Origin of the sequence: Vibrio sp. 10N.286.49.E11, assembly GCF_041469505.1 — a bacterium.
Lineage (GTDB): Bacteria > Pseudomonadota > Gammaproteobacteria > Enterobacterales > Vibrionaceae > Vibrio > Vibrio crassostreae_C.
The window spans coordinates 63,899-121,569 of sequence record NZ_JBFRKQ010000058.1; the positions used below are offsets into that span (position 1 = coordinate 63,899).

The following is a 57,671-nucleotide window of genomic DNA, read 5'->3' on the forward strand; positions in this document are numbered from 1 at the left end:
GCTTTAGCACGAGCGATAGCGGCAGTAACAGCATCTTTCTTGGCATCGCCGGATTTTTCAGCAGGAGCTTCAGCAGCAGATTCAGCTTGTTGAGCTTTCTTGGCTTTAGCACGAGCAATGGCCGCAGCGACAGCATCTTTCTTAGCATCGCCAGAGCTTTCAACAGGAGCATCCGAAGCAGATTCCGCTTGCTGTGCTTTCTTCGCTTTAGCGCGAGCAATCGCAGCAGCAACGGCGTCTTTCTTCGTATCGCCTGAGCTTTCTGCAGGAGTATCGGCTGCTGCTTGTTGTGCCTTGCGCTCTCTCGCTTGACGCTTGCGCTCTTCACGCAGTTTAGACATTTCAGAGTTGTCTGGTTCAGCGCCTTCCGCTTTTTGAGCTGCAGCTTGTTTCGCTTTTGCCTTCGCAATAGCGGCAGCAACCGCAGGTTTCACTGCTGGTTCTTCATTCGGAGCCTGATCCGCAGCGGCTTTTTGTGCTTTAACACGAGCAATCGCAGCAGCAATAGCATCATCACCGCCGGATGTTTTCATATCTTTACGGCGGTTATCTGCGGCTTTTTTAAAGCGGTTTTCACGTTCGGCTTTATCACGCTCCATACGAGCGTTCTTCTCTTCAAAACGAATCTTGGCGCGTTCTGCAGCAGCGGCTTCATCTTTTCGAGTTTTGATTTCAGCTTTTGCTTGGCGATAGTACTGAACAAGAGGGATTTCGCTTGGGCAGACAAATGCACATGCACCACATTCAATACAGTCTTTAATATTTAGCTCTTCACACTTATCCAACTCGTTGGCTTTGGCGTGCCATTGCAGTTGTTGAGGAAGTAGAGACGCAGGGCAAGCTTCAGCACATGCGCTGCAACGGATACATTCCATCTCGTAAGTGCTTGGTGAGATCTCACGACGCGTTGGCGCCAAAATACAGTTCGACGTTTTGGTGATTGGCACATTGGCATGCGGCAAGGTAAAGCCCATCATCGGGCCGCCCAAAATTAAACGCGGCAGTTTTTTATCTGCTTTGTAGCCAAACTCTTCAAGTAACTCATGTACTGGTGTGCCTAATAGCGCCCAAACGTTACGAGGTTGCTTAAAGGTTTTACCGGTTAATGTCACAACGCGGTTAACCACAGGTTCGCCGTCAATTACCGCTCGCTTAATCGAGTAAAGAGAGCCGACGTTCTGAACCAAAACACCAATGTCTGCAGGAATGCCGCCAGCTGGAACCTCTTTGTTGGTGAGGATCTTGATAAGTTGCTTCTCACCACCAGAAGGGTATTTGGTTGGGATAACGCGAATGACGATATCTTTGTCTTTCGCTGCAATCTCAAGTGCTTTTATCGCATCTGGTTTGTTGTCTTCAATGCCGATAACCGTCAGCTTTGGTTGAAGAATGTGTTCAACCACTTCGATGCCGTTTAATACTTCGTCGGCATGTTCTTGAAGCAACTTGTCATCAGAGGTGATGTAAGGTTCACATTCCGCAGCGTTGACGATCAAAATGTCGGTACGACCTAAGCCTGATTGAAGCTTCTTAGCCGTAGGGAAACCTGCGCCGCCCATGCCTGAAATACCAGCTTGGCGAATCACATCAAGCAGTTCGTCAGAAGTCTTTGTCGAAAAATCTTCAACTGGATTTTTTTCAATCCAAGTGTCTAGGCCATCAGGTTTAATAACCACGCATATTTCGCTCAAGCCTGAAGGGTGAGCGGTAGTTCGCGGTTCGATAGCGGTAATCACACCCGATGTTGGTGCGTGTACTGGCAAAGTAAAACCTGTGTCTAAGGCCGTAAGTTGCTGACCTTTTAACACAGTGTCGCCAGCAGCAACCAATAGGTTCCCCGGCTTACCGATGTGCTGTTTCACAGGAAGAACGATTTCTTCTGGAAGCCTTGCATGGACGATATCAGTAGTATTCGACTGTTTCTTGTTTTCAGCAGGGTGCACGCCACCAGGGAAGTTCCAAATAGAGCCCGTGCGAATTTGTTCAATTAAAGAGATCATACTAACCCTATGCTTTAGGCTCTGACGCAGTCGCATCAGTCGCTTGGTTAGTGATATCAGTAAAAGGGATGATGTTCATCTGCCATTTCCAATTTTCAGTCGTTGTTGCCACTGGAATCATTTCGATACAGTCAGTAGGGCACGGTGCGACACATAGATCACAACCTGTACATTCATCTTTGATTACTGTGTGCAGTGCCTTGGTGCCACCAACAATGGCGTCGACAGGGCAGGCTTGAATACACTTGGTGCAGCCGATACACATATCTTCATGAATGAAAGCAACGGTTTTTACTTTGTTATCTAAGTCATGAGCGGAGTCTTCAACTTCTACGCCCATTAAGTCTGCTAGCTTTTCAATGGTTGCTTGGCCGCCAGGAGGACATTTGTTGATCTTGTCTCCGTTAGCGATCGCCTCTGCGTATGGGCGACAACCTGGGTAGCCACATTGGCCACATTGAGTTTGCGGTAAAATGGTATCGATTTGATCAACGATAGGGTCGGCTTCTACTTTAAAACGGATAGAAGCAAAGCCCAAAATAGCGCCAAAAACAGCGGCTAAAACGGCTAGCGCAATGATCGCAATTAAAATGGTACTCATGCTTATTTCACCAACCCAGTAAAGCCCATAAATGCCAGAGACATTAGGCCTGCTGTGATCATCGCAATTGATGCGCCTTTGAATGGCATTGGAACATCAGCAACCGCAATACGCTCACGCATCGCAGCAAATAGGATCAGAACAAGAGAGAAACCTACCGCTGCGCCGAAACCATAGATGATCGACTGAATGAAGTTGTGGTTTTCATTGATGTTCAGAAGTGCCACACCTAATACCGCACAGTTGGTGGTGATAAGAGGCAGAAAGATACCCAGCAGGCGATAAAGAGTCGGGCTGGTTTTGTGAACGACCATTTCCGTAAATTGAACAACCACCGCGATAACCAAGATGAAACTCATGGTACGCAGGTATTCAATACCCAGAGGGGTAAGGATGTAGGTTTCTACTAGGTATGCAGAGACCGACGCTAACGTTAGAACGAAAGTCGTCGCGAGGCCCATGCCAATCGCAGTCTCCAGTTTCTTGGAGACTCCCATAAATGGACATAGTCCTAAAAACTTCACTAGCACAAAGTTATTGACCAGCACTGTGCCAACCAACAACAAAAGGTATTCGGTCATAATGGATTAATTCTTGAGATTCCGATCCCGATATTATCCTGCTTTGCTCACCTAATAACAACCAAGGATCACTAGGGATTTAGACACTTGGTGAAAAAATCAACGGGTAACCGTTTGATTAAGATGGATCAGGTTAAGTATAGGTGGGTATTTGCGGGGAATGAAAAATAAGATTAACTCAATGATAACTCATCGAATCAATCCTATTTTCTTTGTTGTAAAAAGTGTCGAGGAACGAAATGACTTAGTCTTTATGAACCTGAGCTTTCTCAATTAATGTTTCGAACAGAGGCTCTGCGCACCAAAATTGGCATAAATAGCTTATGTTCCGTGTGTTCTTTTGGCTCGTCACTTGCGAGTTGCAGAGAGAGCTTAACCGCTTGATTAGCCATGACTTGAATTGGGTAACGAATGGTGGTCAATCGAGGGTAGATGAAGCGAGCAATGTGGCCGTCATCAAACCCAATAACTGATATATCTTCTGGAATACGAACGCCATTTTCTTGTAATAACGCCAAACAGCCTGCTGCCATGTAGTCGTTATACGTTGCAATGGCTGTGATATCTGTGTTTTTTGCCATTAAGTTAACCATGGCTTGCTCACCGCCTAGCTCGTCAGGTTCACCATATTCGATGTACTCATCGTTCGATTCAATACCGTGATCTTTCAATGCATCCAAATAGCCACCTAAGCGGTCGTGAGCATCTTCAATATCGTGACTCGAGCAGATGTAGCCAATGTGCTTGTGGCCGTTTTTAATCAAATACTCAGTCGCGATGTAAGAGCCGCGGCGGTTGTCGAGAGCAATACAGCGGTGTTCGATATCGGGAACAATTCGGTTGATGAGAACTAAGCCGGGCACTTCATTGGCTAGCTTAACCAATTCTTCGTCGCTAATGCCTTTGCTATGAACCACGAGTGATTCGCAGCGGCTGTTGATCAGCAAGTTAATCGCATTACGCTCTTTGGTCGCGTCATGGTAGCCGCTGCCAATCAGTAGCTGCTTTTCTTGCTCACTTGCCACGGTATCAATGGCTTTGATCATCGAGCCGAAGAACGGGGCAGAAACATCATTAACCAGTACACCAATCGCGTTTGAAGATTTGCTGACCAATGCACGGGCGTTGGCATTTGGGCGATAGCCGAGTTTTTCCATAGCGGCTTTTACCGCCGCAATTGCGGTTTCACTGGTGTGAGGTGCATTGTTGATTACTCGAGAGGTGGTCGCGATTGATACGCCTGCTTCCTTCGCAACATCTTTAATGGTAGCCATTCCGCTCTCTTATTCTGAATATAATGCTGTGTGCTGGTGGTTGGACATTTAACAACGGATAGTTAGGCAATTCAAATATTAAACATCAAATATGACGAGGTTTGATGGTTTATTTTTGATTGGCTGACTAGTTTGAAAATAAAAAGCCAAGCTCTAGATTTGAGCTTGGCTTTTGAGTCACATTGGCGTGTGGACTGCTGTCGTGTGAGCTGTTGTCGCGTGAAGTAAGGTAATCACAGGTAACCCAAAGTAATAGGGGAACCAAGTGGCTTAGAGCAAGCCGCTTGGTCCGAATCTACTTACGATGCGCTTGTTAGCGTAACCTGATAACGATATTGATTGTCGGTGAGTTGAAACTCTTGGTGAACACTTGGACTCCAAGAATCATCACCACCAACACCCATATGTTGGTGATCTACGCGTACATAGATTTTCTCTTCACGAGTCAGGTCATTGGTATGCTTAGCATCCGTTAATTGTTGCTGGCTGTACTGACTCACACTGAATGAAAAATCGCCTTCGATCCCGATATTTCCTACATTCAAGTTTTTGGTTCCGCAACGTAACCCGCTATCGGTTGGGAATATATACGGCGTATGCATCTGATCCAGTGTCTGTTTGTGTAAACCGAATCGAGCAGCAGCCAAACGGTCTGGATAGTTTTCAAAAGGACCTAATCCCAGCCACGATACTGGAGTTTCATTGGCAGTTTCGAGTGGTAAAGGTAGCTCCATCTCAAGACCAATGCGTGGCATCGGTGGTAAGTGATCGGCTAAGTTGACATCAACCGCGATATTCATTTCGCCTAGGTTATTTAAGGTGTATTGCCATTTGGTAATCGCTTGTATTTGGCCATTAAATTGGTAGGCGAATACTGACGCCACTTGTACTGAGTCTGCGAGCGCTTGCACGACACAACTTGTACACTGACGCTCCCATTGACCAATGCCTGCAAGTTCCCAGCGACAAGCCCATGCATTTGGGTCGATGTTGTCTATCTCACTGATACCAATGTCGTTATCAAGTGGCGCGCGATAGAAGTTATCGACAGGTGCCTTGATAACTTGCGGTTGCCCATCAACGATCCAGTGGGTCAACAATCCACTCTCTGTATTCCATTGCCATTGATGTGTTTCATCTAGGCTAGACACGACCACTTTATTGTCTTGCTGATGTAACTGGGGAGCCAAAGCATTTGCCGTGATCGGGAGTTGCAAGCCAGCATGGTTACGTAAAGCAAATTGCTCCGTCGCACAAACATGGCCTTCTTCTGCCCACTTGGTTGAATGAGTCAGAGTAATATCGGTGTTGAGATGATATTCGGCTTGTGCTTTTGGTGTGAAAGCGAGGTCAATTACCAGCTCTTGTTTACTATCTTCAGCAACGGATAAGACTTGTTGCCCTGATTGAATCACGATGCCATTTTCGAGCAATTGCCAGCGTAAGATTTCATTGTCAGTCGCTCGGAACAGGTTTTCATTGGTTACCGTTAGGCGGCATTGCTCTTCAGTTTGCTCTGCTAACGTCACATTGATCATTCTCTGGCAGTATTTCGCCTCTTCCAAGGTCGGGTGTACGCTGCGATCTGGGAAGATCAAACCGTTGATGCAGAACTGACGGTCGTTGATGACATCGCCAAAGTCTCCACCGTAGGCCCAGAAGTGTTCACCGTTTTCATCCCATTGGCTTAGTCCTTGGTCAACCCAATCCCAGATGAAACCGCCTTGTAGGCGAGGATATTCTCGGAATGCATCCCAGTAATCATTAAAGCTACCCAAACTGTTACCCATTGCGTGTGCGTATTCACAAAGAATAAGCGGGCGTTGCTCGTTAGGCAGAGAAACCCATTTCTTGATAGACCATTTTGGAACGGCATCGTCTTCGATAGTGCTGTTAACGCGTGCGTACATTGGCGCAATGATATCGGTCGCTGTGGTATTTGAACCACCGCCTTCATACTGTACCGGGCGAGAAGGATCGTACTGTTTCGACCAAGCATACATCGCATTGTGGCTGCTGCCGTGCCCTGACTCGTTGCCCAAAGACCAGATGATGATAGAAGGGTGGTTCTTATCACGCATGACCATTTGCGTATAGCGACTCATATAAGCGTGTGCCCATTGCGGATCCGCAGACAAGCGATTCATAGGCTGCATGCCATGGGTCTCGATGTTCGCTTCATCACACACATATAAACCGTATTCGTCACACAGCTCGTACCATCGTGGGTGGTTAGGGTAGTGAGCGGTGCGCACAGCATTGAAGTTGTACTGCTTCATTAGACAGATATCGCGGATCATGTCTTCTTCTGTCATCACATGCCCCAACTCTGGGTGATGCTCATGACGGTTGACGCCGCGAATCAATAGCGGTTTGCCGTTTAGCTTTAGCTGACCGTCTGTCATTTCGACTTTACGGAATCCAACTTGATAAGCTTCACTTTCTATGTGGTTACCTTGCCTATCAAGCAATGACACGACAATTCGGTAAAGGTTAGGAACTTCTGCGCTCCATTTCTTCGGATCTCGAACATGAAGAGTTTGGAATACCACATCATCGTAGGTGCCACGCTCGTCAATTCGTCGATTATGAGGGCGATCGATAAGCGGTTCAGTCACCGCGTTTTCACCGTCAAACAGTTGAACCTGAACTTGGTAAGTGTCTGGTGCCGTAATTTTGGTGACAATAGACAGTGAACCATCGCGATAGCATGCGTCTAAGTCCGGTGTAACGAACACATCTTCAATGCACTGCTTTGGTTTAGCTAGTAAGGTCACATCACGGAAAATACCGCTTAGCCACCACATATCTTGGTCTTCTAAATAGCTACCATCACACCAACGTATCACCATGACAGAAAGCGTATTGTCGCCAACAGTTAGATACTGAGTTAAGTCGAACTCGGCAGGTAAGCGGCTATCTTGGCTGTAACCAACCCAATTGCCATTACACCAAAGATGAAAAGCGGAATTGACGCCATCAAAGATAATACGTTGGGTGTTCTTTAGGTCATTTTTAGTCAACGTAATTTGAGTGCGGTAACAACCGGTTGGGTTTTCTGCCGGTACAAACGGTGGGTTCACTTCAAATGGGTATTTTACGTTGGCGTAGATAGGTTTATCGTAGCCTTGCATTTGCCAGTTCGATGGTACGGTAATCTCGTCCCATTGTGAGTCATTGAAACTTGTTTCGATAAATTCACCGTCAACTTGTTCAGGTGCATCAAAGTATTTGAACTTCCATTGTCCATTAAGAGATTTACGTTGTGACTCAATGCCGTCTCGAGCGTGCTTAAGGTTGCGGTAGCTTGATAATGGGCTGTGCGCATTAAGGCAGTGGATATTCACAGACTGTGGGTTTTCCCAATCGCGTCTTTGGATGATGTTTGAAAATGCCTTCATGGTATTCCTACTCTTAAAGTGTTCAATATTGGTAATAATTCTATTAAGTCATCGGTCTTTTAAGCCGTGATGACCGTTATCAAATCGTTGGTTATGCGTATTGTTCTGTTGGCTTATTCAGCTATTCAGCGAGCTGTTTTAATAAATAATCTTTTGCTTCGGGTATGCCCTGTTCGGCCGCTTGATTAGCAATAAATGCAGCTTGTTTGATGTCATTGTTGTTTAGGGCTTGGTCAATGTCTTTTTGGATATTCAGCCATTGCGCCTTTTGATTGGTTTCAATTGTCTGATTTGATGGTTGAGAAACTTGCTTTGAACCTAAGGTTTCGGGTTCATTGTCGGATGAAACACCAAGCTCAGCCAATAGAGTCAAAACCGCACTGTTTGTTGATTTGCTCGCCGTAACATCAATGACACCTACGTTGCTCAACGTCGCAGTCAACGGCAGTTGCTTATTGCCAATAATCTGCTGAGATTCTGAATACAGATCTTCAGGATGAATTCGATTGATGGCGCTATCTAACTTAGTGCTATCGGCGCTGACCACAATAAATTGCGCGTTGTCTCGTTGAGGTTCGAGTGCAATTGATGCTTCAATTCTTTCTAACCCTTGCATCGCTGTCGGGTAGTAAGTGAAGTCGTTAGTACTGTATTGACCAAGCAGTCGCCATTGTTTGTCAAAGACATAAATAGACGGTGCGAATAGCGCATCATTTTTAATGTATGAACGAATGAGCAAGGACAGCGATTCTGTCGTGTCACTGATTTGGTACGCGATGGTCGGAAAGCGTTGGCTATCCGCTTGTGTATTGTCATTTAACAATGAAGAGGAAAGGGTCGGTAAATCACCGTCCATGATGACTTGCTGGTGGAATGGAATAGATAATTGAGTGATAGGTAGCGCGCTGAGTTGAGAACAACATGCACTGCTATTGAAATCAGTATTGAGTTCTTGTTCTGGTATCCCGCTGCATGCGCTTACAGTTAATGCCGCGACAATGACTACCAATGATTTTAATTTCATCTGATTACTACCTTTGTAAAGGGGGGAACCATTGGCTTCCCCATTAAATTTGCTATTCCAGTTTCAAGCGCCAACTCAATGGTTGAATTGACGCTTTGTTTCTGTGTTTACCACCAAGTTTCTACGTTGAAACCAAAGGTAATCTCGTCAACAGTCTCGGCATTGATGCTTGTTGCCGTTCCATAAGTCTCGTTACCACGGTCCCATTCGTTGTTGGATTCAGAGTACGTCGCAAAAATACGAATAGATGGACGAGCCCATACCCCTTTTCCAGCTTGGAACATTTGAGCCACGGTCACTTTATACATATCGTTGGTGCCCGAGCCGTTTTGAGCTTCTACCGTTTCGTAACCCACCTCTAATGCTGTCGACATGTAATCTGTCCAAGCATATTGAGGACGAGCTCCGACACTGAACCACTTCTCACCATCGTTGTTATCTAGGTTTTTGTCTTGATAAGCGATGGAGTACATCACTTGAACATCTTCACTGATATTCAAGTCACCGTGGTTAAATAGGCGCCAGCTAGAACCATCGTGTTCCACACCCGTGCTGTATTTTCTGTTTGATCCACCTTCAGCACTCATTAATCCACCTGCCAACGCATCGGTACCATATTGGAAGGCCAAGGTGTTTGAACCGTAGTTCCAAGCTTGACGGTAAAGAGCAGAGAGCATTGCGCCAGAAGTAGTAATGTCTTTATCGTCGTAGCTTGAGTTCTGCGTGGTTACGTAGTTTAGGCCGAGTGTTAGGTCTGCTGTTTCACTTAGCTCAATGCCACTTAAGCGGGCATCGATGCTATGAAGGCTGCGTCCATCGTCACTTGAAGAGTTTGGTGCCATCCAAGCTAAGTGAGCATCAGCAAAGCCGAGATCCCAATCTTCAATACCAAGACCGGTGCTGGATGTATCCCAGTACTTCACATCTATCATGTGGACTTCGTGGCGACGGTAAAAACGTTCACCTGCCCAAATTTTTGCGTTGGGTTGGCCGTCGATAAGCCCATGGCCTGCTGACCAAAGCTGAATCGTACTCACGTCTCCCCAGCTATCTCCACTGCCTAGATAAATCGTGGTGTCAAAATAGGCGTCATTGTCACGCCATACATCGGCTTTCACTCCCGCTTCCCACCAATTTAGTTCATTACCTAAACGGTAGTTACCGTAACCTTGGCCCGCTCGAATAACGTCGTTGCGTTCTCCTTTGCCGTCGTTATGTTGGTCATTATCGGTGTAGATGTTGCCCCATTTTGCATAACCAAAATACGTTACGTTCTCCACTGCAGCGAAGCTGACTAATGGGGCGAGGGACAGAGTGAATCCTAATGCTTTGACTAGCATTTTTTGTTTCATGAAGTGTCTCCATTATTTTTTATTTATGGATATTTTTATGTTTGAGTCCTAACTCGAGCGAGAGTGTAAATAAACTCTGGAAACGTTTTCATGATGAAGTTGGCATTTTTATGCTATTGATGGGTTTGTGATTATTTTGTGTGATTTTGATCTGATTATTGGGCTTGTATAGGTGTTTTTACGCTAGGTTTTGTGATTTTAAAGTGGAATCGTTTTCTTTACTCAGTGCTATGTGGTGGTTTAGAGGGAGTGATTATGCTGTTGGTTGTCTTGGAATTTGAGGTGAAGCGGGTTTGAGGTACTTTGAGTGTCGGGTTGTTCGAGGGCTTTGAGGAAAAGCAGCCCAGTTAATGATAACTGGGCTCGTGAGACAAGGAAGTAAGTATCAAAGCAAATGCAGCAGCAAGGCTACAAGCATCGTGTTCTGTACCGTCAAGCTGGAATGTAAAAGTTAGGACCCAGAGAGACACTTCATAGATGTACTCGAAGATCTAAGAATACGAGTGTGATGTGATCAGTTCAAGAGGAAATGTATTTTAGCCTATGTGTTAATGGGAACTTTGATTTAATATACTGAATTTAAAAGATTAAATTGCCATTAATTATCGTTTTATATTGCTTTATTTAGAGTGGAAAGTTCAATTCTACCTAGAGGTAGGCAATATGAGATGGAATGGTGGTCAATCTAAATCTTTGAATTAGGAGCTATTTACCAAAGTTATCAGTCTTGAATATTTACTGGAAACGTTTTCATGATTTCGAGTTTGATCACAGAAACTCTGGGCTTAATAATTATGATACGGGGTAATTAAACGCGTTAAGGTTAAAAAAATGACGAATAAATCCCTAATTGATATTACCGGTCAACACTCGCAACTGATTGTAGAACTTGGCGATTTTGCCGAAATTCTTCATTGGGGAGCTCCCGTTCGTGGTGATTTAGCTAGCTTCCGTGTTTCTCTTGAAAGACCGGTTCCATACGGCCGCCTTGATAATGATGTTGCTATGTCTCTGAGCCCAGAGCTCGGGCGCGGTGTTTTCAGCAGTCCGGCATTAGAAGGGCACCGAGACGGATTGGACTGGGCGCCTGTTTTCTCTATTACGGATGTTCAACAAACACCATCTAGCCTAATCATTGAGAGTGAAGATATACGTGCAGGCTTACGTTTAACAACCGAGTTATGCCTCGATAAACATGATGTTGTGAAATCTCGTCACACCTTAACCAACGTTAAAGCCGGCCTTTATCAGGTGAACCGTCTCGCCAATACTTTGCCATTACCAGCAAGAGCTAATGAGTTGATGACGTACTACGGCCGCTGGGTACATGAGTTCCAAACGGTGCGTCAACCCTTACAGCAAGGGGGCTATCAGCAAGAAAATCGTCGCGGAAGAACGTCTCATGAACATTATCCAGCGATGGTTGTCGGTACCGCTAACTTTAATGAAATGGCAGGTGATGTGTGGGGGATTCACTTCGCTTGGAGTGGTAACCACAGACTGCGCGCGGATGTAAAAGCAGACGGTCGTCGCTACGTGCAAGCGGAAGTTATTTATCTACCGGGTGAGATTACATTGGATGAAGGTGAAAGCTTAACGACACCTTGGTTATATGCCAGTTTCAGTTCGGAAGGCTTAAATGGAATGAGCCATCAGTTCCACTCCCATGTGCGTTGTTCCATCTTGCCGGAGTCTTTCGCACAAAAGCCTCGACCTATCCATCTTAATACTTGGGAAGGCATCTATTTTGACCATGATCCTGATTATATTATGTCGATGGCTAGCCAAGCCGCGGATATGGGAGTAGAGCGTTTTATCATTGACGATGGCTGGTTCAAAGGGCGCTGCGGAGACAAGGCTGCGCTAGGGGATTGGTTCTTAGATGAAGAAAAATACCCAAATGGTTTAGATCCGATAGTTGAGCACGTTAATCAGTTGGGTATGGAGTTTGGATTGTGGTTCGAACCTGAGATGATCAATAAGGATTCTGACTTATACCGAGCCCATCCAGACTGGTTGCTTGCGGTTGACGGCTATGACCAACCAACGGGTCGTAATCAATATGTTATCGATCTTCAGAATCAACAAGCATTCGACTTTTTGTTTGAGCGTCTTGACCACTTCTTAAGTCAGTACAACATTGCTTACATTAAGTGGGATATGAACCGAGAAGTTGTACAACCTGCGCATCTAGGCAGGGCTGCGGCTCATCAACAAACCGCTCGTTATTATGAGTTGGTCGATAAAGTCCGAGAGAAGCACCCAATGGTTGATATTGAATCGTGTGCGGCTGGTGGTGGTCGTATCGATTTTGAGGTTCTTAAGCGTACGCAACGTTTTTGGGCGTCTGATAACAATGACGCGCTGGAAAGACAAACGATTCAGCGTGGGATGAGTTACTTCTTCCCCCCTGAGGTAATGGGAAGCCATATTGGTGCGAGCCACTGCCACAGCACTCGTCGTCGTCATAGTATTGAGTTTCGTGGTCTAACAGCACTGTTTGGTCATATGGGGATTGAATTAGATCCTGTGAAAGAAGTGCAAGAAGAGAAGCAGGGCTTTGAACACTACATCAAGCTACATAAGATGCTGCGCCCGTTACTGCATAGCGGGAGAACTTGGCGAGTTCCAACGGACGATAGTGCCCATCAAATCCATGCGGTCGTCTCCGAAGATGTGTCAGAAGCTGTGGTGATGATTGCACAGCTTGCGATGCCAACCAATTCATTGAGTGGTCATTTGCGTATACCTGGGCTAGATCCACAAAGTTTATACAAGGTATCTGTGATTGATAAACCGTCAAATTACGATGATATTGTGAATTATCAACCGCCATGGACAGAGTCTTGCTGTGAATTATCAGGTGCTTGGTGTGCCGAGGTGGGGCTGACGATGCCAATACTTGACGCAGAAACAGCGATGCTGATTAAGTTTGAACGTATCGAGTAAGTTTTAGCATAGGCTTTATATTTGATGAACCGCGTAGGTGAAATTACGCGGTTTTTTATTGCCTTTAATAAGCCGTCATGAACTATCAAATCAATTTGATGTGCCCGTATAGATTGGAGAACTGTAGGTATTCCCAGCGTGATACTGTACTTATGTAATCGTTCTCATGCGTTACTTCACACAATGAACTGTTTTGAGCACTTTAATTAGCGATATTCTCTATCAATTCGAGGGTTTTATTGTTCGATCTCTCACTTTGGACATTTGACTGAAAACGTTTCCATGGAGTGGTTGTTGATCACAGTATCTGTTCGTTGGAATGGTTACATTAGCATCGGACTTGATACTTGAGTGTTTTAAGAAGCGACCACAGAGTGGCTCTAAAACAGAACTTGAGTGGATAAATTATTATAAATAAAAGGTAAGCGTTTCAACGTCTGTTAGGAGATGAAGTTACGCGCCTGAAGGAAATACTATGTCTGATCAAATTACTCTACAAACCAAATTATCGTATGGACTTGGGGCTTTAGGTAAAGACTTTGCCTGTGCTCCAATCTACATCTTCTTAATGTTTTACTTCACCGATGTTGCTGGGCTGTCAGCGGCATTTGTGGGTACTATCTTTTTGGCCGCGCGCATTGTCGACGCGGTGACCGACCCAATGATGGGCGTTATCGTTGATAACACACGCTCTAAGTTTGGTAAATTCCGTCCTTGGATAGTGATTGGAACCCTGTTAAATGCTGTAGTGCTTGTTGGTCTTTTTAGTACGCATATGTTTGAAGGCACTACGTTATACATTTATGCAGCGGCTGCTTATATTCTGTGGGGCCTTACGTACACTATTATGGACATTCCATATTGGTCTTTGATTCCTGCACTATCGAGCTCTCGTCAAGAACGTGAAAAGCTGGTTGTTTGGCCACGATTATTTGCTAGCTTGGCGTGGTTTATTACGGGTACTTACGGGCTACATATTGTCGGTAAACTGGGTGACGGCGACCAAGGACAAGGTTTCTTCAACGTTGCTATGTTGATTGCTGTGCTGTTCGTGATGAGTGCATTCTTGATTGCTCGCAACGTAAAAGAAAAATCGGCACCAGCAAATGCGAAACCAGCTGAGCGTTTCAGCTTTAAAGATGTAATGGTTATCATTGGTAAGAATGACCAACTAAAAGCACTTATTGGTACCGTATTGTCGTTCCAAATAGCAAACTTGTTGGTGGGTGGTTTTGCGATTTACTACTTCTCTTACGCTTTAGGCAACGCTGACTTGTTCCCCGTTTATATGATGGTGGCAGGTATCGCTGAAGTTGCAGGCGTATTCTTGTTCCCTCGTATTGCATCAGTGTTACCACGCAAACACCTATGGGTTATCGCTTGTGGCTTCCCAGTGCTGTCTTGTACCACTCTACTTATCATGGGCTTTATCGCTCCAGGTAACGCGATTCTAATCGGTATCGCAGGTGCTGCTATCAAGTTTGGTGTGGGTATCGCTAACGCACTGCAAACTGTAATGCTTGCCGATGTTGTTGATTACGGTGAACACAAAACGGGTCGTCGCAGTGAGAGTGTTATCTTCTCTGTTCAAACGATGCTTGTTAAGTTTGCAGGCGCGGCTGGTGGTTTTATTGTTGGTATGGGCTTGTCTGTGGTGGGTTATGTACCAAACGTGGAACAGTCTGACAGCACTATCATGGGACTGCAGTTTATGATGGTAGGTTTACCAGCGATTCTAATGACGGTAAGTGCTCTTGTTTATAAGCGCTACTACCACCTGCATGAAGGATTTGATCAAGACCAAGCCGGTAAAGAGACTCAGACAAATGTTGTTACAGCAGAAGCATAACCGCTAAACGACGTCTAATCTAGAATAAAGCTCAGTTTAGTCACTAAGCCCAAACGCCTCCTTGTGAGGCGTTTTTTTATGGATGTGAGTTAATCAAAGCTGTGCCTGTAGGGCTTTTGTTTCGACTAAAACGCAAAAAGCCGCATCGAATGATGCGGCTTCTTTAAATTTGGCCCCCTTGTCGAGACTTGAACGCGGGCGGCTAGGTTTGTGACATTAACTTGGAACAAGTTAGTCGCAGTTATATACGAAAAAAGCCCAATCTTTCGATTGAGCTTTTTTCTGAATTTGGCTCCCCTTGCAAGACTTGAACTTGCGACATACGGATTAACAGTCCGCCGTTCTACCAACTGAACTAAAGGGGAATTGCTTGTTAGCGACGCGAATTCTAATAATTGTCCGGATTTCTGTCAATAAAAAATATCAGAAAAAAGTAAGATAAAAAACTTTACTTTCTTGAACGCCTTATAGGATTTAGCTTTGCTTTAGTTATCCACCAAAATTGTGGATAAGTGTGTGTGTGAAACTTTAACAACAATAATCGGGATAAATCGAAAAATGTAAAAACCTTATCTAACGTAATGTATTTAAAAGATTTATAGCAAAATGTCGCAATTGTATAACTTTTGTAGATTATAAAACGAACAGTAAAACAAGCGGTATTTTTAGGTTTTTTGGGGAAAAGTAGTGGATTAAAATTCGAGTAATTTAGCTGGGGAAACTTTGCAGGGCACGGATAATACCAAGTTCTAAAAATAAAAGCTATAACTGATCTCTGATCTTAAGATGCATTTCTCTAGATAATTGTTGCAACGACACTCCTCCTAGAGTGACAATGACCTGATTAAAAAAACAGTATGGAAATGGCGACCTATGAGTAAACTCTTTGACTTGGTATCGGACTACAGCCCGTCCGGTGATCAGCCGACAGCGATAACCAAATTACTAGACGGATTAGATTCTGGTTTGGCACATCAAACTCTACTAGGGGTAACGGGCTCAGGTAAAACCTTTACCCTTGCCAACGTCATTTCCCAATCTCAAAGACCTGCGATTCTGTTAGCGCCTAACAAGACATTGGCGGCTCAACTTTACGGTGAGATGAAATCTTTCTTTCCAAACAATGCCGTTGAGTATTTCGTTTCTTACTACGATTACTACCAACCTGAAGCCTACGTTCCAACCACGGACACGTTCATCGAGAAAGATGCGTCTGTGAACGCTCATATCGAACAAATGAGGCTTTCGGCAACCAAAGCCTTATTAGAACGAAAAGACGCCATCATTGTGGCTTCTGTGTCGGCTATCTACGGTCTGGGTGATCCTAAGTCTTATTTGAAGATGATGCTTCATTTGAGTCGTGGCGAGGTGATGGATCAGCGAGACATCCTGCGTCGATTGGCTGAGCTGCAATATTCAAGAAACGATGTCGCCTTTGAACGTGGTCAGTTCCGTGTTCGTGGTGAGGTGATTGATATCTTTCCGGCTGAATCTGACCAAGATGCGGTTCGAATTGAGATGTTCGATGACGAAGTGGACTGCATTAGTATTTTTGATCCTCTGACTGGTGCGGTGAAACAAAGAGACTTGCCGCGCTTTACGGTTTATCCAAAAACTCACTATGTAACGCCAAGAGAAAAAATCCTTGAGGCGATTGAGAACATCAAGGACGAACTGCGCGATCGTGCTCAATACTTAAAAGACAACAATAAGCTTTTGGAAGAGCAGCGTATCTCTCAAAGAACTCAGTTTGATATTGAGATGATGACTGAGCTTGGCTTCTGTTCCGGTATCGAAAACTATTCACGATACTTGAGCGGCCGTGCGGAAGGGGAAGCGCCGCCAACGTTATTTGACTACCTGCCTGATGATGGTTTGCTGATCATCGATGAGTCACACGTGACTGTGCCGCAAATTGGTGCGATGTATAAAGGTGACCGTTCTCGTAAAGAAACCTTGGTCGAGTTTGGTTTTAGACTGCCTTCTGCATTGGATAACCGTCCAATGAAGTTTGAAGAATTTGAGTCTATAGCCCCACAAACGATTTTTGTGTCGGCAACACCAGGTAATTACGAGATTGAAAAATCAGATGGCGAGATTGCTGATCAAGTGGTACGTCCTACTGGTCTGTTAGACCCAATCATCGAAGTAAGACCTGTCGCGACGCAGGTGGATGACTTGCTGTCTGAAATCAGAATCCGTTCAGTGAAAGAAGAGCGTGTTTTGGTTACCACGTTGACCAAGAGAATGGCAGAAGACTTAACCGAATACCTAAGTGAGCACGGCGTTAAAGTGCGTTACTTGCACTCGGATATCGATACCGTTGAGCGTGTAGAGATCATCCGAGACCTACGTTTGGGCAAGTTCGATGTGTTAGTGGGCATTAACTTACTTCGTGAAGGTTTGGATATGCCTGAAGTGTCGCTGGTGGCGATTCTTGATGCAGATAAAGAGGGCTTCTTGCGTTCTGAGCGTTCTCTGATTCAAACCATTGGTCGTGCTGCTCGTAACTTGGAAGGTCGAGCAATCCTTTATGGTGATTCGATTACTAAGTCGATGAGAAAAGCGATTGATGAAACCGATCGTCGTCGCGAGAAACAGCAAGCCTACAACGAAGAGCAAGGCATCACTCCGCAAGCGTTGAAACGCAATATCAAAGACATTATGGAACTGGGTGATCTAACCAAGTCGAAGCAGCAGCGCCAATCGAAACAAGTTCCACTATCTAAGGTGGCAGAGCCTTCTGAAAGTTATGCAGTACTTACGCCGCAACAGCTTGATAAAGAGATCAGCAAGCTAGAATCTGCGATGTATCAGCATGCTCAGAATCTGGAATTTGAATTGGCCGCACAGAAGCGTGATGAAATTGATCAGTTAAGAAAGCAGTTTATTACCAACAGCTAATCTCACTTTTCGCTCGAGAATTGATCCCCCTCAACACAAGAATTGAGAGTGTTTCAGACAAAAAAACAGCCAGTAGTAAATGTTCTACTGGCTTACGTTTGTGAACAATCGGTCCACTAACAACGTCAGTTGGCTAGGTGACCCGAAGGTCATTTATACCTTTGCATCGTTCGTGCCAGATAGATAAAACATTGATTGTTTGAAGCAAGTAAAAAAACACACTACAAATACTGTGGCTAATTTGCATAATGCAAAGCGGAATGCGACTATAATAAGAAATGCAAATTATAAATGGCTAGGATATGCAATCAAAAACGCTAGATAACAAATCGAAGTATTTGTTGATGGTAGAGGATACCGCTTCGGTAGCAGCTTTATATCGCTCGTATCTTACACCGCTCGAAATTGATATCAACATTGTCGGCACTGGCCGCGATGCAATCGAGAGTTTGAATCATCGAATCCCAGACCTTATTTTATTAGATCTACGTCTGCCTGATATGACGGGTATGGACGTACTATTTGCTGTAAAACAAAAATACCCTGAAGTTCCAGTTATCTTCATGACGGCTCACGGCTCTATCGATACCGCTGTAGAAGCGATGCGTCATGGCTCTCAAGATTTCCTTATCAAACCGTGTGAAGCCGACCGACTCCGTATTACGGTGAATAATGCGATCCGCAAAGCCACCAAACTTAAAAATAGCTCGGAACACCCGGGAAACCAGAACTACCAAGGTTTTATCGGCAGCAGCCAAACCATGCAGCAGGTTTACCGAACTATCGATTCTGCTGCATCGAGTAAGGCGAGCATTTTCATTACTGGTGAAAGTGGTACCGGTAAAGAGGTATGTGCAGAAGCCATTCATGCGGCGAGTAAGCGTGGCGATAAGCCGTTCATCGCGATTAACTGTGCCGCTATCCCTAAAGACCTGATTGAAAGTGAGCTGTTTGGCCACGTTAAAGGTGCCTTTACCGGTGCTGCGACCGATCGCCAAGGTGCTGCTGAGCTTGCTGATGGTGGAACACTGTTCCTTGATGAACTGTGCGAAATGGACTTAGAGCTGCAAACCAAGCTGCTGCGCTTTATCCAAACCGGTACTTTCCAAAAAGTCGGCTCTTCGAAGATGAAGAGTGTCGACGTTCGTTTTGTGTGTGCGACCAACCGTGACCCTTGGAAAGAAGTACAAGAAGGTCGCTTTAGAGAAGATTTATACTATCGTTTATACGTGATTCCATTGCACTTGCCGCCATTGCGTGAGCGTGGTGAAGATGTCATCGAGATCGCGTATTCTCTGCTAGGCTATATGTCGGTCGAGGAGGGGAAGGCGTTTGTACGTTTTGCTCAGGAAGTACTTGATCGCTTTAATCAATATGAGTGGCCGGGTAACGTTCGTCAGCTACAAAACGTGTTGCGGAACGTGGTGGTTTTGAATAACGGCAAAGAGATTACTCTCAACATGCTTCCACCACCGTTGAACCAACCGATTGAAAACAGTCTGCGATTGAAAGAGAAGCAGAATGAAGACATCACGGTAAAAGATATTTTCCCATTGTGGATCACTGAGAAAACGGCTATCGAGCAGGCCATTAAAGCGTGTGATGGCAACATCCCTCGTGCGGCAGGTTTCTTAGATGTCAGTCCATCGACGATATACCGTAAGTTGCAAACGTGGAATGCGAAGCAGTAATCAACAAACAATAAGAAAATAATAATGACGAAAGTATTAAATCAGCAAAAAGTTAATGAGCTTGCCGGCGAAATAGGCCAAGAGAATGTCCCGGTTTTACTGGAAATCTTTTTAGGTGAGTTGAAAGGCTACTACGAACACCTAGAGATAAATAAAGAGTCGGATACCTCTAAGTACTTGGCTGATATCAGTCATGCGCTTAAGAGCAGCGCAGCAAGCTTTGGTGCGGATTCTTTGTGTAGTTTTGCGATTAGCTTAGACGCAAAAGTGAAGCAAGCGTTGCCTGTAACCGAGATTGATTTTCAAGATATGCAAGACCTCCTGTTATCGACGTACACTGAATATCAGCAGTTGATGACGGACCTTTAAAACAGCGAGTTATTACTGAGATTAAAAAAGGAGCAGCATGCTCCTTTTTTGTTGTTTGTCGCTTGAACCTATGGCTACGCCAACTGGGCTTCAATGGCTTGTTGAAGCTTCACACGGTCGTGTCGCCAATCTCGGTTTGCCGATGCAAGATCTGTGGTCACACAATTCCATTGCACTTCTAGTTCCGGGTGAGGTTCATTGCCTAACACGATGTCTATTTTCCTTGCCTTACAGGTACGTTCACACCACTCCAATTGCTCTTGAAGCGTCATTTTCCCTGCGGGACCGTGCTCTGGTGAAAGGTTTTCAACGAAGATAACTTTTGCCTTGGTGTTCTCAGAGATTGCTTTGCCAATCTCTGGAAGGAGAAGAGGGGGCATCACACTGGTTAAAAAGCTTCCAGGGCCAAGGACAATGCAGTCTGCTTGCTCAACGGCAGCAACGGCTTCTTTGGTTGCTGGCACTTCTGGAGACAAGTCCATCATGCGCAGCTTTTCCGTCATGTCATCAACGTTGGTTTCGCCGGTAACCCAGCGGCCGTCCATTGATAGAGCCGTGAGGTCTGAAGGATGCTCAGTCATCGGCACGATATTGACATCGACCTTGAGCATATTTCGAATCAGGTTAATTGCTTCCAATGGGCGAACGGAAAGGTTGTCTAACGCCGTCAGCATTAGGTTACCCAAGTTATGACCGTCTAGCTCACCTTGACCACGAAAGCGGTATTCGAACATCATCGAACTGATTGAAGGCTCTGTGATTAATTGGTTGATACAGTTGCGTGTATCTCCCCATGCGATGCCACCTTGGCAATCTCTAATACGTCCGGTGGAACCGCCGTTATCTGTCGTTGCAACAATGCCAGTTGCGTTGTTACCAAAGTCTTTTAATGCAGCTAACATGCGACCTAAGCCATGGCCACCGCCGATTGCTACGACTTTCTTTGAAGAGTAAATATTCATTTATTGTTCTTGTTAGGTTATTACCAACTATAATTTAGGTTAAATGCTTCTCGCTATATACTCAACAAGAGTTATTTTGAGCGTTTGATACGTTTTTTTTTGCCGATGTGACCCGTTTTTTACCATCAGAGCTAGATTCACGTACAAATATTAAGTATTTTATTACTCAGCTACTGCGCGTGTGAATATAACGCTCAGTTGCCATAACTCCGAGCTCTCGCATGCTAAGTCGCACAGTGGTATTTGCTGTACCGATACGCATCAAGAGCCAGTGACATGTTGTCACAAGGGCTTAATTGGAAATGATTATGCCTCCCGTGTTTGGAAAGGTGTTCCGTGGCGCAACAATTCGAAGATAGATTCCATCGCAAGTTTTATTACTTGCGCTTGTCGGTTACAGACGTCTGTAACTTTAAATGTACTTACTGCTTGCCAGATGGTTACAAACCGTCAGGGCAAAAAAACTCGTCTTTTTTAAGTGTTCCCGAGATCAAACGCGTTGTTAAAGCGTTTGCAGATTGTGGTACCTCAAAGATCCGCATTACAGGCGGAGAGCCGAGTCTGCGTAAAGACTTTCCTGAAATCATACATACCGTTGCTTCTACTCCAGGCATCGAAAAAGTAGCCACCACAACGAATGGCTACCGCATGGAGAAACAAGTAGGGCAATGGCGTGATGCTGGTTTAACCCATATAAACGTGAGCGTGGATAGTTTAGATTCGCGCATGTTCCATCAGATCACTGGTGAGAATAAGTTTACTGAGGTTATGCGAGGCATTGATAAAGCGTTTGAGGTTGGCTTTGAACAAGTCAAAGTCAACGTCGTATTAATGAAAGACCTCAATAGTCAGGAATTACCAGCCTTCCTTAATTGGATCAAAGACAAACCTATTCAATTACGTTTTATCGAGCTGATGAAAACCGGCGAGATGGACGAGTTGTTCGATAAACATCATGTGTCTGGCGTTGCGATTCGCAACCAGCTTATTGCTAATGGTTGGCTGTTAAAAGTCAAAGCCGTTAACGATGGCCCGGCGCAAGTGTTTGTCCACCCAGACTACAAGGGTGAAATCGGTTTGATCATGCCTTACGAGAAAGACTTTTGTGAGAGTTGTAACCGACTGCGCGTTTCTGCGACCGGTAAACTTCACTTATGTCTGTTTGGCGACCATGGTGTTGAACTGATAGATCTGATTCAAGAAGATCAACAAGAGCAAGAACTCATTGATCGAATTCAGGCTCAGCTTCAAACCAAGTCCGTTAGCCACTTCTTACACGATGGCAACAGCGGCATGACTCCAAACTTGGCGTCAATCGGCGGTTAACCCGCTACACACTCTAAAGCATTTTATCGCTCAGCTTCTTCAGGCTGGGCGAATCAGTCTAATGAAAAATTTATATAGGTGAACAAATGGGTCACGCAGAAAGCAAATTCCAAGCAGCAAACATCGCAGTACTAACGGTTTCAGATACTCGTACAGAAGAAAACGACACTTCAGGCGGTTACCTAGCAGAGCATGCTAAAGAAGCGGGTCACAACGTGGTTGATAAGCAAATCGTTATTGATGACATGTACAAGATCCGTGCGATCGTATCTAAATGGATCGCTGATGAAAGCGTACAAGCTATCATGATCACGGGTGGTACTGGTTTCACTTCTCGTGACAGCACGCCTGAAGCGCTTAAGCCACTGTTCGACAAAGAAGTAGAAGGCTTTGGTGAGCTATTCCGTCAAGTATCTTACGAAGAGATCGGTACTTCTACAATTCAATCTCGTGCGATTGCGGGTTTTGCTAACCACACGGTTATCTTTGCGATGCCAGGTTCTACAGGCGCTTGCCGCACCGGTTGGACTAAGATCATCAAGCAACAGATGGATGCTAGCCACCGTCCTTGTAACTTCATGCCACACCTTTCTGTATAAGGCGGTTTGAGTATGAGCCAATTTACACACATTAACGCGTCTGGCGAAGCAAACATGGTCGATGTATCGGCTAAAGCGGAAACAGTACGTGAAGCGAGAGCGGAAGCCTTCGTTCAAATGTCGGCAGAAACGCTAGAGCTGATTGTCTCTGGTAGCCACCATAAAGGTGATGTTTTCGCAACGGCACGTATTGCGGGTATTCAAGCGGCGAAGAAGACGTGGGATCTGATTCCCCTGTGTCACCCTCTGCTATTAACTAAAGTAGAAGTGCAGCTTGAAGCTATCGAGTCTGAAAACAAGGTTCGCATCGAATCTGTTTGTAAGCTTGCGGGTAAGACGGGCGTAGAGATGGAAGCGCTAACGGCTGCTTCTGTGGCTGCGTTAACGATTTACGATATGTGTAAAGCTGTTCAGAAAGACATTGTTATCGAAAACGTGCGCCTGCTAGAGAAGACAGGTGGTAAATCTGGTCACTTTAAGGTGGAGTCATGATTACAGTACTTTTCTTTGCTCAAACTCGTGAACTTGTTGGTGTGGACAGCGTTGAAGTTGATGCACAATTTAAGACGATTGAAGCGATTCGTAGTCATCTTGTGACACAAGAAGGCAAATGGGATATCGCATTGGAAGAGGGGAAGCTTCTGGCTGCACTTAACCAATCAATCGTACCTCTGACAGCTGAAGTGAAAGACGGCGACGAAGTGGCTTTCTTCCCACCAGTGACTGGAGGCTAAGCATGGATCCAAGAGTATTAGTGACAGCTGAGGACTTCTCGGTAGGCGACGAATACGACTACTTGGCTCAAGGTACAGCTGCCGGAGCGATTGTGACGTTCGTTGGTAAAGTTCGCGACATGAACCTTGGCGACAATGTGATTGGTTTGTCTCTGGAGCACTATCCGGGTATGACAGAAAAATCACTGAGCGAGATCTGTGATCAAGCTGAGGCACGCTGGCCAATCCAAAAGATGCGAGTTATCCATCGTGTTGGTGACCTAGATATCGGTGACCAGATTGTTTACGTTGGTGTCTCCAGTGCGCATCGTGGCGCTGCCTTCGAAGCGTGTGAGTTTGTTATGGATTTCCTAAAAACCAAAGCGCCGTTTTGGAAGAAGGAACGCACCACTGAAGCAACTCGTTGGGTTGACTCTCGAGACTCAGACGCGAAAGCTGCAGAGCGTTGGGAAAAATAATCACCCAAGGTTACTCACCTTCAGAACGAATATTAAAAGCCGACTATTAAAGTCGGTTTTTTGTACGTGCTACAAAGCGATTTATAAATAAGTAGTGTATTAATAAATGGTTAATCATTCAAGTTGCATATAAATTCGGTACGTGATTTTGCCTGTCTTGGTGCATTTCTAAATCTGTTTTGGTGCAGTGCATTATGCTGTTTTGTATAAAGTGATAATCCTCACAAATAGTGGAGTCTATTTAGGGGATATGTGATGTGCAATTAGATTTCATGTGGCATTAATGTTAATTTGCGCTCAGTGTTCTAGCATAAGATGCTAAAAAAAGTATCAATACAGATACATCAACACTAAAGGCTGTTTTTTAATTAATCCCTATGTGTAACTCACTATTTATTAGGTTTTTATTAGAGATTTACACTGTTACCTTGAGTAATTCGGAGAATTATCCGATTTTTTGCGACTTGTTTATGGCAAATTACTTCAATGGTTGATAGTGTGTGCCTCAATCTTTGTAAGGTTTTAGATTTTTATGCTTAAATTTTGAGCTAAATAAATCTAAATCACTGCCGTTCAGTGAACCAAGCAAAGAAGTCATGGATGCAATACATAAAACTTGGAGTTTATTAAATGTACAAGAATAAAATCACTCAGGCCCTTCTTCTAGGTGCTGGTTTGGCAGTGGCTGCCTCTTCTACTCTTTCTATCGCTGCTGAAGTTCCAGCAGGCACAGAACTGGCAAAAGTTCAGGAACTTGTTCGCGGTAACGGTACTGAAGTTGCAACTATCGACCCACACAAATCTCAAGGTGTACCAGAATCTCACGTAATTCGTGATCTTCTAGAAGGTCTAGTGAACCAAGACGGCGACGGCAACACTATCCCTGGTGTTGCGGAAAGCTGGGAAACGACAGACAACAAAACATTCACTTTCCACCTACGCAAAGACGCAAAATGGTCTAACGGCGATCCTGTAACAGCTCAAGATTTTGTATACAGCTGGCAACGTGCAGTTGATCCTGCAACGGCTTCTCCATACGCTTGGTACATGGAATACACCAAGATGGCGAATGCGAAAGATATCGTAGCGGGTAAGAAAGACAAGAGTGAACTAGGCGTTAAAGCAGTGGATGCAAACACTCTAGTTGTTGAATTAGAAACAGCGGTACCATACTTCGTAATGATGATGGGCCACACAACAATGAAGCCAGTACACCAGGCAACTGTTGAAAAATACGGTGACCAGTGGACTAAGCCAGAGCACTTTGTTGGCAACGGTGCATTCTCTGTTGATAAATGGGTTGTTAACGAGCGTCTAGTACTCAAGCGTAACGAACAGTACTGGGACAACGATAAAACAGTTCTTAACAAAGTAACGTTCCTACCAATCGAAAACCAAGTAGCGGAAATGAACCGTTTCCTATCTGGTGAAATCGATTTCACAAACGAACTTCCAACTGAGCACTTCAAGCGTCTTCAAAAAGAGTACGCAGAAGATGTATCTGTAGCGGGTAACCTATGTACTTACTACTACATCTTCAATACGAAGAAAGCACCATTTGATGATGTTCGTGTTCGTCAAGCAATCTCTTACGCGATCGACCGTGATATCGTAACAGGTGCTATCCTAGCGCAAGGTCAAAAACCTGCGTATTTCCTAACGCCTGAAATCACAGCTGGCTTCGATCCTGAGCTACCTGCTTACGGCAAGATGTCTCAGAAAGAGCGTAACGCAGAAGCGGAACGTCTTCTTGAAGAAGCGGGTTACGGTAAAGACAACCCACTTAAATTCAACCTGCTTTACAACACTTCAGAGAACCACAAGAAGATTGCTGTAGCGCTAGGTTCTATGTGGAAGAAAACACTGGGTCTTTCTGTAACACTTGAGAACCAAGAGTGGAAAACGTACCTATCTTCTAAAGATTCTGGTGACTTCGAAGTAGCACGTGCTGGTTGGTGTGGTGACTACAATGAAGCGTCTTCGTTCCTAACGCTAATGAAGAGTAACAACACTACCGGTGGTGTTCACTACGACAGCGCGGCTTACGACCAGATCATCGATAAAGCACTTAACTCAACTTCAGAAGAAGAGCGTAAAGCACTTTACCTAGAAGCTGAGGCGCTAATGGCAAACGACATGCCAATCGCTCCTATCTACCAATACGTTAAATCTCGTCTACTTAACCCGCATGTTGGTGGTTTCCCAATCAACAACGCGGAAGACAAGATCTTCTCGAAAGACCTATACATCAAAGCTCAATAATAAGCTTCGATTCTAAAAAGTTAATATAACTATAACGATACAGGCACTACATGCGCAGGGCGCGCATGTAGCGTCTTTCTAATTTTAATTGTCACAGACTGAAAGAGTGAGTTTATGCTTAAATTCATTATGAAACGGATATTTGAAGCGATTCCAACCATGTTGGTGTTGATCACTATATCTTTCTTTCTCATGCGTTTCGCACCGGGTAACCCGTTTTCAAGCGAACGTCCATTACCGCCAGAAGTTATGGCTAACATCGAAGCTAAATACGGCTTAGATAAACCAGTATTTGAACAATACACCACGTATTTGACAAATATCTTACAAGGTGACTTCGGCCCCTCGTTTAAGTACCAAGATTACACAGTAAATGAGCTGATCGCGGTTGCACTTCCAGTATCTGCGAAGGTAGGTTTCGTTGCCTTTATCTTCACACTATTGATGGGGGTCACTGTCGGGACGATTGCTGCCTTGAAGCACAACACCTGGGTCGACTACACCATAATGTCGACCGCCATGCTCGGGGTGGTAATGCCATCTTTCGTGTTGGCACCGGCGCTTATTTACCTTTTCTCCCTGCACTGGAACATATTCCCAGCAGGTGGTTGGCATGGCGGTACATTCATGTACATCGTGCTGCCTGTTATCGCGATGTCTCTTCTTTACGTAGCAACCTTTGCTCGTATTACTCGCGGTAGCATGATTGAAACGCTAAACAGTAACTTTATCCGAACTGCGCGTGCAAAAGGTCTAAGCTACCGTTATATCATTCTAAAACATGCACTTAAGCCAGCAATGCTACCTGTTGTTTCTTACATGGGACCTGCGTTCGTAGGTATCATCACAGGTTCAGTTGTTGTTGAAACCATCTTCGGCCTACCAGGTATCGGTAAGCTGTTTGTTAACGCCGCGTTTAACCGTGACTACTCGCTAGTAATGGGTGTAACCATCTTGATTGGTTTCCTATTCATCTTGTTCAACGCAATCGTTGATATTTTGCTAGCGCTTATTGACCCGAAAATTCGCTACTAACAGGGACGCATGGTTATGTTGAAGAAAAAAGAAAATTTAGAAGCGATCGAAAAGTTCTCTGAGAGCTTAGAGATTGAAGGTCGTAGTTTGTGGCAGGACGCGCGCATTCGTTTCATGCGAAACAAAGCTGCGATGGTGAGTCTGTTCATTCTTACGCTTATGGTACTGGCAGTTATCTTCTTACCAATGCTGGCTCAGTACACTTATGATGATACTGACTGGTACGCAATGCACGTTGGTCCGAATGCGGATCACTGGTTTGGTACAGATAGCTTAGGTCGTGATTTGTACGTTCGTACTCTTGTCGGTGGCCGCATCTCATTGATGGTTGGTGTGATGGGTGCCTTCGTAGCGGTACTGATTGGTACGCTTTACGGTGCAGCTTCAGGCTTCATCGGCGGTCGTACTGACCGAGTGATGATGCGTATCCTAGAGATCTTGTACGCAGTGCCATTCATGTTCCTAGTAATCGTGCTGGTAACGTTCTTTGGTCGTAACATCGTCCTAATCTTCGTTGCTATTGGTGCGATTGCTTGGCTAGATATGGCGCGTATTGTACGTGGTCAAACGTTGAGCCTACGTAGTAAAGAGTTCATTGAAGCTGCACACGTATGTGGTGTAAGCAAATGGAAGATCATTACACGTCACATCGTACCGAACGTACTGGGTATCGTAGCGGTTTACTCTACGTTGCTTATTCCAAGCATGATCCTTACAGAATCATTCTTATCTTTCCTTGGTCTTGGTGTTCAAGAGCCTATGACAAGCTGGGGCGCATTGCTTCAAGAAGGTTCGCAAACAATGGAAGTTGCAATCTGGCAATTGACATTCCCTGCGGCATTCATGGTAGTTACGCTGTTCTGCTTTAACTACGTAGGTGATGGTCTGCGCGACGCGCTTGATCCAAAAGACAGATAACGAAATAGCAATTAAAAGCTATAAAAGATTAAGGAAGCAATAATGAGCTTATTAGATGTCAAAGATCTGCGCGTCGAATTTACCACACAAGATGGTATCGTAACCGCAGTAAACGACTTGAACTTCTCACTTAACCAAGGCGAAACGCTGGGTATTGTTGGTGAGTCGGGTTCAGGTAAATCACAAACGGTATTTGCACTGATGGGGCTGCTGGCTAAGAACGGCATCATCTCAGGCAGTGCAAAGTTTGAAGGCAATGAAATTCTCAACCTGCCTGAAAAAGCACTGAACAAGGTTCGTGCTGAACAGATCGCGATGATCTTCCAAGACCCAATGACCTCACTGAACCCTTACATGAAAGTAAGTGATCAGCTGATGGAAGTACTTATGCTGCATAAAGGCATGGGTAAAGCAGAAGCGTTTGAAGAATCAGTACGCATGCTTGAAGCGGTGAAAATCCCTGAAGCACGCAAGCGTATCACTATGTACCCGCACGAGTTTTCGGGCGGTATGCGTCAGCGTGTGATGATCGCAATGGCACTGCTGTGTCGTCCTAAATTGCTTATCGCTGATGAACCAACAACGGCACTGGATGTAACCATTCAAGCGCAAATCATGGAATTGCTGAACGAACTAAAAGATGAGTTCAATACAGCAATCATTATGATCACCCATGACTTGGGTGTTGTTGCTGGTTCTTGTGACAAAGTACTTGTGATGTACGCGGGTCGTACAATGGAGTACGGCACGGTTGATGAAATCTTCTACGAGCCAAGCCACCCATACGCGGAAGGCCTGCTTAAAGCGATTCCTCGTTTGGATACCGAAGGTGAAATTCTACCGACGATTCCAGGTAACCCACCTAACTTACTTCGCCTACCAACAGGTTGTCCTTACCAAGACCGTTGTCACCGTGTAATGGACCGTTGTAAGCAAGAAGCACCGATTTTGCAGCCATTTGCTAAAGACCGTCAGCGTGCTTGTTTTTCAGACTGGGAGACTTGGACAAAATGAGTAAAGAATTACTATTAGATATTAAAGACCTGAAAGTTCACTTTAGCATTGCAGCGAAGTCTGCTTGGCCTTGGGCAAAACCATCAAACCTTAAAGCGGTTGATGGGGTTGATGTTCACCTTTACGAAGGCGAAACACTAGGCGTAGTGGGTGAGTCTGGTTGTGGTAAATCAACTTTTGCCCGTGCGATTATCGGCTTGGTTGAAGCGACTGAAGGTCAAGTGATGTGGTTAGGTCAAGACCTAACTAAGATGCAGGAAGTGAAGCGTCGTGAGACTCGTAAAGAGATTCAGATGATCTTCCAAGACCCGCTAGCGTCGCTTAACCCACGTATGTCAGTAGGCGATATCATTGCTGAGCCTCTAGAGACTTTCTTCCCTGAACTTTCTAAACAAGAAGTGAAGGACAGAGTTAAAGAGATGATGGCAAAGGTTGGTCTACTACCAAACGTAATCAACCGTTACCCACATGAATTCTCTGGTGGTCAGTGTCAGCGTATTGGTATTGCACGTGCACTTATCTTGAAACCTAAGATGATCATTTGTGACGAACCTGTTTCGGCACTTGACGTATCTATCCAAGCTCAAGTTGTTAACCTTTTGAAAGAACTGCAAAAAGAGCTAGGTCTTTCGCTGGTATTTATCGCGCACGATTTGTCAGTGGTTAAGCACATCTCAGACCGTGTATTGGTAATGTACCTAGGTAATGCGGTTGAGCTGGGTGAGTCAGATGCACTATTCTCTGATCCAAAGCACCCGTACACCAAGGCGTTGATGTCTGCGGTTCCTATTCCAGATCCTCGCTTAGAGCGTAGTAAAACTATCCAGATGCTGGAAGGTGACCTACCATCGCCAATCAACCCACCATCAGGATGTGTTTTCCGTACTCGTTGTCCACAAGCGACAGAAGCGTGTGCGCAAACTAAGCCAACGATTCAAGGCGATGATGTGCACGCAGTATCTTGCTTGCACGTACAAGTCTAGGGCCAATTTAAAACGGTTCAGCCTGTGACAGGCTTAAGCGCGACTAGTTATTAGAGTCGCGCTTTTTTTGTCTTAGGCTTATTGGTTCGCTCAACAAGCTTCATCAAAATATTCGAACAACTAAGCCAACTTCTTCTAGTTTTGAAAAAGTTGGCTTTTTTTATACTAGAGAAAAGTTTCGATGACAGAGGTTTGGATATGGGTAAGTTAGTTGAAGGTGTTTGGCACGATGTGTGGTACGACACCAAAGAAAGCGGTGGTAAGTTTGTTCGTGAAGATGCGGGCTTTCGTCACTGGATAGAGAACAAACCGGGCGCGCAGTTTGAGCCTGAAAGCGGCCGTTATCACTTATACGTATCATTGGCTTGCCCTTGGGCGCACCGAACCCTTATCTTCCGTGAGCTGAAAGACCTAACCGATCACATTGACGTGACGGTTGTTTGCCCAGACATGATGAGTGAAGGTTGGCAAATGGGGTTACCTGAACCTCTATTTGGCCATACCCGCATGCACCAAATCTACACTCAAGCCAAGCCTGACTACTCGGGTAGAGTAACGGTACCTGTGCTGTGGGATAAGAAAACCAACACCATTGTGAGTAACGAGTCGTCTGAAATCATTCGCATGTTTAACTCAGAGTTTAACGAGCTAACGGGTAACACCGATGATTACTACCCGTGGGAGTTGTCCAAGAAGATTGATGAGTGGAATGATTATATCTACCCAAACATCAACAACGGCGTATACCGAACCGGCTTTGCGACAACACAAGAAGCCTACGAAGAGGCGTATGAAGCGTTATTTGAAGCGTTAGATAAAGTGGATGCGCATCTTAGTGAGAAACGTTATTTAGCGGGAGAGCAGATTACTGAAGCGGATTGGCGGTTGTTCACGACCTTGGTTCGATTCGATGCTGTGTATGTGGGTCACTTCAAGTGTAACAAGCAACGAATTGCGGATTACAAACATATCCAAGGTTATCTAAAAGAGCTCTATCAAATAGAGGGTATTAAAGAGACGACGGATTTCTACCACATCAAGCGCCACTACTATTACAGCCATACGGGCATCAACCCGACTCAAGTGGTGCCTAAAGGGCCTGATCTGGATTTAGATTCGCCTCACGGACGTGGTTAGAATCATTAATTAATCCGCTTTTCTTCAGGCGTAAAAAAACCCTAGATAAACATCTAGGGTTTTTGCTTTCTGAAAAAGAAAATTAGTTAACTACTTTTTCTTCAGCTTGCGCAGCTTGGTCTGCTTGGATAGCCGTTAGAGCTACTGTGTAAACGATATCGTCTACTAGAGCGCCACGAGACAAGTCATTTACTGGCTTGCGCATACCTTGAAGCATTGGACCGATAGATACTAGATCTGCTGAACGCTGTACAGCTTTGTAAGTCGTGTTACCCGTGTTTAAGTCTGGGAATACGAATACTGTCGCTTTACCTGCAACTGGAGAGTTAGGCGCTTTAGAAGCGGCTACGTTTTCCATGATTGCTGCATCGTACTGTAGAGGACCGTCGATCACTAGATCAGGACGCTTCTCTTGAGCAAGTTTCGTTGCTTCACGTACTTTATCTACGTCTGCACCCTTACCAGATTCACCAGTAGAGTAAGAGATCATAGCAACGCGTGGGTCGATACCGAATGCCGCAGCAGAATCTGCAGATTGGATAGCGATTTCAGCAAGCTGTTCAGCTGTTGGATCTGGGTTGATCGCACAGTCACCGTATACAAGAACTTGATCAGGCAGAAGCATGAAGAAGATCGAAGATACGATAGAAGCATCAGGAGCAGTCTTGATGATCTGGAACGGAGGAACGATAGTGTTCGCCGTTGTGTGAACAGCACCAGAAACTAGGCCGTCAACTTCGCCAGCTTCAAGCATCATAGTACCTAGGAATACTGAATCTTCTAGCTTCTCACGAGCAACAACTTCAGTCATACCTTTAGCGCCACGAAGTTCTACTAGACGAGCTACGTAGTTTTCGCGAACTGATGCAGAATCGATGATCTCAACGCCAGCGCCAAGCTCAACACCTTGCTGCGCTGCAACGCGACGGATTTCTTCAGGGTTACCTAGAAGTACACACGTTGCGATACCGCGCTCAGCACAGATAGCCGCAGCTTTAACTGTACGTGGCTCATCACCTTCAGGAAGAACGATGCGCTTAGCCGCTTTACGAGCAAATTCAGTTAGCTGGTAACGGAATGCTGGTGGGCTTAGACGACGGATGCCTTGAGTACCTTCAGATAGAGAATCAATCCAAGGGCCATCAATGTGGCTTGCAACGTGATCGTTAACGAACTCGATACGCTCTTTATCGTCTGCAGGAACTTCTAGGTTGAAGCTCTGTAGGTTTAGAGATGTCTGCCAAGTGTTACCTTGAGCCTTGAAGATCGGTAGACCTGAAGCGAATGCTGGTGCACAAAGGTTTGCAATGCTTTCTGGAATGTCGTAACCGCCAGTAAGCAGGATTGCGCCAATCTCAACACCGTTTTTCGCAGCAAGAGCCGCAGCAACGATAACGTCAGGACGGTCTGCAGAAGTTACTAGCAGTGAGCCTGGTTTGAAGTGCTCAATCATGTGCGGTAGAGAACGTGCACAGAAAGTGATGCTCTTAATACGACGAGTTGAGATTTCACCTTCGTTAACGATTTCAGCGTTAAGGTGCTTAGCCATATCAACCGCACGAGTTGCGATTAGATCGATGCTCCATGGCACGCAGCCAAGAACACGGATAGGGCTAGAGTTGAAGATTTGCATTACTTCAAGGTTCGCTTGCTGAGCGCTGTCTGCATCATCAAAGATTTCAGATAGGTCAGGGCGAGTACGGCCAGCTTCATCAACAGGAGCGTTAAGCTTGTTGATGATTACGCCTTTGATGTTTTTGTTCTTAGTACCGCCGAAGTTAGAACATGCTACTTCGATACGCTCTTTAAGCTGCGTAGGGTTGTCAGTACCAGGAGTCGCAACGAATACGATCTCCGCGCCAAGTGTTTTTGCGATTTCCGCGTTCACTTGGTTAGCAAATGGGTGCTTACGAGTAGGTACTAGACCTTCGATTAGCGTTACTTCTGCGTCTTTGTTGATCTTGTTGTATTGCTCAACAACTGACTCAAGAAGCTCGTCCATTTTTTCACTACCGATCAAAGCTTCAGCTTTAGTCATTGCGATTGGCTCACCAATCTTAATGTCGCTGTTTGCGCTGATGATAGTAGACGTTAGATCTGGTTGGTTACCACCGCTACGAGGCTGAGCGATTGGCTTGTAGAAAGAAACACTTACGCCTTTACGCTCCATAGCGCGAAGAACACCCATGCTAACACTAGTAAGACCAACACCAGCGCTTGTAGGGATAAGCATAATAGTACGGGACATTGACGAACACCTTTAACTATTGGAAATAAAAAAGCTCAACTGCTATTCCCACCGATATTAAAATTGGGGTAGGAATAGAAGTTGAGCCCCATTTTCTTGATATGAAAAACTGACTAGCTTCGAGTGAAGCTAGTCAGGAAAATCAATTAAAGACCTGCTAGTTTCGCAGTGTCTTCAGCAATTACTAGCTCTTCGTTAGTAGAGATAACCATTGCAGGGATACGGCTGTTAGCTGTAGTGATAGTACCTTCGCCGCCGAAACGAGCTTTAAGGTTAGCTTCACCGTCAACTTCGATGCCGAAGATGCCTAGGCGGTTTAGAACCATTTCACGGATTGGGCCAGAGTTTTCGCCGATGCCGCCAGTGAAAGTGATTGCGTCTAGACGACCTTCTAGAGTCGCAGTGTAACCAGCTACGTACTTAGCTAGACGGTGACAGAACACGTCCATTGCACGAGTTGCTTCTTCTTTCTCACCGTAGTTGTCTTCAACGAAACGACAGTCAGAAGTCACTTCAGTTAGACCAGCAAGACCAGACTCTTTAGTTAGCATGTTGTTGATTTCTTCAACAGAGTAACCAAGTGCGTCGTGTAGGTGGAAGATGATTGCAGGGTCTAGGTCACCACAACGAGTACCCATTACAAGACCTTCAAGAGGAGTAAGACCCATAGAAGTGTCTACAGATTTACCGTTCTTGATTGCACATACAGAAGCGCCGTTACCTAGGTGACAGTTGATGATGTTAACTTCTTCAACTGGCTTGTTTAGTAGGCCTGCAACTTCACGAGTGATGAATAGGTGAGAAGTACCGTGCATGCCGTAACGACGGATGCCGTGCTCTTTGTACAGGTTGTACGGTAGAGCGTATAGGTAAGACTCAGAAGGCATTGTTTGGTGGAACGCAGTGTCAAAAACAGCAACGTTTTGTAGACCAGGGAAGTTCTGTTGAGCCGCTTCGATACCGATAAGGTGAGCAGGGTTGTGAAGAGGTGCGAAAGTCGCAGCGTCTTGAATACCCTTAAGAACTTCATCAGTGATAAGTGCAGAAGAAGTGAACTGCTCGCCACCGTGTACGATACGGTGACCGATAGCGCCAAGGTTAGCTTTAAGCTCAGGCTTAGAAGCAAGAATAGTTTCTACCATGAAAGATAGTGCTTCTACGTGAGCTGCGCCCGCGCCTAGTTGTGCTTCATGCTTGCCATCAAGTTTCCACTTCATACGAGCTTCTGGAAGACCTAGACACTCAGCAAGACCAGTTAGGTGCTCTGCACCTGTTTCTGCATCAACAACAGCGAATTTAAGAGAAGAACTACCACAGTTTAAAACTAAAACTAGCTTAGACATTAATGACTACCTGTTTATTTTTCTGATCGAAATCAGTTAAGGATGAAAATTAATCTCAAGAATAGTCGAAGCACATAGGCTTGCGTACTAACCTTGGTCAAAAAAACGTTAATTTCCGTATAAAGTGAAAGCGCTCTTTATCAAAAAGAGGCTTGTGCATTCCTTGCAGAAGTCTTCTCAAAGTTGCTTAAATTGTAAATAAGGGCAACAATGAGATTGAGGTCTGCAAATAATAGCGATATTGTGCAAATATAACAAAAAAATTTGAAAGAATATTATTTTTCGTCAAATTTTTGTGTTTTTAGTTGATGATTTCAACTTTTTTTTAATGGGAGACTCATATGAGCAATAGAGTTGGTTTAGCTAGTAGTTTAAAAGATGGCCAAAAGTACATGGATCTCTGGCCCGTCCGAAAAGAGTTAAACGCGATCTTCCCAGAACAACGCATTATTAAAGCGACCCGTTTTGGCGTGAAAGTGATGCCTGCGATTGCCGCTATCAGTGTTCTTACACAAATGGTCTTTAATAATTACCAAGCGATGCCACAGGCTGTGGTTATGGCTTTGTTTGCGATCAGCTTGCCGCTACAAGGTATGTGGTGGTTGGGCAATCGCTCAAATACACAACTTCCGCCGGCGCTAGTATCGTGGTACCGCGAACTGCATGAAAAGATCACTGAAACGGGTTTTGCGTTAGAGCCTATGAAGCCGCGCCCTCGCTATAAAGAATTGGCAATCATTTTAAATCGTGCCTTTCGTCAGTTAGATAAATCCTCAATGGAGCGTTGGTTCTAAAGAATCCCAGCTCTCCCTCTTGTCTGAGAACAACTATTCATCTTCTATAGCTTGTTCTCAGATTTGCTCCTCTTTTTGTTACCTCGCTTACTTTCCGTTTAGCTTACCTGTCCTTATTCACTTGGTTTCTTACCTTCCTCCGAAGTCAATATAACCTTTCTCACATAACTCGAGCCTTGTTGTATTTTTGTTAAATATCACTTCAAGTTATCAATGGTTACTGGTAATAATGTCAATAGTGATTTTGATGTTGTTCTCTTTGAGCGAGTAATGACGGGTAGAGCTTGATTCAGGGAGCGATAATGAGTTCTGTAAGAAAGGTATTGGCAGCGGTTTTAAGTTGCTTGATGTTGCTATGGACTGGCAATGCAATGGCAAACGTTGCCAAAGTGTCGGTTTCACAAGTTGTTGACCATCCAGATCTGAATGCGACACGTTTAGGGCTTCTTGAAGGATTGAGAGCCAATGGTTATGAACCCGGTAAGAACTTAGAATTCTCCTATGAAATGGCGAATGGTAACCCGGCTCAGGCAGCCAAGATTGCCAGAGAGCTCGTCAGTGAAAATCCACATGTACTTGTTGGTATCGCGACACCGACTTCACAAGCCTTAGTGTCGGCGACTCGCTCGATTCCTATCGTGTTTACCGCGGTTACGGATCCTATCGGCGCTAGGCTCGTTAAACAATTAGAAAAGCCGGGGCGTAATGTCACGGGGCTTTCTGACTTATCTCCGATCACTCAGCATGTGTCATTAATCAAAGAACTGCTCCCTGAAGCTAATTCAATCGGTGTAGTTTACAACCCAGCAGAAGCAAATGCCGTTGCGTTAGTTGGGTTATTGAGAAAGGCAACTCGAGATTTCGGTTATACACTTCACACCGAAAAAGCGCTGACTGTTGACGATGTCGAAGCAAAAGCAGAATCCATTGCTAAGAAGTCCGATGTTATCTATGCCTTGACCGATAATACGGTTGCAAGCGGCATGGAGGGTCTTATCAAAGCGGCTAACCATGCAGATACGCCAGTCGTCGCAGGCGCCACATCTTATGTCGGAAAGGGAGCGATTGCTGGTTTAGGTCTAGATTATTATGATGTTGGGGTTCAGACCGCGGATTATGTCGCAGCCATTCTGGAAGGACAGAAGCCCGGGAAGTTGAGTGTCAAAACTGCGCAGAGTTCTCAGCTGGTGGTCAACCTAGATGCTGCTCGTGAGCTTGGCGTGACAGTGCCTCAATCTGTGATTGAGCGTGCGGTCATTAGCCGGTGAATTGAGTTTGGTGTTAGGTGAGCTAATAGGCCATAAGTCATATTATTAACAGCATTGAAATGGGCTCAGATAACAAACTCACCTGCTCTATATGTTGGCGCTTCTCTATTTTATTCATTTGTAAGCGGTTATTTGACCGTTAGGTGTGTCGTTAATATCAATTTACATTATTTTACGTCGAGCGAATTGCCGATTAATGTAATAATATTAACGGGGAAAATGAAAATAGCTGAACGCTAAGAGCACATTATATGAAAGTAAATAGGCACTTTAGCCTAACCTTTGTCTTCGGGTTTCCCGCTGTGATCGCCGCAATGTTACTTGGCCTAATAGGAAAGAATCATTTTGATTTGGTGAAGAAAGACATTGGCAGTGAATTCCAGCGTATTGAAGAGGTGTTCAAACGAACCACAAAGGTGGTGACAGCCTTAGACTACAGCTTCTCCAACTACTACAAATCAGGAAGCCCTCTCTTTCTTGAGCACAACAAACAAGTTGTGGATGGTCTTTGCCAAATTTGGCTTATTGATGTATTGCTACTTGCCGACGGTAAAACCTCAGACATTCCCTCTGTCGATATCGACTATATGCTAATCGGTCAAGAGTCTCTTTGTTCTGAAAGCAGTGATAGTTATAAGAGCGCGTCAGAAAAAATAGCGTTAGCTCCTATTCTTTCATTTTTATCCCAGCTTGATGAATACCATGCCGGCGTGCACTTTATTGATACGAGCGGCTATGTGATCTCTTCACCTGAAGGTTTTGCCAAAGGGCTGAGCAAAGAGTTACTCTCGACCATAAAGAGTCGTCCTTATTGGCAGAAAACTGCCAACAACCCTGACCAACTCACCCTTTCAGGCCCTGGTTATCGTTTTGATTCCCTTGACCGTATAATCAGTATGACGATCCCTGTATTCCATAAAGGCGTTCACCAAGGGATGCTGTCGGTGGATATTAATGCTGACAAGCTGCTCGCAAACTCGAATGAGCATCTTGCAGGTCGGATCGATATCATTGATACCACTTTAGCGACTCCGGTAGATTCTGCTGCTTTTTATCACGAGATCAAACTGGATGGTGTCTCGTCTCACCATGCGATGTATTACAAATTAGACATCGCGAAAGAGGTTGAGCACTTTTTCGTCTACGAGAAAGACAGCCTTATTGTTGCCATCATTGTGTATCTGTTCTCAGTAACCATCTTCTTCTACGTCAATTCCAATATTGAACGTGGTTACTTCAAAGATCTCGCAGCCAAAGACCCTATGACAGGGTTATTGAATCGTCGTGGCTTAGAAGCGTTCTGGCGCAGTGTAGAGCACGATCAACTGTTTGCATTAACCGTCTTCGATATTGATGATTTTAAGTCAATTAACGACACCTACGGCCACGATAAGGGGGATGATGTGATTCGTTATATGTCGCGTCAGATCAGCAACAGTATTCGAAGCAGTGACGTTGCAGCACGGTTTGGCGGTGAAGAGTTTGTCGTTTATATGAAAGGCGAAGATCGTGAAACTTTGATGAGAACATTAGAGCGAGTGAAGAATGCGATTTGTTCCACTTCAGCCGACATTATTCCAAATGGATTTACGGTGTCTGGCGGTGTCTGCATTGTTGAAACTGAGCAAAGTAAACTTAACTTCGATGAGATATTTAAGTACGCCGATGAAAAGCTGTACGTGGCTAAGACGACGGGCAAAGACCGTCTTAAATTTTAACCACGTTATTGAATCGATGCTTTGTATGAAAATGAAAATGAGAATGAAAGAGGGAAGAGCGAACGTGTCTACCAAGCAAAGCTTATTTGCACCGGTAAACACGTTTGTAGCGTTGGGTATTTAACCCTAAACATAATCTTAAACAGGTTGGCGGCGTTCTTCTTGATAACGCTGAAGGCGTTCTACAATCGGTGGCGCCTTTTTGAAAGTACGAATTTCTTTAAACAGTTCGTTCGCTTCAGGGTAGCCTTTACTTAGATAAACAAACCACTGCTTCACTCTATTGGGGTAGTACATGCCTTTGTCCCCTTTAATTTGAAACTCTGAATAGCGCAGCAAAAGTTCAATGACTTTATCCCACGGCATTTTCTGGTGGTTGTGCTTAACGACGTTACCAAGGTTTGGAATATTGAAAGCACCACGGCAGACCATTAATGAATCGACGCCTGTTGCTTCTATGCAATCTTGACCATCTTGATAGTTCCAGATCTCCCCATTAGCAATCAACGGCAGAGATGTTTTTTCTCTTATTTGATTGATGAAGTCCCATTTGATTTCGCTGGCTTTATAGCCGCCAACTTTGGTTCTTGCATGCACGGTGAGTTCGTCAGCTTTGGCTTGTTCGATGGCATCGACGATTTCAAAGCACTCTTCCGGATGCTCCCAACCTAATCGAATCTTTGCGGACACAGGAATGTGTGCCGGTACCGCTTCTCGACAGGCGTTCACCACTTGATAGATGAGCTCTGGCTCTTTTAGCAATGAAGCGCCACCATTACTTTTGTTGACCGCTTTTGCTGGGCAACCAAAATTAAGATCGATCCCTTTCGCGCCTAAACTAGCAGCTTGAAAAGCATTCTCGGCCATCCAATTTGGGTGTTGCCCTAGAAGTTGGAGATGGATTGGCACACCAGCCATGGTCTGAGAGCCTTGATGTAGCTCAGGGCAAATACGGTGGAACACATGCGGGGGAAGAAGTTGATCTACGACGCGCACAAACTCTGTCACACAGAGATCGTAATCATTAATCTCTGTGAGAATTTCACGCATTAGGTGGTCTAGAACGCCCTCCATAGGGCCAAGTATTACGCGCATGTTGCTTTACCAAAACTGAATGAACCGAAAAATTCGAGGCGTGATTGTACGGTGTGCTTACAGAATTGTCACTATGAGTGTGGTGCATGTCTTAATAATGGTTTCGTCTCTTAATAGCGACATCTTTGGGAGGATGGCGTTATAATATCGAAAATGCCCAATATCCAGAGCTTTCATGACATATCAATTATTAAGCCTACCAGAATCAATCACTGACATTACTCCGCAGTTTATGGAAGGTGCAATCCTTGCCTCTAACTTAGCGACCAAACCACTCGATCCAGAAGAGTGGCTGGTTATCGTTGCGCCTGAAGCGGGTAAAGAGCTGGTAACAACGGTGACAGAACAGATTAATCGCCAGCACAACCTGATTCAGCGTAATGAATACCTATTAACAGACGTACTGGCTGAAGGTGACTTTAACGAACAGTTCGCTGATTTTTCTGAAGGCTTCATGATGGTTTGGCCAACAGTGGAAGAGCAGTGGCAGAGCGTGACAGTCGCGGATGGTACTCTGCGCATGTTGCAAGCGCTCTTAACCACCTTGATGCTTGCGATTGATGAAGAGCAAACTCAACAACAAATGATCGCTGCAGGACTTACTAACCCGCCATCGCTTGCCGATTTAGTGGGTCAAGTCGATCTGATGATCTCAGAAGTGGCAATGGCAGCGGATGAAGCTATGTGGGGTAATAAGTCCCAGAGCGTGAACCCGTTTAAAGACATTGGTCGAAACGACCTTTGCCCTTGTGAAAGCGGCAAGAAGTTTAAACAATGCTGCGGTAAAAACAGCTAGTCACGGCTTGTTGAGCAACTTAGCTTGAGTGAGTAACAGACTTTCTTAAGTGATAAAAAGTTTAAGTAATAAAAAAGTCGACCTTTGGGTCGACTTTTTCGTTTCTGGACATGATGAGTTAATTGTTAGTCATTCTTTGATTTAACGAATTGAGAAATAACCACAAAACCGAAAGCAACCAAGTTACCTGCAAAGATAATTACTAGCCACTGAGGCATAGAAAGATCGAAGAACTGCCACACAACCTTGCTGCAATCGCCGTAAGCCTCAAACATCCACGGAGCCCATTGGTTTAAAGGCGCCCAGCTAGGGAAGGTTACGAATAAGTCGCAGGTTGCGAAAGGGGACGGATTGAACTGGTAATCGACGTGCTCTAAAGCAAGCATCAAACCTTTGTATGCGCCAAATCCCCAGCTAGCAAGGCCTAACCAGCGTGATATTGGGTTATTCGGGGCAATCGCACCAATCATGGCGGCAACACCGATAGCGAGCATAGCAACGCGCTCATAGATACACATTACGCAAGGGCCAAGCATCATCACGTGTTGGAAGAAGAGAGCGCATGCCTCAAAAAAGACAATAAAAGCCAGCAGTAAAAGCCAAGATAAACGTCCCTTAGAGAAGTCTTTAAGCATTGCAAAAAAGTTCACGAATTTAATCCCGTCTATAAAATAAAAAAGCCCTGATTACTCAGAGCTTTTTATCTTGGATAAGTTTCCTAATCAACTAATATTTTTGATTAGTTAGTTATAGTTATTGTGGTTTGCGACACAGTGTTTAGCTTAGTGACCACCAGAGATAACTGGAGCGACGACTTCACCAGTGCGTTGAATGATCCAACCAGCATCGTAGAACCATGCTGTCATTGGCTCTACGATGAACACAATGCCTGCTAGGCCAACCAGTGCCAATACGATGGTGTATGGCAGCGCCATGATAACCATGCGACCGTAAGACAATCGAATTAACGGAGCAAGTGCTGATGTTAATAGGAATAGGAATGCAGCTTGGCCATTTGGCGTTGCAACAGAAGGTAGGTTAGTACCAGTGTTGATAGCAACAGCAAGTAGGTCGAACTGATCACGAGTGATGATGCCTTCAACCAGTGCAGTTTTCACTTCGTTAATGTAAACCGTACCGACGAACACGTTATCTGAAACCATCGATAAAATACCGTTGGCAATATAGAAGAGTGCGAGCTGTGCGCCTTTATCTTCAACGTGAAGTACTGCATCGATGACTGGCTTAAATAGAGCTTGGTCGATGATCACAGCAACAACAGCGAAGAAAACGGCAAGAAGTGCAGTAAATGGCAGCGCTTCTTCAAAGGCTTTACCCATAGAGTGTTCTTCAATAACACCCGTAAATGCTGTAGCTAAGATGATCACAGACAGGCCAATCAAACCTACTTCAGCAACGTGAAGTGCAAGGCCGACGATAAGCCAAACTGCGATTGCACTTTGAACCCATAGTTTTGCTACGTCTTGCTTTGTGCGGTTTGCACGTTCTTTGTTGTCAAACTCAACTAAGATTTGGCGAACATTCATTGGTAGTTGAGCACCGTAACCAAACACTTTGAATTTCTCGACAAGTGCACAAGTTAAAATACCGCAGAAGAAAACAGGTAGTGTTACTGGCAGCATACGGATGATAAATTCACCGAACTCCCAACCTGCTTGCTTAGCAATTACCAAGTTTTGTGGTTCACCTACCATGGTCATTACACCACCCAGTGCTGTACCCACACCAGCGTGCATTAGCAGTGAACGTAGGAAAGCACGGTAGTTTTCTAGGTCATCACGAGTTAGCTCTGAGATCTCTTCATCATGAGTATGATCGTGCGAAGACGTTGTGCCCTTGCCTGATGCAACCTTGTGGTAGATAGAGTAGAAGCCGACCGCAACGCTAATAACTACGGCGATTACTGTTAGTGCATCTAGGAATGCTGATAAGAAAGCGGCAGCAACACAGAAGGCAACGGAGAGTAAAATTTTAGATTGGATGCCAAGCAAGATCTTCGTGAAAATGAACAAAAGCAGTTCTTTCATGAAGTAAATGCCAGCAACCATGAATACGAGCAAGAGTAATACAGGAAGGTTTGCTTGCAGCTCGTGATAAACCATTTCTGGTTTGGTCATGCCAATGGCGACTGCTTGAATAGCTAATAGACCACCCGGTTGAAGTGGGTAGCATTTGAGAGCCATAGCTAGAGTGAAAATAAACTCAACCACCAATAGCCAGCCCGCAACAAATGGGTCAACTAGGAAGAAAACAAACGGGTTGATGATTAAAAAGGAAATGATGGCAAGTTTATACCAATCAGGAGCTTTACCAAGGAAGTTCTTGATAAAAGCGTTTCCGAGAGACATCGGCATGTTAATACTCTTTTATGTTGATTATGAATAGACAAGCAATACAACATTTTGAGAATCGAGCTATAGAAATTGTTAAAAACTATGACTAACAGTGACTTAGAAAAACTACATTCCATGTAATGTTCTGTGGTCTTGCCAAGTCACTCCCTTAGAAACTCAAGCACTGCTTATTTTTGAGCGCAACTTTACTCTTAGATAACATTTAGTCAACAGGAAAAGCCCTGTAGCCCTAAAAATACCTCTTTTTTGTTGAGAAACGCGATCAAAGTAGCGCAAGCATACCACTTAAAATGTGATAAAAACCGACTAGAATCAATATTTCAGCGAAATGATTGAAAATTACAGAATAACGACGGCTTATATATGATTATTACAACTTAATATTGCAAATTAATAGCTTTAAAAATATGACCAATCCCATTGATTTTAAAGAAAAATTGTTATGTTAACGGTTTGTTTAAATGGTGGTTTAGAGTCGCTTGCTTTACAAACCTGAGGTGCAAACGTGTGCTGAACTTTAGAGTTATAACTCTAACGGTGTTTAGGGTGAGTAAAATTTTTGAGGGTGTTTCCGCTAGGTGTGAACTAGTGGTATGATGAGTAAATTAGAACAGAATAATTAAATTGGATTGAAGTGTAGATGGTCATTAAGGCGAAGAGCCCGGCAGGATTTGCAGAGAAGTATATCATTGAAAGTATTTGGAATGGCCGTTTCCCTCCAGGTTCTATCTTGCCCGCAGAGCGTGAGCTTTCTGAGCTGATTGGTGTTACACGTACTACGCTTCGTGAAGTACTACAACGTCTTGCTCGTGATGGTTGGTTGACAATCCAACATGGCAAACCAACTAAAGTTAACCAGTTTATGGAAACCTCAGGTCTTCATATCCTTGATACGCTAATGACGTTGGACGTTGATAACGCAAGCAAAATGGTAGAAGACCTGCTTGCTGCTCGTACTAATATCAGCCCGATCTTTATGCGTTATGCATTCAAAGCAAACAAAGAAGCTTCAGAGCGTACTATCAGTAACGTGATTGAATCTTGTGAAGCGCTACTTGCGGCACCAACTTGGGATGAGTTCCTAGAATCGTCGCCATACGCTGACAAGATCAAACAAGCGGTAAAAGAAGATTCAGAAAAAGATGAAGCGAAACGTCAGACGATCTTAATCGCGAAGACTTTCAACTTCTATGATTACATGCTTTTCCAACGTTTGGCATTCCACTCAGGCAACCAGATTTACGGCCTGATCTTTAACGGTGTGCGTAAACTTTATGACCGTATCGGTAGCTACTACTTCTCTAACCCAGAAGCACGACGTTTAGCGATGGACTTTTATAAAGAGTTGTTCATTATCTGTGAAAGTGGCGAGCGCGAAACTTTGCCATTAGTGATTCGTAACTACGGTATCGCAAGTGCACAAGTTTGGAATGAAATGAAAACGACATTGCCGACGAACTTCACTGAAGACGACAGCTAAGCCATAGGTTTACTATTGTTGTTCCTGTTTAGTCAGTGACGTAAAGAAAACGAAAAAGCGGCGAGATAATTCAATTATCTCGCCGCTTTTTATTTATCTGTCGTTACTAGAAAATTATCAGTGGGTCAGTTACTTACCTATGACGAGTAATTTATCTATGTGTAGCAACTTAAAATTTATCTAGGAGTAGTAACTTAACCCGTAAACTCTTCTGAGTCTGGACGGTTGGTAAATTGCACACCGTTTAGAAAATCGCAAAGTAGTTGGTCTTCACACACTTTGTAGTTTTTGTTTTCTGGCTTGCGGAAGTAAGCGCCGATTTCGTACTTGCTCAAGCTAATGCCAACCACTTCTAGTACGTCCAAAACATCTTCTGCTTTCATGTTCAATGCGATACGAAGCTTCATGAAGATCATGTTGTTCGTCAGTGCAACTTCAGGTTTAGGTTGCTCGCCTTCTTTTTTGCCACGCTTAAGGTTGATGAAACCATTTAGGAATACCGCTAACTCTTTATCTTTCATCTTAGAGCATGACTTGTCGTTGTCATCTTTTAGCCAGTTAATCACTTGGTCATGAGCAACAGTCACATCAGCTTGTTCGATAGCTTTGATGATTTGTGCATTTTTAAGGTTTAGTGCGTGTTGAATACGACGCAAGATTTCGTTGTTAGTCACTGGGGATTCCTAAAAAGGGTTTTAGAGTAAAGAGGTGTTGGTTTAGCCTATTTTTGTCGACGAACCAATTTCTACTCTACATAGCATAGTTGACGGCGACTCTAACAGAGAACGCTAATTTTCGGTAGATATAAAAAATCCCCAATGCTGATTAACTCTTTCAAGTCAAAAATGCATTAGGGATTTAGTGATGGGTGCTTGTTATCTGACTGGAGTCAGAATTACATTACACGCATACCAGGTTGAGCACCTTCGTGTGGCTCAAGGATCCATAGGTCGCTGCCGCCAGGGCCCGCTGCTAGGATCATGCCTTCAGACATACCAAACTTCATCTTACGAGGTTTTAGGTTTGCTACCATTACAGTTAGCTTGCCTTCTAGCTCTTCAGGTTTGTATGCTGATTTGATACCAGAGAATACTTGGCGAGTCTCACCACCGATGTCTAGTTGGAACTTCAGTAGTTTGTTCGCTTTTGGTACTTCTTCACAAGAGATGATACGAGCGATACGCATGTCTACTGCTGCAAAGGCATCGAACTCAATCTCGTCTGCGATTGGCTCTTTGTCTAGCTCAGTTTGGCTTGCTTGCTCTTTTTCAGCTTCTGCTTTTTCTTTCGCTGCTGCTTCAGCGGCTGCATCTTCTTTAGAAGACTCAACCATTGCTTCCACTTTCTTAGGGTCAATGCGGTTGAATAGCGCTTTGAACTTAGTGATCTCGTGATCAGTTAGCGGAGTAGCAATCGCTTCCCACGTTAGCTCTTCGTTTAGGAAAGCTTCAGTGCGAGCTGCAAGCTCTGGCATCACTGGTTTCAGGTAAGCCATCAGTACGCGGAATAGGTTAATACCTACAGAAGAAACTTGTTGAAGCTCAGCTTCTTTGCCTTCTTCTTTTGCAAGAACCCAAGGTGCTTTTTCGTCGATGTACTGGTTAGCTTTATCCGCTAGTGCAGTGATTTCACGGATAGCACGGCTGAATTCACGAGTTTCGTATAGCTCACCGATACGCTCAGCAGCAGCAACGAATTCGTTGTATAGCTCAGGCTCTGCAAATTCAGCAGCTAGCTTGCCTTCAAAACGTTTAGTAATGAAGCCAGCGTTACGAGAAGCTAGGTTAACAATCTTGTTTACTACGTCAGCGTTTACACGTTGAGTGAAGTCTTCAAGGTTAAGATCTAAGTCATCGATGCGGTTGTTTAGTTTCGCAGCGTAGTAGTAACGTAGACACTCAGGGTCTAGGTGGTTTAGGTACGTGCTTGCTTTGATGAATGTGCCTTTCGACTTAGACATCTTCGCACCGTTCACTGTTACGTAGCCGTGTACGAATACGTTGTTTGGCTTACGGAAACCTGCGCCGTCTAGCATTGCTGGCCAGAATAGGCTGTGGAAGTAAACAATGTCTTTACCGATGAAGTGGTAAAGCTCAGTTGTGCTGTCTTTCTTCCAGTATTCATCGAAGTTTAGATCGTCACGTTTGTCACATAGGTTCTTGAAAGAAGCCATGTAGCCAACAGGTGCGTCTAGCCATACGTAGAAGAACTTGTCTTTTTCGCCTGGGATTTCAAAGCCGAAGTAAGGTGCATCACGTGAGATATCCCATTGTTGCAGACCAGACTCAAACCATTCCTGCATTTTGTTTGCAGTTTCATTCTGTAGAGAGCCAGAACGAGTCCACTCTTTAAGCATGCTTTCGAACTGAGGTAGGTCGAAGAAGAAGTGCTCAGAGTCTTTCATTACTGGAGTTGCGCCAGAAACCGCTGATTTAGGGTTAATTAGCTCAGTTGGGCTGTATGTCTCACCACAGTTATCACAGTTATCACCATACTGGTCTTCTGACTTACACTTAGGGCAAGTACCTTTTACGAAGCGGTCTGGTAGGAACATCTCTTTCTCAGGATCGAAAAGCTGAGAAATAGTGCGGCTAGAAATGAAGCCGTTCTTTTTAAGTTCTAAGTAGATGTGAGAAGCCAGTTCACGGTTCTCTTCGCTGTGTGTGCTGTGGTAGTTATCAAAGCTGATATCAAAGCCAGCGAAGTCTTTTTGGTGCTCTTCACTAACAGCAGCGATCATCTCTTCTGGCGTGATACCCATCTGTTGAGCTTTAAGCATAATTGGCGTGCCGTGAGCATCGTCAGCACAGATGAAGTTTACAGTGTTGCCACGTAGACGCTGGTATCGAACCCAGATATCAGCTTGGATATGCTCAAGCATATGGCCAAGGTGAATAGAGCCGTTAGCGTACGGAAGCGCACAAGTTACCAAAAGTTGTCTTGGATCAGTTGCCATACTTAATAATTCGCTTTTTTGATAGGTATAAATTTGAGAGGTAATACTACTTTATAACGTGTGATACGCCAAGGTATCAGACTAAGGATTCCCCTAGTTTTTTAGGGGTTCAGTCTTCATCTCGTGGGTGATAGCATAAATAAAAAAAGGAGTCCCAATGCGTAACTTTACTTCTAAGCAAGATTTCTGTTCATGGTTGAATGAGTTCGAGTCACCAATCCTCATCCCAGAGTGGGCGCTACACCAAAATATTGTATCGGTTGATCCGCGTGGATCATTTGTTATCACCTTACCTTTTGCCGCTAATCAGCTTGCGGTTGAATTGGAACAGTGGATTCACTCTCAGATTGAACAACAGCTTGTTAGCGCTTTTCAGTTTGAAGTGAAGGTGAAGCCGTCTGCGTTAGAAACCACGGTTGCGACACCATTGAAGGGGGTGAAGAACATCATCGCCGTGACATCTGCAAAGGGTGGGGTGGGTAAATCGACCACTTCAGTCAACCTTGCTTTGGCTTTATCTAAGTCTGGTTCAAAAGTGGGTTTGTTGGATGCGGATATCTATGGTCCTTCTGTACCTATGATGCTTGGCCAATTAGATGCGAAACCAGAAGTCCAGAATAACAAGTGGATGATGCCAATCGAAGCGCACGGTATTTTCACTCACTCTATCGGTTATCTTGTGTCGAAAGATGACGCTGCGATTTGGCGCGGTCCAATGGCGGCCAAGGCTTTAGGTCAGCTTGTTAACGAAACCGTATGGCCAGAGTTGGATTATCTAGTTATTGATATGCCACCGGGCACGGGCGATATTCAGCTGACGTTATCGCAACAGATCCCAGTGACCGGGGCTGTAGTGGTGACCACTCCTCAAGATTTGGCGCTAGCGGATGCACGTAAAGGCGTAGCGATGTTTGATAAGGTGAGTGTGCCAGTCGCAGGCTTAGTTGAAAACATGAGCTATCATATTTGTAGTCACTGTGGTGAGAAAGAGCATATCTTTGGTGCTGGTGGTGCCGAAGCTATGTCAGAACAGTTTTTCCTCGATATTTTGGCACAGATCCCTCTTCATATTGATGTGCGAGAAGATATCGATGCAGGTTGCCCGACGGTGATTCGTCGTCCAGATAGTGAACATACACGTCACTACTTAGAGCTTGCAGAGAATGTGGCTGCGAAGATGTTCTGGACCGGCAAGGCGAGACCAGAAGCGATTAACTTCTCTATGGTTGAATAACGAATCTATGGTTGAATAGCGCAAGTTAATCACAAAGTCGTTTAAATATAGTTTGGATTAGATAAACAGCGGTGGATTTAAGTCAATATCCATTGGGCTTGTGCAAATAGTTGTAGGCAAGTTATTTGAAAGCAAACGATTGCATTCATTAAATGCATTGATATCATCAATTTGACTGCAATTAGCTAAAATGGCGACTAGAATCTATGTGCTTTAGCCCCTATAATCAGGCGGTTTATCTCTTCCCACCACCAAACCATATCGGGTGCAAAATTAATGTCTGATAATAATCAATGTGTCATCGTAGGTATCGCTGGCGCTTCAGCTTCAGGAAAAAGTCTGATTGCTAGTACAATTTATAATGAATTGCGCGAAAAAGTAGGCGACCATCAAATTGGTGTTATCACGGAAGATTGCTATTACAGCGACCAAAGCCACTTGAGTATGGAAGAGCGTGTTAAAACTAACTACGATCACCCAAATGCACTAGATCATGATCTTTTATGTGAACATCTACAGCAGCTAATGAGTGGCAACGCCGTAGAAGTTCCTGAATACAGCTACACAGAGCACACACGTACTTCTGAAACGACTACACTTACTCCAAAGAAAGTGATCATTTTAGAGGGTATTCTGCTTCTAACAGACCCGCGTCTTCGTAAACTAATGCACGCAAGTGTGTTTATGGATACACCATTAGACATCTGTCTATTACGCCGTGTTAAGCGTGATGTAGAAGAGCGTGGTCGTACAATGGACACTGTACTTAAGCAATACCAAGAAACAGTACGTCCAATGTTCATGCAGTTTATCGAGCCTTCAAAACAACATGCAGACATCATCGTTCCTCGTGGTGGTAAAAACCGTATTGCGATTGATGTGCTAAAAGCGCACATTGCGAAGTTGTTGAAGTCTTAATCGAATAAAATTTTGCCTAAGTGACTCACTTAGCTTTATTTTTTACCGAATCAGTGGCACTTTTATAGTGCCACTTTCTTTTGGAATCTAAGCAAGGAATATGCGGATGAAGAAACTACTCATTTTCATAGCTGTACCAGTGTTTGTTGTCGTTGCAGCAATTCTGGCACTAGTGCTGTTAGTGAATCCCAACCAATTTAAGCCATTAATTGTCGAACAAGCCCAAAAACACACAGGCCTAGAGCTAGTGATCGAGGGTGATATCAGCTGGCAATTCTTCCCATCCATTGGCTTTGAACTTGGTCAAACTGAATTACGCAACCCTGAAGGTTTTACGCAACCTAACCTATTTAAGGTTGATACCGTTGGCGTTGACGTTTCGGTTACTCCGCTATTTAGCAACCAACTAGAGATCGGCAACATTACTCTAGATGGTGCAGAATTCTATTTAGAAACGCTTAAAGATGGTCGCAAGAACATTGATGCACTAACGCAAGCGTCAGCGCCTCAAGAATCTGAGCCTGCCCCTCAAGAGCAAACTACCACAGACGCATCGGGTTGGACGATCAACCTTGCAGGCGTAACTGTATCAAACGCATTGTTTGAAATGGACGACAAGCAAGCGGGTTCATTCACTAAGCTATACGATGTGTCTTTGAATCTTTCTGAGTTTGCCGTTGATACATGGACAACCGCGACATTTGCGGCTTCTGGTGAGAACAATCAACAGAAGTTCTCTGCACAAGGCAGTGCAGAATTCAAATTAGCTGAAGGCTTTGCAAGTTACGCACTTCGTAATATCGACTTAAACGCTAAGTTCAATGATCCAGCGACGTCGATTGAGTCAGCAAAAATTGGCTTGAATACGTTTGAGTTCGATAAGGTAAACCAACTGACTTACGCTGTAATCGGTAATGCAGCTGGCCTTGACCTTGATCTTAAAGGTGGCGGTGAACTTACTGTTGATAGCGCGATTTCAAAAGTAACGCTGAACAAGTTAACGTTAGACTCAACATTCAAAGGCGACACGCTTCCTCAGTCTCCAATGAAAGTCGACATGCTGTCTGACTTAAGCTTCGATCTTAACAAGAGCCACCTGAGCTTTGTGTTAGAGAAGCTACAAGCTAACGCTATTGCATTAGACGGTAAAGCAGACGTAATCCTATCTGAAATACCAAAGGTTCGTTTCTCTCTTCATAGCCCGAATATTGATTTAGATGAATTCTTAGGCTTAGGCAATACAACAGAAACAGCGAGCACAGCGCCTTCTGGTTCTGCTGGTGGTTCAACGTCAAGTTCTGGTAGTTCAGATCCAGCTAAAGAAGTGGAACCTGATCTGTCGGCTCTGAAAACGTTAGACGTGAAAGGTGACATCACGATTGATAAGTTCAAGGCGAACAACGCGAAGATGCAGAATGTTAAAACCGCATTTTCGGTTAACCGTGGTATCGCAGAGCTAACCTCATTCACCTCGAATCTTTACCAAGGTTCTATTTCTGCTACTGCAAAGTTAGACGCTCGTAAAACACCAGCGACTTACACGGCTAAGAAGAAAATCAAAGGCGTGAAAGTACAACCGTTACTGGTTGATGTTGCAGATAACGATATGCTGGAAGGTACCGGTAATATTGATGTCAACGTGAAAGGTAAGAGTCTAACTCCGACGGGTATCAAGAAAAACCTAGTCGGTACTATCGCGATTAACTTTGAAGATGGTGCAGTTAACGGCATCAACGTAGCTCAACTGATTCGAGAAAACTACGCTAAGATCAAGGGCGAGAAAGTTGAAAGCACAAATGAAGCTCAAAAAACGGACTTCAGTGCAATGAAAGCGACACTGAAGGTCGACAAAGGTTGGGTTTCAACGAACGACTTATCGGCACAGTCACCACTGCTACGCGTGACAGGTCAAGGTAAAGCAAACTTCATTAATGAAACGGTCGACTTCCTTGTACGTACATCGATTGTTGGTTCGCTTGAAGGTCAGGGCGGTAAGAACATTGATGACCTGAAAGATGTGACCATCCCAATTAAGGTAACAGGCCAATGGGCTGACCCGAAATTTGCGCTTGTTTTTGATGATGTGTTGAAGCAAAAAGCACAAAAAGAGATCGACCGTGGCGTGAATAAGCTAACGGATAAGATCAAAGACGAGAAGACCAAAGAAGCGGTTGACGGTTTGTTGAAAGGTTTCTTTAACTAATCTTTGCCTAACTCGCATATAAAAGAAGCGCCATTCCTACTGTAGGAATAGCGCTTTTTTTTGGATGCTGATTATTATCCGGGCTTAGTAAGCAAATAGATTCCCTATGAGACTCGTTCCTCGTTCTAGGGAATGACGATCGGTGCTCGTCCTTTATTAAGGGGAGTAACACTGAAGGGTCGTCATCCTCTAGAGGGAAGAATGACCGAGTCGGGGATCTCTAGTTGAATGCGATTACCAGTCAACGCCTTGAAGCGCTTTCACACCCGATTCGAAAGCGTGTTTCACGTTACGAACTTCAGATACCGTATCCGCCATCTCTGTAAGAGTACGGTGCGCACCACGACCGGTAATGATCACAGATTGCATTTTCGGACGGTTGTTGAGAGCCTCTACCACTTCATCTAGCTCGATGTAGCCATAGCTCACCATGTAAGTCAGCTCATCAAACAGAATCACGTCAATGGACTCATCAGCCAACATACGCTGACATTCTTTCCAGATACGTTGTGCGGCTTCAATATCTTTTGTTTTGTCTTGGGTTTCCCATGTAAAGCCGGTTCCCATAACTTGGAATTCCACATCCAGCTTTTGAAGAACGTTCTTTTCGCCGTTATCCCAAGTCCCTTTAACAAATTGTGCAACGGCACATTTTTTACCATGACCAACGGCACGTGTAATGGTACCAAAACCGGATGTTGATTTTCCTTTACCGTTACCAGTAATAACCAGCAATAAGCCTTTCACTTCTTGTGCTGCAGCCACTCGTGCATCAACTTGTTCTTTTACTTTCTGTTGTCTTGCTTTATGGCGTTGTTCTTTGTTGTCTTCGGTCGACATAACAAATCCTTTTAAGTTGTGATTGCGCCTATCATAGCCTAACTTAACGATAGCAAAAACCATCGGAAGAACAGGTGATTACGGATGAAAAAGATACTCGTTGTTTGCATGGGGAATATTTGTCGTTCGCCAACAGGTGAAGCGGTGCTTAGAAAGAAAGCTCAACAGATGGATATTTATGTAACGGTCGACTCCGCAGGGACGATTGGCTTTCATCAAGGTAACCCACCAGACTCGCGTTCCAAATCTGCAGGAGAGAAGCGAGGTTACAGCTTTAAGGGGATTACTTCTCGTAAAGTGGTTGATAATGACTTCGAAGAATTTGACCTGATCCTCGCGGCAGATAGGGCGAATTTAGATGACTTAATGAGTCAGTGCCCAGTTCACCTCCAATACAAGCTTGCGTTATTTTTAAGCTTTGGAGAGTCACAATATCAAGAGATCCCCGATCCGTATTACGGTGAGGGAAATGGCTTTGAATTGGTGTTGGACTTAATCGAAGAGTCTAGCGAAGCGATACTGCGTTCAATGTAGTTTAGGAACAATGTTCGTCGTTTGGTGATCAGCGCAAGGGCTGACCGATAGGTATAAAAAAGGCCGACATTGAATGTCGGCCTTTCTAAATCTAACTTAAAGCCATGACTAAGCTTACTTAGACATTACTTTGTAGATTGGGTCTTCTGCAACGTTCGCTTCAACTAAGCTACCTGCTTTGTGCAGCATAGCAACACAGTCTTGGCTTAGGTGGCGAAGGTGAAGTGTTTTACCTAGCGCCGCGTAACGGTCAGCAATCGTGTCGATCGCTTCAATTGCAGAGTGGTCAGTCACGCGTGAGTTTGCGAAATCAACGATTACATCTTGTGGATCGTTGTATGCGTCAAACAACTCTAGGAAGTTAGCCGTTGAACCAAAGAAGATTGGGCCGTTAACTTTGTACTCTTTTGAGCCTTCAGCGTTTACTGATGTATCTGCGTAGATGTGTTTAGCATGTTGCCAAGCAAACATTAGCGCAGAAGCGACAACACCAACACCTACTGCCACAGCAAGATCAGTCAGTACTGTTACTACGGTAACAAGAACGATAACGAAGAAGTCTTGTTTAGGAACGCGACGCGCAAGCTTGAAGGTTGCCCATTCAAATGTGCCGATAACAACCATGAACATTACGCCCACAAGTGCTGCTAGAGGAATCATTTCAATCAGTGCAGAACCGAACAGGATGAACATCAGTAGTGCAACTGCGGCGACGATACCTGAAAGACGACCACGACCACCTGAGTTTACGTTGATCATCGATTGACCGATCATCGCACAACCACCCATCGCACCGAATACAGAACACGTTACGTTAGCCATACCTTGACCAACACATTCACGGTTAGATTGACCACGAGTGTTTGTCATTTCGTCTAGTACTGTCAGTGTCAGCAGAGATTCAATCAGGCCGATAGCCGCAAGGATAATTGCGTAAGGCAGGATGATCTGTAGTGTATCTAAAGAAAACGGAACAGCAGGAATTGAGAATGTTGGAAGAGAGCCCGCTAGCGTAGCAGCTTCGTCACCAGACATTGTACGTAGGAAGTCGACAACAGTGCGAGTTTCAAGGTCAAGACCCACAACCAAAGCCGTTACTGTAACAATAGCAACTAATGAAGATGGTACTGCTGTTGTTAGCTTAGGTAGGAAGTGGATGATAGCCATTGTAAGGGCTACTAGACCTAGCATTAGTGTCATTTGACCGCTTGGTAACCAAGTCAACGCACCTGTTACGTCTGGCGCTTTAAATTGACCAAGTTGAGCTAGGAAGATAACAATGGCCAAACCGTTCACGAAACCAATCATTACTGGGTGTGGAACGATACGGATAAATTTACCTAGTTTAAATACACCTGCTGCAATTTGCAGAAGGCCAGCCAGCATAACGGCTGCGAATAGGTATTGAACACCATGGGTTGCCACTAGGCTCACCATTACAACGGCCATTGCGCCGGTTGCGCCAGAAATCATACCTGGACGGCCGCCAAAGACAGAAGTGATTAAACCTACGATGAATGCTGCATAAAGACCAACCATTGGGTCAACGCCAGCAACAAAGGCGAATGCTACAGCTTCAGGTACCAGAGCCAGGGCTACTGTAAGACCTGAAAGCACGTCATTCTTTACAGAGTGCTTTGAAAATTGTGGGAATTCGAACATGTTTGCTCAGCTATGCTTAAGATGGATTTACCGACACGGGTGTATTGCGTAGCCAAACAGTGATGGAAAAGAGCGGCAATAGCGAAGTGTCGAAAAGATAAGTGCGCGAATGCTACCCAAAAATGTGATTAAGTTCAAGGTTGAACCTAACTTTGAGTAATATATCTGTTAATTTTTATTCGATTAGTAGATATGAAAAAGGCTGCTTTAATAAGCAGCCTTTGATTCTATTTACTCGCGATTACCTATCAGTAATCACTAGTAGTTTGGCTTAGTCATCGCCGCGCCAGCTTTGTTCGATGCTGCCTGACTGCCTGCACCTTTCGATACAAAACGTTCAGTGCGGAACGGAGCTGCAATCACTTCAATCTCTTTGATCTCTTGAGGACCAGGAGCTTTAGTCATTGGTGAACCGGCTTGCTTCTTAGCAACAGCTGCCTTTGGTGCCGCTTTAGGAGCTTCTGCTTTAACAACAGGTGCTTCTTCAACTTTTGCACTTTCAGCTTTAGGCGCTTCAGCTTCAACAACTGGTGTTGCTTCTGCTTGCACAGCTTCTGCTACAACAGGCGCTTCAACTTTCGTCGCTTCTGCAATCACTGGAGCTTCAACTTTCGCGGTTTCAACAACCACTGGTGCTTCTTCAACGACTGCAGGAGCTTCAACTACAGCAGGAGTCTCAGCTACTTGAGCTTCAACAGCAGCATCTTCACGACGGATGATAACTTTACCCATTGCAAGCTCTGGACATGCGAAGCCGCCAGTCATTGCTACGTTGCTTTGTGGCGCCGTCTCTAGAGCAACATTCTGCTCTTGAACAGATGTTTGAGCTTCAGCTGCTACTTGAACTTCAGCCACTTCAGGCTTTGCCTGCTTGTGGTGAGGTTTTGGAATGAAGCGAGGCATCACTTTACCCATAGCCATCTCTGGAGAAGCTACACCACCTTTACGTAGGCGGAATGGGTTAGGGCGACGATCACGACCGCGACGACGACGTTGACCACTTGCACGTAGGTGACGTGGAGAACGACGGTTACGACGTTGTTTCGGCTCTTCCTGTTCAGTTTGCTCTGCATTCGCTTGAGTTGCTTCTACTTGTTCCGCAACTTTTTGCTCTTGAGCTACTGACTGTTCTTTTGAAACAGATAGTTCTTTAGCAGCAACCTGCTCTTTTGAAGCGTTATCTTCAGCTTGAGCTTGTTGGTCTTTAACACGAACTTGCTTGTTCAGTTTACGACGCTGACGACGCTCTTTAATCTTAGCTGCTTTCGCTTCAGGTTTAGCCTTAGGCGCTTCCGGTTTACCAGCTTGTGCTTCTGCTGCTAGCTGTAGACCTTCTTCTGCTAATTTAGATGGTGCTTGCTCTTCGCGTTGCTTCTGCTCATCACGTGGCTTGTTGCGACGGTCTTGCTTAGGCTTGCGAGGCTGACGAGTTTGCTGTGGAGCTGCTTCTTTTTGCTCTTCAGGCTTCTCATCACGAGCTGGCTTACGGCGGCGTTTGTTGTCACGGTTTTCGTTACGATTGTCACCACGTTCACCACGGTCGTTACGCTGTTCGCCACGCTCACCACGTTGGTTACGACGACGGTTATCGTTACGATCACGGCGTTGACGGTTGCCGTTGTTACGATTGTTTTTAGGTTTTTCTTCTTCTTTCTTCTCTTCTTCTTTTTTCTCTTCTTGAGTTGAAGAGCCAAATAAGAAGCTACCGATAGCTTTGAAGAAACGACCAATTAGGCCTGGTTCTTGAGTCGCTGCTGGTTCAGCTTTCTTCTCTTCTACAGCTTTAGGTGCTGGAGCAGGAGTTGGTGCTGATTGAGCAGGAGCTGCGAAGCCTTTCAGAGCAGGTTCTTCGATCTTCTTAGGACGAATAGTCTGTTCAGCAGGCTCTTTGCTTTCCGCTTCTTTTAGAGCTTCTAGCTTGTTAGGCAGCAAGTAAGATAGTAGATCGAACTCTTCACCTTCACGAACACGGATAACCTCAAAATGCGGCGTTTCCATGTCTGAGTTAGGAACAACAGTGATCTTAACTTCTTGGTTCTTCTCGATGTGGTTTACTGAGCGACGTTTTTCGTTCAGAAGGTAAGAAGCGATTGGAACAGGCACAACAGCAAGTACTTGTGCTGTGTTGTCTTTTAGAGCTTCTTCTTCAATCAAACGTAGAACAGAAAGTGCTAGAGATTCGTTATCACGAACAACACCAGTACCTGTACAACGAGGACAAATGTGGTGGCTTGCTTCTGCTAGTGATGGGCTCAAACGTTGACGAGACATCTCTAGAAGACCAAAGCGAGAAATACGACCAATCTGAACACGTGCGCGATCTAAACGAACGGCATCACGTAGACGGCTTTCTACTTCGCGTTGGTGGCGAACCGGGGTCATATCGATAAAGTCGATCACAACAAGACCACCTAGGTCACGTAGACGTAATTGACGTGCAATTTCATCGGCAGCTTCTAGGTTAGTGTTAAGTGCTGTTTCTTCAATATCGCCGCCCTTTGTTGCACGAGCAGAGTTGATATCGATAGAAGTTAGAGCTTCTGTTGGGTCGATCACGATAGAACCACCAGACGGAAGACGAACTTCACGTTGGAAAGCTGATTCGATCTGGCTTTCAATCTGGTAATGGCTAAATAGTGGCACTTCACCATCGTATTTCTTAACGCGATTCATGAAATCTGGGCGTATTAATTGAATGTGCGCTTGTGCACGTTCAAAAATAGTATTGCTGTCGATTAGAATCTCGCCAATATCACGACGTAGATAGTCACGAATCGCACGAAC

The 57,671-nt window shown here is 44.7% G+C and carries 43 protein-coding genes, 1 tRNA gene and 1 riboswitch (1 of these 45 cut by a window edge); of the genes, 25 read left to right on the forward strand and 19 right to left on the reverse strand.

The features are described from left to right. From rsxC to AB4167_RS14325, 7 genes are all read right to left on the reverse strand, one after another. Nucleotides 1-2,000 (reverse strand): electron transport complex subunit RsxC (rsxC, locus tag AB4167_RS14295; RefSeq protein WP_372136685.1); only part of this gene is annotated, 2,000 nt, incomplete at its 3' end. Nucleotides 2,001-2,007: 7 nt separating this feature from the next. Next, nucleotides 2,008-2,601: an electron transport complex subunit RsxB gene (gene rsxB / locus AB4167_RS14300; RefSeq protein ID WP_102398539.1), complete on the reverse strand. Its 594-nt coding sequence runs from the start codon at nt 2,599-2,601 to the stop codon at nt 2,008-2,010. Between the two features lie 2 nt (nt 2,602-2,603). After that, nucleotides 2,604-3,182 carry an electron transport complex subunit RsxA gene (gene rsxA / locus AB4167_RS14305; RefSeq protein WP_004734039.1) on the reverse strand — a complete coding sequence of 193 codons (579 nt, stop codon included), beginning with the start codon at nt 3,180-3,182 and terminating at the stop codon, nt 2,604-2,606. A gap of 269 nt (nt 3,183-3,451) precedes the next feature. Then, nucleotides 3,452-4,456: a substrate-binding domain-containing protein gene (locus tag AB4167_RS14310; protein WP_136973536.1), complete on the reverse strand. Its 1,005-nt coding sequence runs from the start codon at nt 4,454-4,456 to the stop codon at nt 3,452-3,454. 299 nt (nt 4,457-4,755) lie between these two features. Next, entirely contained in the window at nt 4,756-7,857 is a 3,102-nt protein-coding gene (locus AB4167_RS14315; protein WP_372136686.1) for a beta-galactosidase, read from the reverse strand. 121 nt (nt 7,858-7,978) lie between these two features. Next, nucleotides 7,979-8,881 carry a MalM family protein gene (locus AB4167_RS14320; RefSeq protein ID WP_136981690.1) on the reverse strand — a complete coding sequence of 301 codons (903 nt, stop codon included), beginning with the start codon at nt 8,879-8,881 and terminating at the stop codon, nt 7,979-7,981. Nucleotides 8,882-8,988: 107 nt separating this feature from the next. Continuing rightward, on the reverse strand, nt 8,989-10,233 hold the full coding sequence (locus tag AB4167_RS14325; RefSeq protein ID WP_136981691.1) for a carbohydrate porin: 1,245 nt from the start codon (nt 10,231-10,233) through the stop codon (nt 8,989-8,991). Nucleotides 10,234-11,064: 831 nt separating this feature from the next. Here AB4167_RS14325 and AB4167_RS14330 point away from each other — a divergent pair. Both AB4167_RS14330 and melB read left to right on the forward strand, forming a co-directional pair. After that, a complete protein-coding gene (locus AB4167_RS14330) occupies nt 11,065-13,182 on the forward strand; it encodes an alpha-galactosidase (RefSeq protein WP_102321133.1) in 2,118 nt (705 codons plus the stop codon). A gap of 475 nt (nt 13,183-13,657) precedes the next feature. Continuing rightward, complete coding sequence (gene melB / locus AB4167_RS14335; RefSeq protein ID WP_102394332.1) at nt 13,658-15,031, forward strand: melibiose:sodium transporter MelB; 1,374 nt, start codon at nt 13,658-13,660, stop codon at nt 15,029-15,031. 289 nt (nt 15,032-15,320) lie between these two features. Here the strand turns inward: melB and AB4167_RS14340 are convergent. Next, nucleotides 15,321-15,396, reverse strand: a tRNA-Asn gene (locus tag AB4167_RS14340). A gap of 508 nt (nt 15,397-15,904) precedes the next feature. Here AB4167_RS14340 and uvrB point away from each other — a divergent pair. From uvrB to luxU, 3 genes are all read left to right on the forward strand, one after another. Further along, complete coding sequence (gene uvrB / locus AB4167_RS14345; RefSeq protein ID WP_017066592.1) at nt 15,905-17,935, forward strand: excinuclease ABC subunit UvrB; 2,031 nt, start codon at nt 15,905-15,907, stop codon at nt 17,933-17,935. 302 nt (nt 17,936-18,237) lie between these two features. Beyond that, the gene (luxO, locus tag AB4167_RS14350; protein WP_004734031.1) at nt 18,238-19,626 is read left to right on the forward strand and encodes a quorum-sensing sigma-54 dependent transcriptional regulator LuxO; all 1,389 of its coding nucleotides are present in this window, start codon (nt 18,238-18,240) and stop codon (nt 19,624-19,626) included. Nucleotides 19,627-19,650: 24 nt separating this feature from the next. Then, complete coding sequence (luxU, locus tag AB4167_RS14355) at nt 19,651-19,995, forward strand: quorum-sensing phosphorelay protein LuxU (protein WP_372136687.1); 345 nt, start codon at nt 19,651-19,653, stop codon at nt 19,993-19,995. Between the two features lie 74 nt (nt 19,996-20,069). On the opposite strand, the gene AB4167_RS14360 is transcribed toward luxU, so the two are convergent. After that, nucleotides 20,070-20,957: a YvcK family protein gene (locus AB4167_RS14360; protein WP_017062178.1), complete on the reverse strand. Its 888-nt coding sequence runs from the start codon at nt 20,955-20,957 to the stop codon at nt 20,070-20,072. 195 nt (nt 20,958-21,152) lie between these two features. Then, nucleotides 21,153-21,305: riboswitch (molybdenum cofactor riboswitch) on the forward strand. Here AB4167_RS14360 and moaA point away from each other — a divergent pair. The 11 genes from moaA (at nt 21,294) to AB4167_RS14415 (ending at nt 31,423) form a co-directional block, all read left to right on the forward strand. Further along, nucleotides 21,294-22,283 (forward strand): GTP 3',8-cyclase MoaA, encoded by a 990-nt coding sequence (moaA, locus tag AB4167_RS14365; protein WP_372136688.1) that lies wholly within the window; start codon nt 21,294-21,296, stop codon nt 22,281-22,283. It overlaps the preceding riboswitch by 12 nt. Nucleotides 22,284-22,369: 86 nt before the next feature. After that, a complete protein-coding gene (gene moaB / locus AB4167_RS14370; RefSeq protein ID WP_004734027.1) occupies nt 22,370-22,882 on the forward strand; it encodes a molybdenum cofactor biosynthesis protein B in 513 nt (170 codons plus the stop codon). A 12-nt stretch (nt 22,883-22,894) separates the two neighbouring features. Beyond that, on the forward strand, nt 22,895-23,374 hold the full coding sequence (moaC, locus tag AB4167_RS14375; protein ID WP_004734026.1) for a cyclic pyranopterin monophosphate synthase MoaC: 480 nt from the start codon (nt 22,895-22,897) through the stop codon (nt 23,372-23,374). Continuing rightward, nucleotides 23,371-23,616, forward strand: a complete 246-nt coding sequence (moaD, locus tag AB4167_RS14380; protein ID WP_017063465.1) for a molybdopterin synthase sulfur carrier subunit — start codon at nt 23,371-23,373, stop codon at nt 23,614-23,616. The genes moaC and moaD overlap by 4 nt, the downstream gene beginning before the upstream one ends. A 2-nt stretch (nt 23,617-23,618) precedes the next feature. Beyond that, nucleotides 23,619-24,074: a molybdopterin synthase catalytic subunit MoaE gene (gene moaE / locus AB4167_RS14385; protein WP_102332513.1), complete on the forward strand. Its 456-nt coding sequence runs from the start codon at nt 23,619-23,621 to the stop codon at nt 24,072-24,074. Nucleotides 24,075-24,704: 630 nt separating this feature from the next. Then, entirely contained in the window at nt 24,705-26,336 is a 1,632-nt protein-coding gene (locus AB4167_RS14390) for an ABC transporter substrate-binding protein (protein WP_017062175.1), read from the forward strand. A 114-nt stretch (nt 26,337-26,450) separates the two neighbouring features. Continuing rightward, complete coding sequence (oppB, locus tag AB4167_RS14395; RefSeq protein ID WP_017062174.1) at nt 26,451-27,371, forward strand: oligopeptide ABC transporter permease OppB; 921 nt, start codon at nt 26,451-26,453, stop codon at nt 27,369-27,371. 15 nt (nt 27,372-27,386) lie between these two features. Beyond that, nucleotides 27,387-28,289, forward strand: coding sequence for an oligopeptide ABC transporter permease OppC (oppC, locus tag AB4167_RS14400; protein WP_017062173.1), 903 nt, complete (start codon nt 27,387-27,389; stop codon nt 28,287-28,289). A gap of 42 nt (nt 28,290-28,331) precedes the next feature. Next, nucleotides 28,332-29,303 carry an ABC transporter ATP-binding protein gene (locus AB4167_RS14405; RefSeq protein WP_012603544.1) on the forward strand — a complete coding sequence of 324 codons (972 nt, stop codon included), beginning with the start codon at nt 28,332-28,334 and terminating at the stop codon, nt 29,301-29,303. Then, on the forward strand, nt 29,300-30,286 hold the full coding sequence (gene oppF / locus AB4167_RS14410; RefSeq protein ID WP_017062172.1) for a murein tripeptide/oligopeptide ABC transporter ATP binding protein OppF: 987 nt from the start codon (nt 29,300-29,302) through the stop codon (nt 30,284-30,286). Before AB4167_RS14405 ends, oppF begins: the two co-directional genes overlap by 4 nt. 198 nt (nt 30,287-30,484) lie before the next feature. Then, entirely contained in the window at nt 30,485-31,423 is a 939-nt protein-coding gene (locus AB4167_RS14415; RefSeq protein ID WP_102321139.1) for a glutathione S-transferase family protein, read from the forward strand. An 82-nt stretch (nt 31,424-31,505) separates the two neighbouring features. On the opposite strand, the gene pta is transcribed toward AB4167_RS14415, so the two are convergent. Both pta and AB4167_RS14425 read right to left on the reverse strand, forming a co-directional pair. Further along, nucleotides 31,506-33,671, reverse strand: coding sequence for a phosphate acetyltransferase (pta, locus tag AB4167_RS14420; RefSeq protein WP_017062170.1), 2,166 nt, complete (start codon nt 33,669-33,671; stop codon nt 31,506-31,508). A gap of 146 nt (nt 33,672-33,817) precedes the next feature. Then, nucleotides 33,818-35,014 (reverse strand): acetate kinase, encoded by a 1,197-nt coding sequence (locus AB4167_RS14425; protein ID WP_017062169.1) that lies wholly within the window; start codon nt 35,012-35,014, stop codon nt 33,818-33,820. 341 nt (nt 35,015-35,355) lie between these two features. Between AB4167_RS14425 and yfbV the strand changes: the two genes are divergently transcribed. The 3 genes from yfbV (at nt 35,356) to AB4167_RS14440 (ending at nt 38,794) form a co-directional block, all read left to right on the forward strand. Further along, on the forward strand, nt 35,356-35,808 hold the full coding sequence (yfbV, locus tag AB4167_RS14430; RefSeq protein WP_017062168.1) for a terminus macrodomain insulation protein YfbV: 453 nt from the start codon (nt 35,356-35,358) through the stop codon (nt 35,806-35,808). 302 nt (nt 35,809-36,110) lie between these two features. Beyond that, nucleotides 36,111-37,076: an ABC transporter substrate-binding protein gene (locus tag AB4167_RS14435; protein ID WP_017062167.1), complete on the forward strand. Its 966-nt coding sequence runs from the start codon at nt 36,111-36,113 to the stop codon at nt 37,074-37,076. Between the two features lie 251 nt (nt 37,077-37,327). Then, nucleotides 37,328-38,794, forward strand: coding sequence for a sensor domain-containing diguanylate cyclase (locus tag AB4167_RS14440; protein WP_136981693.1), 1,467 nt, complete (start codon nt 37,328-37,330; stop codon nt 38,792-38,794). A gap of 138 nt (nt 38,795-38,932) precedes the next feature. Here the strand turns inward: AB4167_RS14440 and dusC are convergent, their stop codons facing one another. Then, entirely contained in the window at nt 38,933-39,889 is a 957-nt protein-coding gene (gene dusC, locus AB4167_RS14445) for a tRNA dihydrouridine(16) synthase DusC (RefSeq protein ID WP_017069187.1), read from the reverse strand. A gap of 175 nt (nt 39,890-40,064) precedes the next feature. On the opposite strand from dusC, the gene AB4167_RS14450 reads away from it, so the two are divergent. Then, a complete protein-coding gene (locus tag AB4167_RS14450; RefSeq protein ID WP_136981694.1) occupies nt 40,065-40,685 on the forward strand; it encodes an SEC-C metal-binding domain-containing protein in 621 nt (206 codons plus the stop codon). Nucleotides 40,686-40,810: 125 nt separating this feature from the next. Here the strand turns inward: AB4167_RS14450 and dsbB are convergent, their stop codons facing one another. Continuing rightward, complete coding sequence (gene dsbB, locus AB4167_RS14455; RefSeq protein WP_017063472.1) at nt 40,811-41,335, reverse strand: disulfide bond formation protein DsbB; 525 nt, start codon at nt 41,333-41,335, stop codon at nt 40,811-40,813. 132 nt (nt 41,336-41,467) lie between these two features. After that, nucleotides 41,468-43,060: a Na(+)/H(+) antiporter NhaB gene (nhaB, locus tag AB4167_RS14460; protein ID WP_017062162.1), complete on the reverse strand. Its 1,593-nt coding sequence runs from the start codon at nt 43,058-43,060 to the stop codon at nt 41,468-41,470. A gap of 640 nt (nt 43,061-43,700) precedes the next feature. On the opposite strand from nhaB, the gene fadR reads away from it, so the two are divergent. Further along, the gene (gene fadR, locus AB4167_RS14465; protein ID WP_017062161.1) at nt 43,701-44,540 is read left to right on the forward strand and encodes a fatty acid metabolism transcriptional regulator FadR; all 840 of its coding nucleotides are present in this window, start codon (nt 43,701-43,703) and stop codon (nt 44,538-44,540) included. A gap of 194 nt (nt 44,541-44,734) precedes the next feature. On the opposite strand, the gene AB4167_RS14470 is transcribed toward fadR, so the two are convergent. Then, nucleotides 44,735-45,214 carry a DUF1456 family protein gene (locus tag AB4167_RS14470; protein WP_016783812.1) on the reverse strand — a complete coding sequence of 160 codons (480 nt, stop codon included), beginning with the start codon at nt 45,212-45,214 and terminating at the stop codon, nt 44,735-44,737. 221 nt (nt 45,215-45,435) lie between these two features. After that, on the reverse strand, nt 45,436-47,496 hold the full coding sequence (gene metG / locus AB4167_RS14475; protein ID WP_372136689.1) for a methionine--tRNA ligase: 2,061 nt from the start codon (nt 47,494-47,496) through the stop codon (nt 45,436-45,438). Nucleotides 47,497-47,653: 157 nt separating this feature from the next. On the opposite strand from metG, the gene apbC reads away from it, so the two are divergent. From apbC to AB4167_RS14490, 3 genes are all read left to right on the forward strand, one after another. After that, nucleotides 47,654-48,730 carry an iron-sulfur cluster carrier protein ApbC gene (gene apbC / locus AB4167_RS14480; RefSeq protein ID WP_372136690.1) on the forward strand — a complete coding sequence of 359 codons (1,077 nt, stop codon included), beginning with the start codon at nt 47,654-47,656 and terminating at the stop codon, nt 48,728-48,730. A 276-nt stretch (nt 48,731-49,006) separates the two neighbouring features. Beyond that, on the forward strand, nt 49,007-49,648 hold the full coding sequence (gene udk, locus AB4167_RS14485; RefSeq protein ID WP_004734002.1) for a uridine kinase: 642 nt from the start codon (nt 49,007-49,009) through the stop codon (nt 49,646-49,648). A 106-nt stretch (nt 49,649-49,754) separates the two neighbouring features. Further along, the gene (locus tag AB4167_RS14490) at nt 49,755-51,851 is read left to right on the forward strand and encodes an AsmA family protein (RefSeq protein WP_372136691.1); all 2,097 of its coding nucleotides are present in this window, start codon (nt 49,755-49,757) and stop codon (nt 51,849-51,851) included. Between the two features lie 234 nt (nt 51,852-52,085). Here AB4167_RS14490 and cobO read toward each other — a convergent pair whose 3' ends face one another. Then, nucleotides 52,086-52,691 carry a cob(I)yrinic acid a,c-diamide adenosyltransferase gene (gene cobO, locus AB4167_RS14495; protein ID WP_029224603.1) on the reverse strand — a complete coding sequence of 202 codons (606 nt, stop codon included), beginning with the start codon at nt 52,689-52,691 and terminating at the stop codon, nt 52,086-52,088. An 84-nt stretch (nt 52,692-52,775) separates the two neighbouring features. Here cobO and AB4167_RS14500 point away from each other — a divergent pair, with 84 nt between their 5' ends. Beyond that, nucleotides 52,776-53,225, forward strand: a complete 450-nt coding sequence (locus AB4167_RS14500) for a low molecular weight protein-tyrosine-phosphatase (RefSeq protein WP_102398546.1) — start codon at nt 52,776-52,778, stop codon at nt 53,223-53,225. Between the two features lie 114 nt (nt 53,226-53,339). On the opposite strand, the gene AB4167_RS14505 is transcribed toward AB4167_RS14500, so the two are convergent. Together AB4167_RS14505 and rne are read right to left on the reverse strand one after the other, a co-directional pair. Then, complete coding sequence (locus tag AB4167_RS14505) at nt 53,340-54,887, reverse strand: SulP family inorganic anion transporter (RefSeq protein ID WP_017062156.1); 1,548 nt, start codon at nt 54,885-54,887, stop codon at nt 53,340-53,342. A gap of 258 nt (nt 54,888-55,145) precedes the next feature. Continuing rightward, on the reverse strand, nt 55,146-57,671 hold the 3' portion of the coding sequence (gene rne / locus AB4167_RS14510; protein WP_102393049.1) for a ribonuclease E. Its footprint extends 642 nt past the window's final position; 2,526 of the gene's 3,168 nt are visible here — the last part of the coding sequence; its start codon lies beyond the right edge, outside the window; its stop codon occupies nt 55,146-55,148.

Excerpts from the sequence above, each read along its gene's own strand:
- rsxB (WP_102398539.1), bottom strand. The coding sequence starts at position 2,601 with ATGAGTACCATTTTAATTGCGATCATTGCGCTAGCCGTTTTAGCCGCT.
- rsxA (WP_004734039.1), bottom strand. The coding sequence starts at position 3,182 with ATGACCGAATACCTTTTGTTGTTGGTTGGCACAGTGCTGGTCAATAAC.
- AB4167_RS14310 (WP_136973536.1), bottom strand. The coding sequence starts at position 4,456 with ATGGCTACCATTAAAGATGTTGCGAAGGAAGCAGGCGTATCAATCGCG.
- AB4167_RS14315 (WP_372136686.1), bottom strand. The coding sequence starts at position 7,857 with ATGAAGGCATTTTCAAACATCATCCAAAGACGCGATTGGGAAAACCCA.
- AB4167_RS14320 (WP_136981690.1), bottom strand. The coding sequence starts at position 8,881 with ATGAAATTAAAATCATTGGTAGTCATTGTCGCGGCATTAACTGTAAGC.
- AB4167_RS14325 (WP_136981691.1), bottom strand. The coding sequence starts at position 10,233 with ATGAAACAAAAAATGCTAGTCAAAGCATTAGGATTCACTCTGTCCCTC.
- AB4167_RS14330 (WP_102321133.1), top strand. The coding sequence starts at position 11,065 with ATGACGAATAAATCCCTAATTGATATTACCGGTCAACACTCGCAACTG.
- melB (WP_102394332.1), top strand. The coding sequence starts at position 13,658 with ATGTCTGATCAAATTACTCTACAAACCAAATTATCGTATGGACTTGGG.
- uvrB (WP_017066592.1), top strand. The coding sequence starts at position 15,905 with ATGAGTAAACTCTTTGACTTGGTATCGGACTACAGCCCGTCCGGTGAT.
- luxO (WP_004734031.1), top strand. The coding sequence starts at position 18,238 with ATGCAATCAAAAACGCTAGATAACAAATCGAAGTATTTGTTGATGGTA.
- luxU (WP_372136687.1), top strand. The coding sequence starts at position 19,651 with ATGACGAAAGTATTAAATCAGCAAAAAGTTAATGAGCTTGCCGGCGAA.
- AB4167_RS14360 (WP_017062178.1), bottom strand. The coding sequence starts at position 20,957 with ATGAATATTTACTCTTCAAAGAAAGTCGTAGCAATCGGCGGTGGCCAT.
- moaB (WP_004734027.1), top strand. The coding sequence starts at position 22,370 with ATGGGTCACGCAGAAAGCAAATTCCAAGCAGCAAACATCGCAGTACTA.
- moaC (WP_004734026.1), top strand. The coding sequence starts at position 22,895 with ATGAGCCAATTTACACACATTAACGCGTCTGGCGAAGCAAACATGGTC.
- moaD (WP_017063465.1), top strand. The coding sequence starts at position 23,371 with ATGATTACAGTACTTTTCTTTGCTCAAACTCGTGAACTTGTTGGTGTG.
- moaE (WP_102332513.1), top strand. The coding sequence starts at position 23,619 with ATGGATCCAAGAGTATTAGTGACAGCTGAGGACTTCTCGGTAGGCGAC.
- AB4167_RS14390 (WP_017062175.1), top strand. The coding sequence starts at position 24,705 with ATGTACAAGAATAAAATCACTCAGGCCCTTCTTCTAGGTGCTGGTTTG.
- oppB (WP_017062174.1), top strand. The coding sequence starts at position 26,451 with ATGCTTAAATTCATTATGAAACGGATATTTGAAGCGATTCCAACCATG.
- oppC (WP_017062173.1), top strand. The coding sequence starts at position 27,387 with ATGTTGAAGAAAAAAGAAAATTTAGAAGCGATCGAAAAGTTCTCTGAG.
- AB4167_RS14405 (WP_012603544.1), top strand. The coding sequence starts at position 28,332 with ATGAGCTTATTAGATGTCAAAGATCTGCGCGTCGAATTTACCACACAA.
- oppF (WP_017062172.1), top strand. The coding sequence starts at position 29,300 with ATGAGTAAAGAATTACTATTAGATATTAAAGACCTGAAAGTTCACTTT.
- AB4167_RS14415 (WP_102321139.1), top strand. The coding sequence starts at position 30,485 with ATGGGTAAGTTAGTTGAAGGTGTTTGGCACGATGTGTGGTACGACACC.
- pta (WP_017062170.1), bottom strand. The coding sequence starts at position 33,671 with ATGTCCCGTACTATTATGCTTATCCCTACAAGCGCTGGTGTTGGTCTT.
- AB4167_RS14425 (WP_017062169.1), bottom strand. The coding sequence starts at position 35,014 with ATGTCTAAGCTAGTTTTAGTTTTAAACTGTGGTAGTTCTTCTCTTAAA.
- yfbV (WP_017062168.1), top strand. The coding sequence starts at position 35,356 with ATGAGCAATAGAGTTGGTTTAGCTAGTAGTTTAAAAGATGGCCAAAAG.
- AB4167_RS14435 (WP_017062167.1), top strand. The coding sequence starts at position 36,111 with ATGAGTTCTGTAAGAAAGGTATTGGCAGCGGTTTTAAGTTGCTTGATG.
- AB4167_RS14440 (WP_136981693.1), top strand. The coding sequence starts at position 37,328 with ATGAAAGTAAATAGGCACTTTAGCCTAACCTTTGTCTTCGGGTTTCCC.
- dusC (WP_017069187.1), bottom strand. The coding sequence starts at position 39,889 with ATGCGCGTAATACTTGGCCCTATGGAGGGCGTTCTAGACCACCTAATG.
- AB4167_RS14450 (WP_136981694.1), top strand. The coding sequence starts at position 40,065 with ATGACATATCAATTATTAAGCCTACCAGAATCAATCACTGACATTACT.
- nhaB (WP_017062162.1), bottom strand. The coding sequence starts at position 43,060 with ATGCCGATGTCTCTCGGAAACGCTTTTATCAAGAACTTCCTTGGTAAA.
- fadR (WP_017062161.1), top strand. The coding sequence starts at position 43,701 with ATGGTCATTAAGGCGAAGAGCCCGGCAGGATTTGCAGAGAAGTATATC.
- metG (WP_372136689.1), bottom strand. The coding sequence starts at position 47,496 with ATGGCAACTGATCCAAGACAACTTTTGGTAACTTGTGCGCTTCCGTAC.
- apbC (WP_372136690.1), top strand. The coding sequence starts at position 47,654 with ATGCGTAACTTTACTTCTAAGCAAGATTTCTGTTCATGGTTGAATGAG.
- udk (WP_004734002.1), top strand. The coding sequence starts at position 49,007 with ATGTCTGATAATAATCAATGTGTCATCGTAGGTATCGCTGGCGCTTCA.
- AB4167_RS14490 (WP_372136691.1), top strand. The coding sequence starts at position 49,755 with ATGAAGAAACTACTCATTTTCATAGCTGTACCAGTGTTTGTTGTCGTT.
- cobO (WP_029224603.1), bottom strand. The coding sequence starts at position 52,691 with ATGTCGACCGAAGACAACAAAGAACAACGCCATAAAGCAAGACAACAG.
- AB4167_RS14500 (WP_102398546.1), top strand. The coding sequence starts at position 52,776 with ATGAAAAAGATACTCGTTGTTTGCATGGGGAATATTTGTCGTTCGCCA.
- AB4167_RS14505 (WP_017062156.1), bottom strand. The coding sequence starts at position 54,887 with ATGTTCGAATTCCCACAATTTTCAAAGCACTCTGTAAAGAATGACGTG.